Source organism: Streptomyces chrestomyceticus JCM 4735, assembly GCF_003865135.1.
Classification (GTDB): Bacteria; Actinomycetota; Actinomycetes; order Streptomycetales; family Streptomycetaceae; genus Streptomyces; species Streptomyces chrestomyceticus.
This window is the reverse complement of the sequence record NZ_BHZC01000001.1, coordinates 1,496,277-1,552,599: the sequence shown is the minus strand read 5'-3', so window position 1 is coordinate 1,552,599 and position 56,323 is coordinate 1,496,277. Positions and strand designations below refer to the sequence as shown.

Here is a 56,323-nt window from a genome sequence, read left to right as displayed (position 1 = left end):
GGCGCCGCCGACCCTCGCGTGACCCGCGAGGAAGCGGCCGCCTGGAAGGCGCACACCGTCGCCGAGTACCGCGAGGAGACCTTCGACGGCGGCCACTTCTACCTGGCCGACCACCCGGCCGCCGTCTGCCGCGCGGTGGAGTCCTTCGTCTCGGGGGAGTGACACCGGAACCGGGGCTCCCGGCCCGCCTGCGGGCCACGGCGGCCGGCAGGCGGGTCAGGCCGCGAACGTGACCGGCAGGTGCGTCAGACCGCGCATCAGGCGGGTGTGCCGCCAGGAGAGTTCGGCCGGGGGCGTGGCCGGCCGCAGGTCCGGGAAGCGGGTGAGGAGGGCCTGGAAGGCGATCCGGGCCTCCAGACGGGCCAGCGGGGCACCGAGGCAGTGGTGCGGGCCGTGACCGAAGGACAGATGGCCCGCGGCCCGGCCCAGGGTGACGGTGTCGGGGTCGGGGAAGCGGGCGGGGTCGCGGTTGGCGGCGCCCGGTGAGACCAGCACCACGTCGCCCGCCGCGATCTCGGCGCCGCCCAGGGTGAGCGGCTCGGCCGCGTACCGGAACGTGGCCGTGGTGATCGGGGAGTCGTACCGCAGCAGCTCCTCCACGGCGTCCGGGACGAGCGCGGGCTCCTGGCGCAGACGGGTGCGGAGCGCGTCGTCCTGGAGCAGCGCGAGCGCGCCGTTGCCGATCAGGTTGGTGGTCGTCTCGTGACCGGCGACGACCAGGAGGACGGCCAGCGAGACCAGCTCGAACTCGCTGAGCCGCTCGCCCTCGTCGCGCGCGGCGATCAGATCGGTCAGCAGGTCGCGGCCCGGGCCGTCACCGGCTTCCGCCGGCCCGGCGGCCCGTTTCTTTCCGATCAGTTCCGTCATGTAGTCGCTGATCGCGTGCGAGGCGGTGTCGATGGTGTCCGGGGCGCCCGCCGCGAAGAGGTCGTTGGACCAGCCGCGCAGCGCGGCCCGGTCCTCGCGGGGCACCCCGAGCAGGTCGCCGATGACCTCGATGGGCAGCGGTACGGCGAAGTCCTCGATCAGATCGGCCGTACCGCCGCGCGCGGCCATCCGGTCCAGCAGACCGTCCGCGATCTCGGCCACCCGAGGCTCCAGACGGGCCACCGCGGCCGGCGTGAACGCCTTGACGGCCAGCCTGCGCAGCCGGGTGTGGCCCGGCGGGTCGGTGGCCAGCATGGTGGTGCTGACGGCCGGGGCCAGATCGCGCTTGGACGGCTTGTCGGCGAAGTAGCGGGCGGTGTCCTTGGAGAGCCGCGGCTCCGCCATCGCGGTACGGGCCTCGGCCCACCCGGTGACCAGCCAGGTCGCGCCGTGCGGCCCGGACCGTACCCGCTGGACGGGGCCGCGCTCGCGCAACGCGGCGAGCAGCGGGTACGGGTCGCGGAAGAACTCCGGTGATTCCATGGGGTGGCTCACGTGTGACCTCAGATTCCTGCGGCGGGCCGGGACGGTTCGGACGGTGCGGGGCCGGCGCCGGACGCCACGAAGGCGTGCGAGACCCGGCGCAGCCAGCGGGCCTCGTCGAACAGATCGTTCAGTTCGGGGCGGGTCAGGGTGGCGTCCTCGGCGCTGACCGCGTGCGCGGGGGCGCCGCCGTCGCGCCGCGACTCCAGCGCCGCGGCCAGCACCGCCGCCTCGACCCCGGCGTCCAGTTCCCGGGCGTCGGCCCCGCCGGACCGCAGGCGTTCCTCGGCGGCCCGGCGCACCTCGTCGCTGCGGTGCGGGCGCAGCGCCAGCATTCCGTCCCGTATCTCGATCACCCGGCGGTAGAGGCGGAACTCGGGGTCGGGCGCCGCGTACCGGTTCTCGGTGGCGGTGAGCTGGATCTCCGGGACCGCCGCCGTCAGCGCGGCCCACAGCGGGTGCAGCCCGCGGTGGAGCTGCCACAACTGGAGCCGCCGCCAGGGCCGGGCCAGAGCCGGCCCGACGGCGGGCAGCAGTACGCCGATGACCAGGAGCAGGCTGCAGATGGCGGGCAGGCCGACGCTGAAGGTGCAGGTCGCGGGCGTCACCAGGGAGCTGCACAACTGCTCGGGCGGCAGCCACCCGGCGTCGGTCCACAGGCCGACGACATGGACGATCTTGTAGCCGATGTAGACCATGCCGAGCGCGCAACCGGCCGCGATGACGCGCAGCCCGGCGCGGAGGCTGGTGCGCGGCGCGTGCCGGGAGTAGCGCAGCGCCTGGCGCAGCAGGTCGACGATGGCGGCGCCGAGGTGCGCGGTGAACACCAGGACGTAGATGTTGAGCAGCGGCTCGGTGCGCGGCAGTTCGCCGAAGGTGGGGGCGCCGGGGGAGTCGTCCACCGGCGAGGCGAAGAAGAGGGCGGCCATCGCGACCAGGACGACGCCCAGCGAGACCAGCCGGTGGCGCGCCTTGCGGTCGGCGTCCGGCGGCTCCTCGTTGAAGCGCAGCAGCAGGATCGAGATGCAGGTGGCGGCGGCCAGCGTGCTGCAGTTGCCGAGCAGCCGGCCCAGTTTGGGCGTGACGACGCTGAGCGCGTCGCCGACGGCCGGTGTCAGGAACACCAGCGAGGCGCCCAGCCCGGTCAGGAACCCGCACAGGGCACCCAGGCCCCGCGGCCGCGGCCGGCGCAGCAGCGGCCGCGCCTTGTACGCGGCGGCCAGCAGCAGGACGGCGGCTATGGAGAGGAAGAGAACGTTGACCATCTGGGGTGTCTACCGTCGCTTCGGGGAGCCGAAGACGTCGTCCATCCGGCTGAGGACCTCGGCCTGCTGGGACGTCGCCGGGCGGCGGGCGGGGGTACGGTCGGCGCGCCGCAGGATCAGCGAGGCGATCATCTCGGCCTCCTGCTCGTCCTGGTCGCTGTAGTGGCTGCGGCCCAGGACGGATTCCACCGACGCGGGGTCGAGGTCGGGGACGAGGGCGTGCGCGACCTCGCCGGAGAGCAGGTTGGAGTGTCCGCTGAGCATGTGCCCGACCTCGTGCAGCACGATGTGGTCGCGGTGCAGCGCGGTGGTGGCCGCGTCGTAGAAGACATAGTCGGCCCGCCGCGTGGCGATCCACAGACCGCACGGCCCGGCGGGCGGCGTGACCTGCGGCTCCAGGTGGATCGGACGGCCGCGCTGTTCGGCGAGCCGGTCCAGGAAGGCACCCAGCTCGAAGGGGCGGGGGATGTGCAGTCCCCGCAGCCGGTCCGAACAGTCGGCAAGCACACGGTCCGGTCGCCGTGTGAACTTCATGGCGTGCTCTCCTTCGGCCTCAGCCATGAAAGGTACACGTGCCATTCTCATGCAGCGCCGGATGGCCCCTCCCGGGCGGGGTCGTGCACGGGCCCGCGGGCTGCCGCGGTCCCGGCCGTCCGGCCGGGAGAGGGGCGGGGCGATGTCCGGGGACGGCGCGGGGAGTACGTCGGTCAGGGTCATGGATCAGCGGGCGGTACGCCAGGATTCTCCTGAGTTGCCCATCGGATTCGCCGCTCCGTTGTTGCCCGTGGTGCTGCCGACGTCCGGCAGCCCTTCCAGCTTCCGTACGCGGTCGATCATCTCCAGCACGGCCGTACGGGACTCGGCGGACATGTCCATGAAGCGTGCGGCCATCGCGATGACCCCCGCGTCCTGCATGGCCTCCAGCAGCTCCGGGGGCTGGTCGGTCCGGTCGGCCGCCGCGCCGCCGGAGCCCGCGTCCTGCTGGTCGTGGAAGTACGCGGCGGGCACGCCGAAGTACTCCGCCAGCGCCTCGATGTGGCGTTTGGTCGGGTTGTCCCGCTTGCCCTTGCGCAGTTGCCAGATGTAGTTGCCGGAGATCACCTGCTCGCCGGCCCTGATGTTGATATCGGTGGCGACGTCGTTCGCGGACAGCGACTTGCCCCGCTCACGACTTCGTTCCTGGAACAGCCGGTCCAGCTTTTCGGCCAGGCTGACCGGCCCGCGGTCCTCGTCCCCCATCGCGCCGCGCTCCTCTCAAGGCCAAACGTGAGACTTCCACTGTAGTGGTCCGGTCGCCGGGACGGATGGGCGCTCCCTCCCGTGCGGGCTGGCACGCTCCGCCCGGACCCTCTATTCTTCACACCTGAGTCAAAGACTCTGGTGTGACGCGGGGCGGACAGTTCGGACCGGCACGGGGGTGTGGTCCGAACCCGTCCGCAACCGCAGGCGGGGCCCGCCCCGTCTCCGGGGGAGCCCCACACGTACGCTCGCACACTCAGGCGCCGTCGCGCCCCGGCCGTGCCGCGGTCACTTCACCGCGCTGCGCTGCTTCCACTGGTCCCAGCTCTCCTGCCAGACCTCCAGACCGTTGCCGACATCGGTCTTCTTGGTGCTGGAGGTGTTCTTCACCTCGACCGTGGAACCGATCGTCAGGAAGTCGTAGGCGCGCTTGGCGTCCGAGGTGGTCATGCCGAAGCAGCCGTGGCTGTTGTTGACCACGCCGACCGACTTGTTCCAGGGCGCGGAGTGCAGGAAGGTGCCCGACGCGGTGAGATGCGTCACCCACTTCGAGTCCAGCATCCACTCGTTGCCGTGGCCGATGGTGGAGGAGTCCATCGTCTCGGCCGCGTTCTTGCTGCGTACGGTGTGCACGCCGCCGCGCGTCGGGTCCTGCGGCGAGCCCGCGGAGCCGCGGATCGTGTCGACGGCCTTGCCGTTCTCGTACAGGGTCATGCTGTGCGCCGTGACGTCGATGACGGCCTTGTGGTCGGCGCCGATGGTGAACCCGAAGTCGTAGTCGCGCGCGAACCAGCCACCCTTCTGGCCGGAATTGATGCCGCCCAGGCTGCCCTTGACGGACACCTTGGTGCCGGCCGGCCAGTAGGTCTTGGGCCGCCAGTCGACGCGGTCCTTGCCGCTCCAGTCCCTGACCCAGCCCCAGGCGCCCTCCACCTGCGGCTGCGTGGTGACCTTGAGGGCCTTCTGGATCTCGGCGCGCTGGTCCTTGGCGACCGGGTTGTCGAAGAGGATGGATATCGGCATGCCGGTGCCGACGGTCATCCCGTTCGACGGGGTGTTGGTGAGCTTGTTGACCTTCTCGGCCTGCGCGGTGGTGAACGTCGAGTCCGCAGCCGACTCCTTGCCCTCGCCCGACTTCGTCTTGGTGTGCACGGTGTACGTGGTCCCCGGCTTGACCTTGCCGTCGGACGTCCACGACGAGCCGTCCCCGGACAGCTTGCCGCTGACCTTGCCGCCCTTGTCGTCCTTGGCCTCGACGGCGGTGAGGCTGCCGCCGTCCACCTTCACGGATATCGGCGAGCCCAGCGCGGCGGACTTGCTCCCTGCGGCCGGGGTCACGGTCACCTTCGCCGCCGGCTTGTCCGACGTCGTTGAGCCGCCGTCCGCTCCGCACGCGGTCAGCAGCGCGGCTCCCGCCAGGGTGGCGGACAGCAGGACGGTGCGACGGGCTGATCTGACGTGCACGAGCGGTTCCCTCCGAAGCAACACAACAGGCGGTGGCGGGCACCGCCCGGCCTCCGGGGCGGTCACGCCGTCCCCCGGAGCCGGTTGCGGGCAACCGCCGTACATGCAGACGGGTGACACCGCATGATCGGTTGCCTGAAGAAACGGATATTTGTGTCACAGATCGGTACAGGTGTGCGCCGGGGTGCGGGCCCCGGGCGACCGGGTCACCGCCGGACCGGACCGAAGGCACGAAAAGCCCCGCCAGGCGTGGCCTGACGGGGCTTCGACGGCGGAACCGCCGGGGAGGGACTCTCAGCGCTCCGTGAGCTCGGGCCACGCACTGCTGAAGTGCACGACCCGCGTTGCGTCGGACAAGGGGGAGCCGGTGAGTTTCATGACCGCACGGATGCAGTCCATCGGCGAGAACCCCTTGTCCCGGAGCCGGCCCAGTACGGAATCCATGTCCGCGCCACTCGCCAGCGCCTCAGCCGCCTCGGCTTCCGCGGGGGCGCGCTCGGGCTCGCTGATCATGCTGGTTCCTCATTCCTCGGGGATCTTGAACTTCAGGTCGGGCCGGTGGCCGACCGGCCCGGACACCCGGACGCCCGCGATCCGCAATGTGCCCCCACCGTAGCCCTGCTTACGCAGAGACGGCAGAAGGTTCCGGCGGATCTCCTTCAGCATGAGTGCGGTGCCCTCCCTGCCGAGGGAGCCACGGCTCATTTTGCCCTGCCCGTACACGGCGATGTCCGACAGGGTGACCTCCAGGCCGGAAATACTCACCCCCGCCATCATTTCCATCGGGCCCTGCTCGGTTTCGATGACGTGGTAGAGGTAGGCGTCGTTGGCGAAATTGTTGATCCCGCACATTTCCTCGTTGTGCACCAGCACCGGGGCGGTGCCGACGAGGACGTAGTACGTGTGCAGACCGGCGACGGTGAGGTTGTAGGCAGGGGCCAGCCCGGTCCAGTGACGGATACCGGCGATCTGCGCGGTGCCGCCGTCAGGGGTGCGCAGGACATCGGCCGGAGTGAGCTCGGCCGCGTCCTTCCACTTCTTGCCGTTCTCGGTCCAGAAAGGGTGGCTGTCCGTCGTCGTGAGGGAACCGCCGCCGCTGTTCCTGTCGAGAGTGATGTCGGTGAACTCGCGGTCGTCGGGGGTGTAGATCGTGGCGTCGACACGGCGTGCGCCGGTGACCCCGCTCCCGGGGTCGGTGGCCAGGACCGTGTCGCCGGTCCTGATGTCCTCGATCGGCCGGGTGGTCCCGTCGCCCGTCAGGACCCGGGTACCGGCCGGGAAGCTGTGCTTGCCCGGTTTCCTCAGACACGGGGGCACCGCCCGGCCGAACCGTGTTCCCTTGGCGACGTCTTCGACGCCTTCGGCGGCCTTGCCGAGCAGCTTGACCTTGCCCACGGGAATCACGCCCGCGGCAGCCATGGCGCAGCCGCCCCAGCTGGGTTCCTTGATGCACCTCTCGATGTCGGCGGCGCCCGAGACCTCCCAGGCGACCTTGCCGATGAGCTTGACGAGTTCCGGGTCGGGCCGGGAGAAGATGACCTCGTACTTGTCGTGCTGCGTCACGCACGGCGGCACGGTGTCGCGGTTGTACGGGATGATGCAGGGCGTCTTCTTTTTCTTGGCGGCCTCGGCCTGCTCCTTCCGCAGAGCCTCGGCCAGCCGCTTGGCCTCGGCGATCTCTGCCTCACGCTTGCGCTTGACCTCGCTCCAGGCTTGGCTCGCGGCCTTGTCGGCCTCGTCCTTGCTCTTGCCGGCCGCGATCGCGGAGGCGCGGGCCTGTGTGGCGGCGTCGTCGGCCCTCCTGGCGGACTCGCGGGCGTACGTGGCGGAGAACTCGGCCTGCGCGGCGGACGCCTCGGCGTCGTCGGCGTCACGGTCGGCGGCGGTCGCCGCCTTGCGCGCGGTGACCGCGGAATCCTTCGCCCGGCCCGCACTGACGTCGGCCGCGTCGGCGGACCTCTTGGCGTCGGCTGCGTAGCCCTTGGCCGCGGCGGCGGACTTCTTGGCCTCGCCTGCCGCGGCGGCCGCTTCGTCCGACGCCTTACGTGCCACGGCGGCGGCTTCGGCGGCGCGCCAGCGGTTGGCCTGGGCTGTGGCAGCGATGATCTCACCTTCGGCCAGGAGCCGTTCGACCTGGGCGCGGTGGTGGCTGCCGAGGTCGTCCTTGCGGGCGGCCATGTACTGGCCGACCTGGATGAACTCGTGCAGCTCCTGCGGGGTGCCGGCCAGGGCCGTCTTGGCAGCGGCCTTGACTTCGTCGCCGGTGTCGGCGCTGCCGACGAGCTTGGAGGCGAGGACCTCTTCGTCGGAGCGGCGTGCGGAGTACTGGTGCACCTCCAGGAAGGTGGCCAGCGCCTTGCCGGACCCGTCGGCCAGGGCCGCCTTGGACGCCTCCTTGACGCCGGGGCCGCCGAAGTTGTTGACCTTGGAGACAGCGACGGTCAGGTCGGTCTTGCCGACGGCGTACTGACCGGTGGTGTAGAAATCGGCTGCTTGCTCAGGGGTGCCCTTGAGCGCCTCGGCGGCGCCCTGCCGGATCGAGGGGTACGGGCTCACCACGCTGAGCTGCAGAACCTTGTCACGGGCCTCTTCCAGGCTCGCCTTCTTCCAGCCGGTGCGGAGATATTCCAGCACGTCGGCGTCCGTACCTCCGAGCGCGGTGGCAGCGGCCTGCTGCTGCCAGGAACCGCGGAGCTTGAGGGCGTCCAGGGCCAACCTGCGCCCCGCAGCGGCGGTGGCGGCGACGTCCACATCCGGCTCGGCCGCCTTGGCGGCCAGCGCCTCGGCGGTGGTATCGAGGGCGCGCGCGTCCCTGGCCACGGTCGCGGACGCGGAGGTCAGCTGGTTCGCCTGGTCCTTCTCGGCACGGGCACGCTCCAGGTCGGCCGCGCTGCGGGAGGCGAGTTCCTCGGCCTCGACGTCGAGGGCGACCTGGTGGACCTTCTTCGCCGTTTCGACGGCGGTGGTGGCGGTGTCGGCGGCCACCTTGGCGGCATCGGCCCACTTGCGGGCGTCGGCGGCGGCGTCCGCGCTCTGACCGGCGTACTTCGCGGCGAGGTCAGCGGCGGCAGCGGCCTTGTCGGCGTGCGCGGCCGCGGAATTCGCCGCGTCACGGGCCGCGAACGCCTGCTGCGCCGAACGCCGCGCCAGGGCTTCGGCGTTGTCGGCGGCGCGATTCGCGGCGTTGGCATGCCTGCGGGCCTCGGCCGCCGCGTTACGTGCCTCGGCGGAATGGACACCGGCGGCCTCGGCGTGCCGGTTGGCCTCCTCGGCCGAGGAGGCGGCGGCGTTCGCGTTCGCGCCGGCGCTGCGTGAGGCGCTCGCGGCGTTGCCGGCGGCCCGGGACGCCTCACCGGCCCGTCGAGCGGCCTCGGCAGAGGTCCGGGTGAGGGCTGCCGCGTCACGGGCGGTGATCGCCGCCTTCTTGGCGGTGTCCGCCTTGCTCGCGTCCCCTGCTGCGGCGATCGCCGCCTTGTAGGCGTCGTTGGCCGCGTTCGCTGCCGCCGCGGCGGCGTTCGCGGTCTGCGCCGCGGCGAGCGCGGCGGTGCGGGCAGCCCGGTTCGCGGCGTTGGCGGCTCCGATTGCCTGTCGGGCAGCGGCTGCCGCGGCTCGCGCGGAGGCGGCGGCCTGCTGTGCCTTGTAGGCGGCGCGCTGGGAGTCCTTGCGGGCTGCTTCGGTCTCCTGGGCGGCCTTCGCGGCAGCTTCCTTCGCCAGTTCCGAGGCGGCGACCGCGCGCGCGGAGGCTGCCTCGGACTTCTTGGTGGCGGCTTCGGCCTGAAGACCGGCCTGCTTGGCCTGCTCGGTCAGCTGCGCGATTGTGGCGTGCTCTTGATCGCGATTGCGGGCGACGTACTGCCCGACCTCCAGGAACTCGGTGATGTCGTCCGCAGTGCCCTTCAGCGCGACCTTCCCGGCGGCCTTCATGTTCGTGCCGCCGGAGTTGATCAGCTGGGAGACCTCGACCTCGTTGTCGGTCTTCTTCGCTTCGTACTGGCCGGTCTCCAGGAACGCGGCGACGGCATCGGGCCCGGCCTTGAGTGCGGCCTTGCCTGCTTCCTTGACCCCTGGGCCACCGAAATTGATGACGCGGGAGGCTTCGACCTCGCGATCTTGCTCCAGCGGTTTCTGCCAGCCGCCGCGCAGATACTCGCGCAGTTCTCCAGGGGTGCCCCGCAACGCCGTCTTCGTCGCTTCGCGTACGGCCGGGCCACCGGTGTTGAAGATGCGGCTGGCATCGATGTAGTCGTCGTCGTACTGGATCGCGGGTGCTTCGTCGAGGAACTTGCGGATGTCGTCGTCCGTGCCCACGAGCGCCTGCTCGGCCGCCTGGCGGATGCCCGAACCGCCGAGTCTCCAAGCGGATACGGCCAGGGCCCTGTCGGGGGCGAGCGGAAAGTCCTCAGGGTCGTCCTGGGCGGACGCGGGCGCTGCCCCCAGCAGGCCCGCCGCCAGCGCGACGGACAGTACGACGCCGCTGAAGCTTCGTCGCGCCCTTCCCACTGTGCGGACCGGTGCTTCGGAACCAGTGCTTTCGGATAAGAGTCTTCGCCTGTGCATGCGGTGCTTTCTCGCTCGATGAGGCGTACCGCACGCATGAACCTCATGGAAAGTCGCGGCATTCAGTCGCTGCCGCCGTGATGCGATGACGGGCCGGCTTCTTGAGGTGCTCCTTGAGTGCCACGCGGCGGCCGCAGAACGCGGTGAGCTTATCCGCCTCCCGAGTCATGGGCGGGGGAGGGGAAGATCTGCGTGACACTCCGGGAAGTCACCCGTGATCGCTGAACGTCCTGCCGAGCCGTCCGGCAGCGGCACCCCCGTCAGGACGACGACGTGGCGGCCGGGTCCTCGGGGTCGTCCGCTTCGTCGTCCGAGGTGGTCCGGTCCGCCGTGTCCTCCGGAGTCTCGGCGGCGTGGCCGGCCAGGACGCAGGTGCGTTTGCGCTGGACGAACCAGTAGTACGTGAAGCCGCCGGCGGCGACGATGCCGACGAAGAGGATCGCGCCCCAGCGCAGGTACCAGTGCTGCGGGCCGGTCGCGTTGTAGACCTCGGGGCGGGGCCAGGCGAGGTTGGTGGCCATCGCGGTGCCCCACAGTACGGCGAGGATGTTGACGGGCAGGCCGAACTTGCCCAGCGAGAACTTGCCCTCGGCCGGTTGCCACTGGCCGCGCAGCCGTCGGACCAGCAGCGGCACGGTCACCATCAGGTAGGCGACGTAGATCATGATGATCGCGATGCTGGTGATCACCGAGAAGATCTGCGGCTGGTTCACATTGATCAGCAGGATGCAGACCGCGATGCACCCGATGATCACCGCGGGCGCCACCGGCGTCTGGAAGCGCGGGCTGACCCGGGCGAGCAGTGAGGAGGCCGGAAGGTTGGTGTCCCGGGCCATGGCGAACGCCAGCCGGATGCCGGCGGTGTGCACGGCCAGCGCGCACACCGTGATCGCGATGACCACGCACCACAGCATGATCTGGCCCATGGTCGAGCCGAGGGTGCTGAGTACGACGTACTGGAGCCCGTCCACGGACAGCTCCTTGGCGTGCAGGTCCGGGGTGGCCAGCAGGGCGAACAGCAGGATCAGCCCGCCGATGAGGAACGAGGCGAACAGGGCCCGCAGGATCGCGCGCGGCGCGTTGCGGCCGGGGTCCTTGGACTCCTCGCCGAGGGACGACGCCGTGTCGAACCCGTACATGACGTAGGCGGAGGCGAGGCACGCGGTGAGGAACGCGCCGAGGTAGCCCAGCGACTGGCCTTCCCCCAGCCCGTACGTCTCGGTCAGCGCGCTCGGCGGGCGGGTGATGTGCGCGGCCAGCAGCACGATCAGGGCCAGCGCGGCGATCAGCTCGATGGCCACACCGGCGGAGTTGATCTGGGCCATCAGCTTGACGCCGAAGGCGTTGACGAGCGTCGTGAACAGGACGAGGACGGCGCCGAGGAGCACCGCGTTGGCGGCGTGGTCGGTCCGTCCGCTGCCGTCGCCGACGAACTGGAAGAACGAGGAGATCTGCGGCAGCGTGACCTGGTAGGCGAGCGCCACGGCGGCCAGCGACACCATGGTCGCGGTCATCATCATCCAGCCGCCGAGCCAGCCCACGTGCGGCCCGCCCAGTTGCTTGGACCAGTTGTAGACCGAGCCGGCCACCGGGTAGCGGGCGGCCAGCTCGCAGAAGCACAGGGCCACCATGAGCTGGCCGCAGAAGACCATCGGCCAGGACCACCAGTAGGCGGGCCCGCCGTGGCTGACACCGAAGTAGAAGAGCTGGAAGGTGCCGGTGAGGATGGAGATGTAGCTGATGCCGGCGGCGAAGGTGTGGAAGTTGCCGAGGGTGCGTTTCAGTTCGGGCTTGTAGCCGAGTTCCGCGAGCGATTCGTCGTCGTCAGGGGTGTCGGTGGCGGCGTCGGTGTCGTCGGCCTTCGGCTTCTCGTCGGCCGGTTTTCCGGTGTGCGCGGCGCCGCCGTCCGCCGCGGGGCCGCTCACTCGAACCACCGCTGCGGCCGGGGCGCGGTGTTGCGCCAGACGTGCTTGGCCTCCTGGTACTCCCCGAGCCCGGCCGGGCCCAGCTCCCGCCCGACGCCGGACTGCTTCATGCCGCCCCACTCGGCCTGCGGTACGTACGGGTGGAAGTCGTTGATCCACACGGTGCCGGCCCGCAGCCGGGCGGCCACCCGGTGCGACCGCTCCACGCTCTGCGTCCACACGCCCGCGGCCAGCCCGTAGACGGTGTCGTTGGCCAGCGCCACGGCCTCGTCCTCGGTACGGAACCGCTCCACGGTCAGCACCGGGCCGAACGATTCGTCGCGGATCACCGACATGCCGGGGGAGCACTCGTCCAGCACCGTCGGCAGGTAGTAGAAGCCGTCCCGCAGCGCCGCGTCGTCGGGGCGCGCGCCGCCGCAGCGCAGCACCGCCCCCTCGGCCAGGCCCGCCGCCACGTACTTCTCCACCTTGTCGCGGTGCTGCGCGGAGATCAGCGGCCCGCTGCGGGCGTCCTCGTCGAACGGCCCGCCCAGCCGGATCGCGCGGGCCCGGCGCACCAGCTCGTCCACGAAGTCGTCGTGCAGCCCGTCCTCGACCAGCAGCCGCGCGCCGGCCGAGCAGACCTGCCCGGAGTGCAGGAACACCGCCATCAGCGCGTAGTCGACGGCCGTGTCGAAGTCGGTGTCGGCGAAGACGAGGTTGGGGTTCTTGCCGCCCAGCTCCAGCGCGATCTTCTTCACGGTGGGCGCGACGGCGGCCATGATGCTCCGACCGGTCACCAGGCCCCCGGTGAAGGACACCAGGTCCACCCGCTCGTCGGTGGTCAGCGGTGTGCCGACGGCGGCGCCGGCGCCCAGCACCAGGTTGGCCACCCCGTCCGGCAGCCCGGCCTCGGCCAGCGTCCGCATCAGCAGGATCGCGGTGTGCGGGGTCAGCTCACTGGGCTTGAGGACGAAGGTGTCGCCCGCGCCGACGGCCGGGGCCACCTTCCAGGCGGTCTGCAGCAGCGGGTAGTTCCACGGCGTGATCAGGGAGCAGACGCCGACCGGCTCGTACACCACCCGGCTGTCGACCTCCGGCTGCCCGGTGTCCACCACCCGGCCGTCGTTGCCGGAGGCGACCAGGCTGCCGAAGTAGCGGAAGCAGTTCGCGATGTCGTCCATGTCGTACTGGCTCTCCACGAACCGCTTGCCGGTGTCCAGCGACTCGGCACGCGCGTACGTGTCCTTGTCGCGCTCCAGCAGACCGGCCACCCGCAGCAGCAGCGCCCCGCGCTCCGCGGCCGGGGTGTGCGGCCACGGCCCGTCGTCGAACGCCGCGCGGGCCGCGGTGACGGCGGCGGCCGCGTCCGCCGCGCCCGCCTCGTCGACGGTGGCGACCAGCGTGCCGTCCGCCGGGCAGCGGATCTCGCGCACCTTCCCGTCGGCCGCGGCGGTCCACTGACCCCCGATGAACAGCTCCGGCATGGGTGAGCCTCCGTGCCTGTGCTCGCGGTCGGGCGGCCCGGCCGGACAGCCCGTGGTGACGATCTGTGCGATCTGTGTACCGAGCGTAGGCGGGGGGTGGTGCGCCCGCACGGTGCGCTGCTCCGGGTGGCTGCCCGGCGGGGCGCGGCGGACGGCTCCCGGGCGGGTGGCGGAGTCCGTACGCGAAACCGGCCCCCGCCTCCGGAGAGACAGGGGCCGGTCGCGCCGTGCGAGGGTCAGGCGGCCGTCGTGGCCAGCTCGCGCAGCTTCTTCTTGTCGGGCTTCCCGGCGTCGGTCAGCGGCAGGGCGTCGACGAACTCGATCCGGGCCGGCTCGTACATCGCGCCGCGCGCCTCGCGCACCATCGTGCGCAGGCCGTCCTCGTCGACGCTCTCACCGGCGGCGGGCACCACGGCCGCGTACACCTGTTCCATCCGGTCCGCGTCGCGCACGCCGAAGACGGCGCTCTGCGCGACCTGCGGGTGGGTGTTGAGCAGGTCCTCCAGCTCGGTGGTGTACACATGGCCGCCCACCACGACGATCATGTCCTTGATCCGGTCGACGATGGTCAGGTAGTCCTCGTCGTCCAGGAAACCGATGTCACCGGTGTGCAGCCAGCCGTCCCGGAGCACCTCGGCGGTCAGCTCCGGCTGCTTCCAGTAGCCCTGCATGATGCTGGCCGAGCGGATGCATATCTCGCCGTGCTCGCCGCGCGGCAGATCGCGGCCGTTCTCGTCGCGGACCGCCACCTCGACGTTGGGCAGGATGCGGCCGGCCGACCGCAGCCGCTCCAGGTTGTCCGGGTCGTGCTCCTCGGCGGGCAGCACGCTGATCCCGCCGGCCTCGTTCTGGCCGTAGAACTGCACCAGCACCGGGCCGAAGCGCCGGATCGCGTCGGCGATGCGGGCGGGCGAGGACTGGCAGCCGCCGTAGGTCAGGCAGCGCAGGCTGGAGGTGTCGGTGGTGGCCGCGGCCGGGTGGTCGGTGAGCTGGTAGAGCAGCGGCGGCAGCAGGAACAGGTGGGTGATGCGCTCCCGCTCGACGGTGGCGAGCACCTCGCCGGGCTCGAAGTCCTCGTGGAGCACGACCAGGCCGCCCTCGCGCAGGGTGACGTCGGCCATCATGCCGCCCGCGTGCGCCAGGGTGGTGCACACCAGGAGGCGGGCCGCCTCCTCGTCGGAGGGGCGCTCCCAGATCACCTTGGCGTCGCCGGCGTCCTCGTCGTTGTCGGCGACGAAGGAACGGACCTGCCCGTAGGTGGTGCAGATGCCCTTGGGGTGGCCGGTGGTGCCGCCGGTGTGGCGGATGGTGCAGATGTCGTCGGGCTGGGCGAGGCTCGGGAAGGGTTCGTCGCTCTCGGCGGCGGCCAGTTCCAGCAGGTCGGTGCCCAACTTCGCGGGGCCCAGGGTCAGTACGGTCGCCACCGGCGCCAGCGCGGTCAGCTCGGCGGCGCGGTCGTCGAAGCGCGGGTCGACGATCAGGGCGGCGGTCTCCACGTCCTTGACGATGGTGGCCTGCACGTCGGCGGAGAGCTTGTTGTAGAGGTGGTTGACCCGGCAGCCGATGAGGTTGGCGGCGTAGCGGGCGGCGATGGTCTCGGGCAGGTTGCCGCTGAGCAGCGTGACGGTCTGACCGCGGTCGATGCCCTGACCCCGCATCGCGCGGGCCGTGCGGTGGACGAGGGCGCGGAACTCACCCGCGGTGACGCGTCGCCCTTGGTGCACCAGCGCCACGCGCCCGGGGTCGGTCCCCAGGGCGTCGAGGTTCTCCTCCACGTAGGTGCGGAAGTCGTGCGCGGTGTCGGGCATAGGTGATTCCTCCTTGATTCCGGGGCACGACGGATAGTTAGTTGCCCCGGACAACCATTTCCATGCTAACGGTCGCCGATCAAGGGTTCCAAGTTGGCACGAACGCGCGTTGGCGGGCCTTTTACCGAGGCGCGGACATTTGGCCAACCGGCCGCTTCGCGCGGGGGTGGCCGTGGGGGTGGCGCCTCGTTCCCGGTTTCTTTGCGGGAGTATGAAGCGGCAGGTCAGGGCGGTGCCGCGGGGAGTCGGAGGGTGTCATGAGAATGGCCGGTTAACGGGGGGTGCGGCCGCTCGGGCGGTATACGGGCGCGAGCGGCCGTGCGTGCGGAGGCGACGGCCGCTCGGCGAAAAACATAACGTCCGAAATGACGGACTCTGTGCTGGCGGCGAATTGACGGAGTGTTTGCCTTTCTTTTACGGGCGGCACTCCGTGCGATGGGCCTAAAGCGTGGATTTGCCCGGGTCGCCCATCGGGACGGCGTCCAGGACGGCGACGTCCATCGGCGCGGCGAGCAGGCCGCTCACCCCGGCGGCGATCCCGGCGAGCGCGGCACCCCGGGAGTGGGCGTCCAGCGCGGCGCCGTCCGCCCAGTTCTCCACGACCACCACCCGGTCCTCGCCCGCGTGGACCGCGTACAGCAGACAGCCGTCCTCCTCGTGGACGGCGGGCGCGTGCGAGCGGAAGACGTCGAGCGCCGTCTCCAGCTCCCCGGGCTTCGTCCTGACCGTGGCGACAACGACGGGCATACCTGCGACCTCCAGGGCGAACGGAATGTCGAACGAACCTATCCCACCGCGGGGCCGGGGCCGTAACGCCTGGTCAGGAAGTGGAACGTGTCGTGCCCGCCCGGTCCGGCGGGCTCGTCCGCCCGGTCGGCCAGGTCCGCCGGGCCGCAGGCGGTCAGGTGGCGGCGCGCGTGCGGGGGCGCAGCTCGGCCGGCCACTCCCGGCCCGGGTGGACGGCGCCGCAGTGGGGGCAGCGGCGGTCACTTCCGTAGAACCGCTCGAAGACCGGCGGCAGATCGCGGACGACGGACCCCAGTTGGAGTTCGAAGCGGCGGACCAGCCGGTGGCAGACCGTGCAGTACCACTCGAAGCCGTCCAGTTGCCCGGCCGGCCGGGCGTACTCGACGACCATGCCGACACTGCCCGGCTCGGGCCGCTGCGGGGAGTGCCGTACGTGCGGCGGCAGCAGGAAGACGTCCCCCTCGTCGATCCGGACGTCCCGCGGCGGACGGCCCTCCTCCTCCATGATCCGCAGCACCATGCTGCCGCGTATCTGGTGGAAGAACTCCTCGATCGGGTCGTCGTGGAAGTCGGTGCGCTGGTTGGGCCCGCCGACGACGGTGACCATCAGCCCGGACTCCTCCCACAACTGGGCGTTGCCCACCGGCGGTTCCAGCAGGTCACGGTGGTCGTCCAGCCACCGCTGGAAGTTGAAGGGGCGGCCGTACGTCAGTTCCGGCAGCTTCGCCATGATGTTCAGCCTCTTCCTGTCGTCTTTCTGCCGCTTTTCCGTCGTCTTCCTGTCGTCGTCACGGTCCGGCCGGGCGTGCGAACGCCCGTGGATGCCTGGGGCGCCGGACGGATCAGTGTTGAGCATGGCGGCCCGGGACCGCTAGGAAGACCCCATGCGCATACGAGCAGCACTGGTCGAAACGCCCGGCGGTCCCTTCACCCTGCACGAGGCCGAGCTGGAAGAGCCGAGGGCCGACGAGATCCTGGTACGGACGACCGCCGCCGGCATCTGCCACACCGACCTCGCCATGCGGCAGGTCTGGCCTCCCGGGCGGCTGCCCATGGTCTTCGGGCACGAGGGCACCGGGATCGTCGAGGCGGTGGGTGACGCGGTGACCGCCCTCGTCCCCGGAGACACCGTGTGCCTGACGTACCGGAGTTGCCGCGCCTGCGAACAGTGCTCGGCCGGAGAGCCCGCCTACTGCGAGCACTCCGCGCTCCTCAACGCCGCCGGCACCCGCCCGGACGGCAGCACCCCGCTCTCCCGTACGGACGGCACCCCGGTGCACGGCAGCTTCTTCGGCCAGTCCGCCTTCGCCTCCCACTGCCTCACCACGGAGAGCAACACCGTCAAGGTGCCCGAGGACCTTCCCGCGGCCCTCGTCGCTCCGCTGGGATGCAGCGTCCAGACCGGCGTCGGTACGGTCCGCACCGTGCTGCGTCCGGCGGCGGGCACCACCCTGGCCGTCTTCGGCGCCGGCAGCGTCGGCCTGAGCGCGGTCATGGCGGCCGTCGCCGCGGACTGCCCTGTCGTTGCCGTCGAACCCCTCGCCGCGCGCCGCGCGCTGGCCAAGGAACTGGGTGCCACGGCGGTCATCGACCCCGCCGGGGACGAGGTGGTGCCGGCGCTCCGTGACCTGACCGGCGGCGGACCGCACTGCGCCATCGACACGACCGGGCGGCCGGCCGTGGTGTCCCAAGCGGTCCAGGCCCTGCGCCGGCGCGGCACGCTCGCCCTGGTCGGTATCGGCACGGCGGAGTTCGACACTCTGCCGGTACTGACCAAGGGCCTCACGATCCGGGGGGTGACCGAAGGCGACGCGGTACCGGCGGTGGCCGTACCGGAACTGATCGGCCTCTACCGGCAGGGCAGGCTGCCGCTGGAGAAACTCGTCACCGAGTTCCGCTTCGCCGACATCGAGGCCGCCGCCGAGGCCGCGCTGACGGGGCGGGTCGTCAAGCCGGTCCTGACGATGGACTGAGGGCGGTGGGAGGGGGAGGGCTCGCGGGTTCCGGGGGGGCCGCCCCGAGACGGAATTCGGCCAAAACCACCGCCCTCTCATGACGGAGTGCCGCGGCGGCGCGTGATACCGCTGGACGTGCCGATGCGCGAACGGGGGAACGTCATGGACACCGTGATCGTACAGTTGCCCGAACAGGTGGGGGACGGGCCGCACGGGCACCCCGGCAGGCCGCGGCTGCTGCGGCTCGGGCCCGGGGACACCGCGGACTTCGGGCGCGGCGCACCGGGCGCCCCGGTGGCCGTGCCGCTGTCCGACCCCGGTGTCTCGCGGCTGGCCGGGCAGCTCACCGCCGCCGAGGACTACTGGCGGCTGTCCAATTTCAGCCGGGTGGTCACCTACGTCGTCGAGAACCTGGAAGGCGCGGGGGAGCACGTCAAGGTCGCGCCGGGACGGCTCGGCGCGCCGGTGCCGTTCGAGTTCTCCCGGGTGCTGCTGCCGGCCGCCGAGGGCGAGGCGTCCTTCAAGGTGTTCGCGCCCGAACACGCCTACCTGGACGGCGAACCGTACGACGGGGTGGGCGAGCCCACGACGCTCCCCTTCGCGCTCGACCCGACCTCGAAGTACTTCCTGGTGCTGCTGGCCCTGTGCGAGCCGCGCCTGCGCCACGCCTCCAGCGGCGCCGTACCGGGCGTCGGGGACGTGCTGGAGAGACTGCGGCCGCTGGAGACCTGCCGGCGGCTGACCCGCTCCGCCGTCAACTACCACATCGACTACCTGGCCTCGGTGAAGCTGCGCCTGCGGACCGACGGCCCGGCGGACCCGGAGGGCCTGGGCGGCGGCAAGCGCGACGAACTCGTCGCCTTCGCGCTGCGCTTCGACCTGATCCGCGAGGAGCACCTCGCCCTGCTGACCCCACCGGGCGGACGGTGAGCCGGGGCGGACCACGATGGACGGATCGCACACCACCCCGCCGCCCGGCGTCCGGCCCGGCCTTCGGATCGGTGACTGGCGGCTGGCCGGGCCGATCGGGGCGGGCAGTTGGGGCAGCGTGTACGCGGCCGAGCACGTCGGCGACGGCCGCCCGGCCGCCGTCAAGATCCTGCGCACCGACCTGCTGGCACCGGGCCAGCGGGCCTGGATGGACGAACTGGTACGCCGCGAGGTGCGGTTCAGCCTGGAGGCCGACCACCCGCACGTCGTACGGACGCATGCCGCGCTCACCGTCGCCGTCCCGGACCACCCGGAGCTGGACGGGCTCACCACCCTGGTCATGGACCGGGCCGAGCGCAGCCTGCGTGACCTGCTCGCCGACGCCGCCGGCCCGCTGCCGGACGCGCCCCGGCTGCTGCGGGAGACCGCCGACGGACTGGCCCACCTCCACGGGCGCGGCTGGGTGCACGGGGACCTGAAACCGGCCAACGTCCTGCTCGCCCCGGACGGCACGGTCTGGCTCGCCGACTTCGGCCTCACCGCCGAACTGGAGGGCACCCACGCCTACGTACCGCCGCTCGGCTCGCTCGACCACGTACCGCCCGAGTGGTGGTCCCAGCGCACCGGACAGCGCGGCGCGACGGTCCGGCCCACGGCCGACGTCTGGGCGTACGGCGTGCTCGCCCACCAGGTGCTCACGGGCGGCCGGCACCCCTTCCCCGGCCGTACCGCACGGGCCCGCGCGCTGGCCGCCCAGGCGTACGCGCACGGCGGCGCGCCCTTGCGGCTGGACGGCCGCCTGCCGCCGGAGTGGCGGGAGCTGATCGCCGACTGCCTGCTGCCCGACCACGCGTCGCGGGCCCGGCACACCGCCGCCGAGCTGTCCCGGCGGGTACGCCAACTGAGCGACGCGCCCCACGCCGGTCGCCGTGGCGCCGCACGCCGCCCGGTGCTGCTGACGGCCGGGGCCGCGCTGCTCGCCGCGGCAGCGGGCGCCGGTGTGCTGCTCACCTCCGACGACGGGCCGGGAAAGGCCGCCGGGGCGCCGCCGTCCGCCGCGCCGTCGGTCTCCGCCTCCGTAGCCGGGATGCTGCCGGCGGACTCCGACGTGCCGAGGGTGCTGCGGCCGTACATCACGACGGCCGCGCAGCGCTGTACGGAGGAGGAGGTGACGCCCGCCCTGATCGCCGCCATGCTCAAGGCGGAGAGCGGCTTCGATCCGAAGGCGCGCCGCACGGACGAGTTCGGCATCGCGATGTGGACGCCCTCGGTGTTCCGCGCCTGGGCCGTGGACGGCGACCACGACGGCCGCAAGGACTACTGGTCGCCGCCCGACGCCATCGCGTCCATGGGCTCCTACCTGTGCTGGCTCGACCAGCGCTTCAAGGCGAACGGGCTGCGCCGCGACCTGCCGGGGCTGATCGCCGCCGGGTACCGCACCAGCAGCCGGGTCGTCATCGACACCCGGGGCGTGCCCGCCCGTACCCGTGCCTACGTGGACCAGGTGGCCCGCCACCTCGCCCGCTACACCCGCTGACACCGTCCTGACCTGCGGCTTCTGCTGCGGCCCTGACAGATGTCAGGTACCGCGGCGGCCCGTACCGCCGCAGGGTGGAGCACGTAAGGCAGGGAGCTGCACGGCAACGGCAGCGACCACCGCACACACGGGGAAGCAAGAAACGGGAAGGAACAGCACCATGCGCAGCACCGCAGTCACCAGGACGATCACCAAGCTCGCCGTCGCGACCGCCGCCACCGGCGCGCTCGTCGCCACCACCGGCGCCGCCCACGCCACCGCCCGCACACCGGACACCGCCACCGCGTCGCACGCCGCGCGGCAGACCGCCGCCGCGGTGTGCACCGTCAACGACAACGGGGTCAACTTCCGCGGCGGGCCCGGCGAGACCTTCCCGGTCCTGGGGAAGGTCAACGCCGGGCAGAAGCTGAACCTGCGGGGTCAGCAGGGCAACTGGGTGATGGGCGACCTGTGGGGCGGCCGCACCGGCGTCTGGATCCACGTGGCCTACCTGAACTGCTGACCGCACCACTGAGGACCGGCTCTCGGGGGACGCCGTGCCGGGTCCGCGCTGCAACGCGCGGCCCGGCACGGCGGCTGTGTGTGTACGGGGCTGTGTGGACGGGGGCTGTGTGTGTACGGGCACCCGCCGGCCGCGCGCCGGGCGGCTACTGCCCCGTGTCCGGCTCGATGTCGGTGATGCGCAGGGTGTTCAGGTCGGAGGTGACCAGCAGATGCGTATAGCGCGGCTGCTCCGGGCCGCCCCAGGTGAGGCGGACCCGGGTCCAGGCACGGCCCATGGCGCTGTCGTTGTAGGTGACGCGCCAGGCCGTCGGGGTGTCCTGGCCGCGCAGTACGCCGTCCGCGTGCTCGCGCTGCTCCCAGTTCGCCAGCCGGGCCCGCAGCTCGGGGGTGAGGTAGTGGCCGCGCAGCGCCTGGGCCAGCGCGCCGCGCCCGTCGTCGGTCACGGCGTCCAGGTAGCTGCCGTAGAAGTGGGCGACCCGGTCGACGGCCGAGTCGGTGCGGCCGCTGCGGGCGGGTATCTCGGACCGGTCGCCGGCCGGCGCGGGGGCGGGCGCGGCGGTGGCGCTCGATCCGGCGGGCGCGGTGACGGCGAGGGCCGACAGGGCGGCGGCCAGGGCGGCGCGGCGGACGGTCCGGTTTCCGGGCATGGTGACGCTCCTCCTCAGGGGTGTCTCCCCTCCCGCCGGTGCGCCGTGCGGGCGGCGGCGGCCGCTGCCGGGTGCGCTGCGCGGGAGGAGAGGCGGGTACGTCGGAACGGCCGCCTCCGCGCGGTACACGGGTATCCGGCGGGCGGGTCGCCAACCCTCCGACGGCCGGGTGCCGCGGGGAACGGCGCGAACCGTGGCTCCGGCGGCCGGATGTGGCCGGTGGGAGAGCCGGGACGCGCCGGGTACGGGACCCGGCGGGTGACGCGTGGTGCGGCGGGGGCACCATGCAGGGGGAGACCACCATGCGACGAGGAGAGTGCCGTGGCCCAAGACGTCAGGTCGCTGCTGGCCGAGCTCGACTTCGCGAGCGTCACGCCGGAGGAGTTCGCGCGGCTCGTGAAGGGGCTGTCCACCAAGGAGATCACCGCGCTGGCGCGGGGCGAGCTGCGGGACCGGGTGCTCGGCGAGGTCTTCGGCCGGATGGGGCGGCAGTTCCGTCCCGACGCCGCGGCCGGGGTGCGGGCGGTGATCCGCTGGCGGATCACCGGTGAGCGGGAGGCCGTCTGGGAGACCGTGCTCGCGGACGGGGAGTGCACGGTGCGCCGGGGCGCCGGTACGGACGCGCCGCGGCTGACCATGACCATGGGCGACGCGGAGTTCCTGCGGCTGGTGTCGGGGAACGGCAATCCGGTGACGATGGTCCTCACCCGCAAGATCAAGGTCTCCGGAGACCTGGGGCTGGCCGCGAACATGCACCGGTACTTCGACATCCCCAAGGTGTGAGGGACGGCGGGAGCCGGGGTGCGGCGGCATCCGCCGGTGGGGCGTGAGTGACGCCTGGGGCGGCACGAGTTGATGTCCGCCCCCTTGACCGGGGCCTGCCAATCAGTAAAGTCTAGACCAATTGACGGGCGGGAATCCGGCCTTCCCCAGGTAGTCGGCATGTACCCGGGACGGCCGCGGTCCTCGCGCGTCGGCACCACCCCTTCGCGTCACCCCACCCCCACCAGCCGGGGCCCGCACGGACCGGACGCACCGCGCGACAGCGCCGGTACGTGTCCGTCCCGCACCGGGCCCCCACCGTGAAGGAGTCGACATGCACCAGAAGAGGAAGATCGCCACGGCCGTCGGCGCCGCGCTGGCCCCGCTCCTCGTCGTGACCCTGCCCGCGAGTTCGGCGAGCGCCCACGGCTATGTGAACGCCCCGGCCAGCCGGCAGGCGCAGTGCGCGGCGGGCACCGTCGCCTGTGGAGACATCAAGTGGGAGCCGCAGAGTGTCGAGGGCCCCAAGGGCCTGAAGAGCTGCAGCGGCGGCAACGCCCGGTTCCGGGACCTCGACGACGACAGCAAGGGCTGGAAGGCCACCTCGGTGGGCAGCTCCCAGGCGTTCACCTGGCGGCTGACGGCCCAGCACCGCACCAGCACCTGGCAGTACTTCATCGGCAGCCGCAAGATCGCCGAGATCAACGACAACGGCGCCAAGCCGCCGGCCACCGTCACGCACAACGTGAACTTCCAGGGCATCAAGGGCAAGCAGAAGGTCCTCGCCGTCTGGAACGTGGCGGACACCGCCAACGCCTTCTACGCCTGCATCGACGTCAACATACGCTGACGCCAGGCCGGGGCGGCGGGCCCGCGCCCGCCGCCCCGGCCCACGGCCGCCCCCCGCGGCCCTACAGTTCCTTGATCCGGACGTCGCGGTAGGAGATGACGTCGGCCGTCCCGTGCACCTGGAGGCCGAGGTAGCCCGTGGCGTACCGGCGCCCGTCGGTCCCCGGATCGTCCGCCCGTGGCGGGAAGAACCGCTGCCCGCCGCTGTTGTCGAACTCGTTGATCAGCACACCGTTGCGGAAGACCGAGTAGTGCTGGCCCACGACCCGGATCTCGTAGTCGTTCCAGGTGCCCTTCGGCGTGACGCCCGCCCCGCCGAGCCCGACCCGGTCGAACCCGTACACCGAGCCCGTCTTGTACAGGTCACCGTCCGGCCGGTCCAGGATCTGGATCTCGTGCCCGTACTTGATCGCCACCCACTCCGGCCGGGGCTCCTCGGGGTGGTCGTCCACGGACGGGAAGCGGACGAAGACCCCGCCGTTGGCGTTGCCGGTGCCCGGCGCGTCGTCGCGGAACCGCAGCTTCAGCGAGAAGTCGTCGTACGTCCGCCGCGGGAACCACAGCATCCCCATGCCCGGCACCGTGGAACTGCTGGTCATCGCGCCGTCGGCGGTCAGCCCGAAGGCGCCGCCGCCGACCTGCCGCCAGCGGTCGAAGGACGCCTTCGTCCCGTCGAACAGGTCGCGGTAGCCGGTGTGGTGGCCGGGCGTGCCGATCCCGGAGGCGTCGGCGGCCGCGTTGACGGCCCGGCTCTCGCGCTCGTCGAGCACACCGTCCGCGAGCAGCCTGGCGGTGACCGTCCTGACGTGCTTGAGGAACAGGGCGCGGGAGGACCAGTCCTTCTCGTCCTCGATCAGTTCGTTGACGGTGCAGCGGTTGCGGGTGACGCGGTTGGGCACACCGGTGTCGACCGTGCCGACGACGACGGTGCGCCGCTCGTCCCACTCGGGGCAGTTCGGCGCGGGCACCCCGCCGCCCGGCGCGACGGTGAAGGACGCCCGTACCGCCTCGGAGGTGTTGCCCGCCCGGTCGGTGGCGCGGTGCGCGACGGTGTGCCGGCCGGTGCGGTCCACGACGACGGGCGCCGTGTACGCGAGGAACGGTCCGCCGTCGAGCGAGTACTCGACCGTGGCGATGCCGGACCCGTCGTCCGTGGCGGTGACCGTCACCGTGGCCCGTCCGAGGTACTCGCCGTCCGAGTTGCGCTGCCCCTCGGTGGTCGCGGAGGTCCGTGGCGCCACCGTGTCACCGGGTGGTGCCACGACCGTGAACCCCGCCGACTTCTCGGCGGCGGTGTTGCCGGCCTTGTCGGTGGCGCGGTAGCGGACCTGGTACGTGCCGGGCTCGCGGAACAGCACCGGCGCGGTGTACGGCTGGAACGCCCCGCCGCCCACCGCGTACTCGACGGTGGCGACCCCGGACCCGGTGTCCGAGGCGGCGACCGTGACGGTCGCCCCGCCGACGTACGCGCCGGCCTCGTTCCGTACGCCGTCCACCGTCGCCGAGGTCTCCGGCGGCGTGGTGTCCGGGCCGCCGCCGGCCGTGACCACCAGGACGCCCTGCATCTGCTCGTGGCCCGGGATGGTGCAGTGGTAGCGGTAGGTGCCCGGGGTCAGGGTGACCTCGGTGGTGTACTTGCCGCCCTGCGCGTCGCCCGGGTTGGCCATGATGTTGAGCTGCACGTCGTTGTTGTACCGCGGGTCGGAGACGTCGAAGGTCAGGGTGTGCGGCATGCCCATGGTGTTGCCGGTGGCCGTACTGTTCTCGAAGACGATGGTGGTCCGGCCGGCCACGGCGGTGGTCGGGGCGGTGGTGTACTTGGTGATGTCGTCGCCCGCGGTCCAGGTCAGGGTCTGCTGCGCCGCCGGGGGAGCGGGCGCCGTCGGCCGCGCGGGCGGACGGCCGTGTGCCGCTGTGACCGTCAGGCCGACGAGCATCAGCAGCGCGGTCAGCAGCACCGTCCATCTGCGCCGTGGAGTCATCGTCCCGCCTCCCGTCCCGGGCGGGCCAGTTCCGCTGCGCGCGGGGTGGGCTCGCCGCCCGTGTAGGTCACCCGCCACAGCGCGGACTTGGCGTCCGAGGTGAAGAAGCCGCGCCCGTAGTCGAGGACGTACAGCGCGCCGTCGGGCCCGAACGTCCAGCCCATGAGGTTGCGGATGCCGTTCACGCCGACCGGCACGATCTTGTCCAGGCTCTCCGCGTGCGCGGGCAGACCGCCGGAGCCCGCCGTCCGCGGGTCCATCACCAGGGCGTGCCGAGGCTGGTCGCCGTCGTAGAAGTCGCCGACGAACCACTTGCCGTCCCAGTAGGCGGGCCAGGCACCCGGGCCGGTGGCGGCCGCGTCGTGGCGGAAGACCGGGCCGTCCATCGCGGCCTGGCCGCCGCCCTTGAGCCAGGGGAGCAGCAGTTTCTGCTCGGACAGCTTGTAGCTGGGGACGCCCTCAGCGTCGCGCGGGAAGTCGGGGCCGCCGCCCTGCGGCGCGTACCAGACGTTGTTGGGCTCGGCGGGCGGGACGGCGACCAGGCCGTCGTTGTGCGGCGACTCGTTCTTGAGGTGCCGGCAGTCGTACCAGCCCAGCGGCTTCGACGGGTCGGGCAGATTGCGGTCGCGGTACGGCTGGTTGTCGCCCATGCAGTACGGCCAGCCGCGGTTGCCCGCGTGGGTGATCGCGGCGAACGTGTCGTACTTCGCCGGGCCCCAGGTGGTGCTGGGCTCGGTCGCGTCCGGCCCGACCCAGCCCGCGTACAGCGTGTCGGTCTTCTTGTCGACCGAGATGCGCGACGGGTTGCGCACGCCCATCACATAGATCTCGCCGCGCGTCTTGCCGCCGCCCTCGTCCGGCTCCTTGCCGGTGAAGAGGTTGCCTTCCGGCAGGGTGTACGTGCCGTCCGGCTCGGGGTGGATGCGCAGGATCTTGCCGTTGAGGTTGTTGGTGTTGCCCGCGGTGCGCCGCGCGTCGGCGAAGGCGACGCCCTTGTAGGTGGGCTGCGGGTTGTTGCCCGCGTAACCGTCGCTGAACCGCGAGGAGTTGTTGTCGCCTGTGGCGATGTACAGGTTGTTCTTGGAGTCCCAGGCCATGCCGCCGCCCGCGTGGCAGCAACTGTGCACCTGCACCGGCCACTTCAGCAGGACCTTCTCCGAGGCCGGGTCCAGCTTGTTCGTACGGGGGTCCAGCGTGAAGCGGGAGACGCGGCGCTCGGCCATGCGTGTGGACCGGTCGACGCCGGAGTGCGGGGTGTAGTGCAGGTAGACCCAGCCGTTGGTGAGGAAGGCCGGGTCCAGTTCGATGCCCAGCAGCCCTTCCTCGTTCTTGACGAGTTCGTCGCCGCCGCCCTTGTTGCCGAAGACGGACACCGTGCCGACCAGGGTGGCTTTGCCGGTCTTCGGGTCCCAGACGTGGACGGTGCCCTCGCCCTTGCCGACGGCCGGGTCGTTCCAGTCGGTGACGACCGGGGCGCTCGCGTCGCCGCCGCCACGGCCGATGTAGAAGACCCGGCCGTCCTGGGCGGTCACCAGGCCGTGCGGTTCGCCGATCTGGTCCGACTTGCCCGGCTGGTTGGGGGCGGTCAGGCGCTCGGCCTTGTAGTGCGAGGCGATGGTGGCCTGGCAGTCGGCGCGGGCCAGCCGGGTGGTCCACAGCAGCGCACCGCGCAGATGCGTACGGAAGTCGGCCTCACGGAAGCTGTCGGGCGTGCCGCCCATGCCGGTGTAGAACGACCGGCCGCCGTCGTAGTCGTGGCACCAGGAGACGGGGTGGTCCCAGCCGTTGGCGCCGGGTCCCGGCCGGTAGGTGTTCTCCCGTACCCGGGCCACGGTGTGCACCGCACCGCTGGGATTGGTCGCCCAGTTGAGCCACTTGTCCGGGCGCGTCCACTCGACGGGAAGGTCGCGGGTGGCCGGATGGCGGCGGTCGCCGGTCTCCACGACGGCCCGCTGGGCCGTGCTCGGCGCGGTGGCCGCGGGCCGAGCGCCGATCAGGCCGGTGAACCAGTCCGAGTACGGCTCGGTGCGGGCCGCGTCATGGATGCCGACGAACCCGCCCCCGGCCTCCAGATAGCTCTCCAGCCCCGCCTCCTGCTCGGGGTCGAGCAGATCGCCGCCGCCGGTCAGGAAGACGACCGCGTTGTACGTCCCGAGGCGCGGGTCGGTGAAGACCGACGCGTCGTCGGTCGCGTCGACCGCGAAGTGCTCGGCGGGCGGGCCCTGGCGGCCGATCCGCTCGACGGCCTCGATCCCCGCGTCGACGGTGGGCGGCTCCGCGCCCGCCGAGGCGTGGAAGACCAGGACGCGGACGTTCTCACCGCCCGGCGGGGTGGGCAGCCGCAGCCCGGCGCCCGGCCCGGAGGCGTTCGCCGGCGCGCCGCCGAGCAGGGCGGCCGTCACGGCCAGCACCAGCGCGGGGAGTCCGGCGGACCGCCCGGGGCGCGGTCGCTTCTTCGGCGGTCGGTGGCGGCCGGTGCGCGGCAAGGCGCGGAGCGGCCGTGGTAAGTGGTGCCGGAATCGTCGCACGGGTGCACCCGCCCCTCTGTGGCCACGGACAGCAGCAGCCGATGAAGCTAGACCCCTTTCGGTGACTCGCCAAGAGCTATGGCCGCAAGCCGTCCAACTTTGTCCTGAGTGTGGATAAACCGGGCCCGTGCGGCTACCGTCCCTGGCATTCCCTGCGCCCCGCTCCGCCGCCCCGCCCCGACTCCTCCTGCCGTGGGAGCACGATGACCGAGGAACTTGACGTCCCCAGGCGCCGTTTCAACCGCCGTCTCCTCGCCGGGGGCGCCGCCGTCGCCGCACTCGGCACGGCGGCAGCCCCGGTCGTGGCTCCGGCCGCGCCCCCGGCCGCGGCTGCCGGGCGTCCGGCGCGGGCCCGCCGTACCGCGGTCGCCGCGGGCGCGGTCAAGCACCTCAAGCTCTACATCGAGGAACTGCCGGGCGGACAGCTCGGCTACGGCCTGGAGAAGGGGAAGGCGACCATACCGGGCCCGGCGATCGAGCTGGTCGAGGGCGACACGCTGCACATCGAGTGCGAGAACACCCTGAAGACCGCGGCCAGTCTGCACGTGCACGGCCTCGACTACGACGTGGCCGGCGACGGCACCCGGATGAACCGCAGCCACCTGGAACCGGGCGCCACCCGTACGTACACCTGGCGCACCCACGCCCCCGGCCGGCGCGCGGACGGCACCTGGCGGGCGGGCAGCGCGGGCTACTGGCACTACCACGACCATGTCGTGGGCACCGAGCACGGCACCGGTGGCATCCGCCGGGGCCTGTACGGGCCGGTGGTCGTACGGCGGGCCGGTGATCCGCTGCCCGACCGGCAGTTCACCATCGTCTTCAACGACATGACGATCAACAACCTGCCGAAGGGGCCGGACTTCCGGGCCACGGTGGGGGAGCGCGTCGAGATCATCTCGATCACCCACGGCGAGTACTACCACACCTTCCACGTGCACGGTCACCGCTGGGCGGACAACCGCACCGGCATCCTGGAGGGCCCGGACGACCCCAGCCGGGTCATCGACAACAAGATCACCGGCCCGGCCGACTCCTTCGGCTTCCAGTTCCTGGCGGGCGAGGGCGTGGGCGCCGGCGCGTGGATGTACCACTGCCACGTCCAGAGCCACTCCGACATGGGGATGGCCGGACTGCTCCTGATCGCGAAGCCGGACGGGACGATCCCCGGGCACGACGGGCACGATGGCCAGGGCGGACAGCACGGTCAAGCCGGGCACGGAGGCCACGGAGGCCACGGAGAGACGCCGTCGTAACCTCCTGCACAATGATCGACATGACGGAGACGACGGGCACGGGCACGGGTGCGGGTACGGAACGCGGCGCGGCCGGCGGCGGCCTGCTGGACGGCAAGGTCCTGCTGATCACCGGCGCGGGACGCGGCATCGGCGCCGCCGCGGCACGGCTGTTCGCGCGGGAGGGGGCCGCGGTCGTACTGACCGCGCGGACCGGGCCGGAGCTGGCCGCGGTGACCGAGGAGGTACGGGCCGCGGGCGGCACCGCGGACCACGTCGTCGCGGACCTGGCGGACCCGGCCGCCGTACAGCGGGCGGTGGACACGGCGGTGGAGCGCCACGGCCGCCTGGACGGCGCGTTCAACAACGCGGGCATGGGCATCGGGCACGCCCCGCTCGCCGAGATCCCCGTCGAGGAGTTCGACCGGATCACCGCCGTCAACCACCGGGGTGTCTGGCTGGCGATGGCCGCCGAGATACGGGCGATCACCGCCACCGCGGGCAGCGGCGCCATCGTGAACAACAGCAGCGTCGGCAGCCTGAAGCCGTCCGCCGGGATGAGCCTGTACGGCGCCTCCAAGCGGGCCGTGAACAGCCTCACCCAGACCGCCGCCGTCGAGTACGGCCCGCAGGGCATCCGCGTCAACGCCGTCGCCCCCGGCACCACCATGACCGCCATGATCGAGGACTGGGCCGCCCGCGAACCGGACGTGGTCGACCGGCTCACGGCCCGTACCCCGCTGCGCCGCGCGGCCGCCCCCGACGAGGTGGCGCAGGCCGCCGCCTGGCTGCTCAGCGACCGGGCCTCGTACGTGACGGGCGCGATCCTGCCCGTCGACGGCGGCCTGACGATCTGAGCGGGAGACCGGAGTGGACCTGCCGGCCCTGCGGACGTTCCGGGTGGTGGCCCGGCACGAGCACATCAGCCGGGCCGCCGCCGAACTGCAGGTCGCGCAGCCTGCGGTCAGCCGGACGATCGCCCGGCTGGAGGCCGATCTCGGGGTGCTGCTCTTCGACCGGCAGGGACGCTCGATCCGCCTCAACCGGCACGGCGCGGCCTTCCTGCGCCGCGTAGAGCGGGCGCTCGGCGAACTGGACGACGCGCGGCGCGAGGCGGCCGATGCGGTGGGCCTGGACCAGGGGCGGGTCGCGGTCGCCGCCGAGACGCTGCTGACGCTCTCCTCGCTGCTCTCGGCCTTCCGGGCCGCGCACCCCGGTGTCGAGATGCGTCTGCACCAGTCGACGGCCGCCGTGATGCAACGTCAGCTCGCGGCGCGTGAGGTCGACTTCTGTGTCGCCTCGCAGCCGTTGCGCGGGGCCGGGCTGCGTTCGGTGGTGCTGATGGAGGAGGACGTGCTGCTGGCCGTCCCGGTCGGGCATCCGCTGGCCGGGCGGGGGCGGGTCCGGCTGGAGGACGTGATGGACGAGCCGTTCGTCACCACGCGCGCCGGGCACTGGCAACGCGAGCTGCTGGACCGGCTGTTCGCCCAGGCGGGCCGTACCCCCGTCATCACCTGCGAGGGCGACGAGCCGGCCGCGACGCAGTTCCTGATCGGCGCCGGACTGGGCATCGGGCTCATCCCGGCGCTGGCCCGTAACGAGTCACCCGAAGCGCCGGTCCGCTGGCTGCGCCTGGACGTCCCGGACTGCCGCCGCACCCTCAGCCTGGTGCGGCGCGCGGACACCTATGTCTCCACGGCGGAACGGCACTTCGCGGCGGCGGCCGTCGCGCACTTCGCACGGCGGGGCCGGGCGGACCATTGACGGAGTGAGTACTCACTCCGTACGGTGGTCGCCTCGTCGACCCTTGGGGGAGCACCCGTGCCCGTCACGCTCAACCACACCATCGTGCCCGCCGCCGACCACCGCGCGGCGGCCCGGTTCTTCGCCTCGGTCATGGGGCTGGAGGAACTGCCGCCGGCCGGCCGCCACGGGCACTTCGCGCCCGTCCGCGTCAACGACGAGCTGACCCTCGACTTCATGGCCGTGCCGGAACCGGAGGGCCACCACCTCGCGTTCGACGTGGACCCGGGCACCTTCGACGCGATCCTCGCCCGTGTACAGGAAGCCGGAATTCCCTACGGCAGCGAACCCGCCCACCCGGACAACGGCCGCACCGACCACCCGCTGTGCCCGCGCGGCCTGTTCTTCGAGGACGACGCCGGGAACCTGTACGAGGTGATGTCCCCGGCGTGAGCCCAGGGTCCGGACGCTACAGCTCGCCGCCCGGCATCCCGAACGCCTGGAGAATCCGCTCCGCCGCGAGCGTCGCCGTCAGCGTGCCGGACCGTACCTCCCGCTCCACCTCCGGCGCCACGTCCCGGACGCCCGGGTGGTCCCGGAGCCGGTTCAGCAACTGCTCGCGGACCATCGACCAGGTCCAGTCGACCTGCTGGTCACGCCGCTTCTCCGCCAGCGCACCGGTGGACTCCAGCAGCTTGCGGTGCTGTTCGACGCGGTCCCAGACCGTGTCCAGGCCGGTGCCCTCGCGGGCGCTGCACGTGAGGACCGGCGGGGTCCAGGCGGCGTCCGGCGGCTGGAGCAGGCGCAGCGCGCCGGACAGTTCACGGGCGGCCGACTTGGCGTCGCGCTCGTGCGGCCCGTCCGCCTTGTTGACCGACACCAGGTCGGCCAGTTCCAGTACGCCCTTCTTGATGCCCTGGAGCTGGTCGCCGGTCCGGGCGAGGGTGAGCAGCAGGAACGTGTCGACCATGTTGGCGACGGCGGTCTCGGACTGGCCGACGCCCACCGTCTCGACGAGCACCACGTCGTAGCCAGCGGCCTCCATCACGACGATGGACTCCCGCGTCGCCCGGGCCACCCCGCCGAGCGTGCCCGAGGTGGGGGAGGGGCGCACGAACGCCGCCGGGTCGGCGGCCAGCCGCTCCATCCGCGTCTTGTCGCCCAGGATGGAGCCGCCGGTCCGGCTGGACGACGGGTCGACGGCCAGGACGGCGACCCGGTGCCCGGCTCCGGTGAGCTGGGTGCCCAGCGCGTCGATGAACGTCGACTTGCCGACTCCGGGCACCCCGCTGATGCCGACCCGCCGGGCCGTGCCGGAGTGCGGCAGCAGCTCGACCAGCAGGCGCTGTGCCAGCGCGCGGTGATCGGCCCGGGTGGACTCCACCAGCGTGATGGCGCGCGCGATCCAGGCCCGGGAGCCCTCGCGCACGCCCGCCGCGTACTGGTCGATGTCGATCGTCGGTCGCTTGCGGGCCGTGCGGGACCGGGGTGTGTCAGGCGTCAACGTAGCGGCTCACAGGTCGTGGCCGAGGGCCTCGGCGAGGTCCTTGACCAGGTCGTACGCGGCATCCGGGATCACCGTACCGGGCGGGAAGACGGCCGTGGCGCCCGCCTCGTGCAGCGCCGGGATGTCGCCCGGCGGAATCACCCCGCCCACCACGATCATGATGTCCTCCCGGTCCTGCGCCGCCAGCTCCTCGCGCAGCGCGGGCACCAGCGTCAGATGCCCGGCGGCCAGCGAGGAGACGCCCACGACGTGCACGTCGGCCTCCACCGCCTGCCGGGCGACCTCGGCCGGCGTCTGGAACAGCGGGCCGACGTCCACGTCGAAGCCCAGGTCGGCGAAGGCCGTCGCGATCACCTTCTGGCCGCGGTCGTGGCCGTCCTGGCCCATCTTGGCGACCAGGATGCGCGGCCGGCGGCCCTCGGCCTGCTCGAACTCGGCCACCAGGTCCCTGGTCCGGTCCACCCCGGAGGACGGCCCTGCTTCGTCTCGGTACACACCGGAGATCGTACGGATCTGCCCGGAGTGGCGCCCGTAGACCTTCTCCAGTGCGTCGGAGATCTCACCGACCGTCGCCATCGCGCGGGCCGCGTTCACGGCCAGCGCCAGCAGGTTGCCCTCCAGGCCCTGGCCCGGTCCGGCCTCGGCGGCGGCGGTCAGCGCGCGCAGCGCGTCCTGGCAGGCCGCCTCGTCGCGCTCCTCGCGCAGCCGCCGCAGCTTGTCGATCTGCTGCGCGCGTACGGCGGAGTTGTCGACCTTCAGCACGTCGATCTGCTCGTCGGTGTCCACCCGGTACTTGTTGACGCCGATCAGCGCCTGCCGCCCCGAGTCGATCCGCGCCTGCGTACGGGCCGCGGCCTCCTCCACGCGCAGCTTCGGGATGCCCGCGTCGATGGCCTTGGCCATGCCGCCGGCCGCCTCCACTTCCTCGATGTGCTGCCAGGCCCGGCGCGCCAGGTCGTGGGTCAGCTTCTCGACGTACGCGCTGCCGCCCCACGGGTCGATGACCCGGCAGGTGCCCGACTCCTGCTGGAGGAAGAGCTGGGTGTTGCGGGCGATACGGGCGGAGAAGTCGGTGGGCAGGGCCAGCGCCTCGTCCAGCGCGTTGGTGTGCAGCGACTGGGTGTGGCCCTGCGTCGCGGCCATCGCCTCCACACACGTCCGCGTGACGTTGTTGAACACGTCCTGCGCGGTCAGCGACCAGCCGGAGGTCTGCGAATGGGTGCGCAGGGACAGGGACTTGGGGTTCTTGGGGTCGAAGCGCTGGACCAGCTTGGCCCACAGCAGCCGGGCGGCGCGCAGCTTGGCGATCTCCATGAAGAAGTTCATGCCGATCGCCCAGAAGAAGGAGAGCCGCGGCGCGAAGGCGTCCACGTCCATCCCCGCGTCGATGCCCGCCTTCAGGTACTCCACGCCGTCCGCGAGGGTGTACGCCAGCTCCAGGTCGGCCGTCGCGCCCGCTTCCTGGATGTGGTAGCCGGAGATGGAGATGGAGTTGTAGCGCGGCATCTTCTGCGAGGTGTACGCGAAGATGTCGGAGATGATCCGCATCGAGGGGCGCGGCGGATAGATGTAGGTGTTGCGGACCATGAACTCCTTGAGGATGTCGTTCTGGATGGTCCCGGCCAGCTTCTCGGGCGGTACGCCCTGCTCCTCGGCGGCCACGATGTACAGGGCGAGGACGGGCAGCACCGCGCCGTTCATCGTCATCGAGACGGTCATCCTGTCCAGCGGGATGCCGGAGAAGAGCTGCCGCATGTCGTAGATGGAGTCGATGGCCACGCCCGCCATGCCGACGTCGCCGGTCACCCGGGGGTGGTCGCTGTCGTAGCCGCGGTGGGTCGGCAGGTCGAAGGCGACGGACAGGCCCTTCTGACCGGCCGCCAGGTTGCGCCGGTAGAAGGCGTTGGACTCCTCGGCCGTGGAGAAGCCCGCGTACTGGCGGATCGTCCAGGGCTGGTTGACGTACATGGTCGGGTACGGGCCGCGCAGGTACGGCGTGATGCCCGGGTACGTGCGCAGGAAGTCCAGCCCGGCCAGGTCCTCGCCGGTGTACAGCGGCTTGACCTCGATGCCCTCGGGCGTCTCCCACACCAGGTCGTCGACGCCCTTGCCGGTGGCCTCCTGGACGGCCGCCGACCACTGGGCCGCGTCGCCTTCGGGGGACGGCTCGCCCAGTTCGACCGTGCTGAAGTCCGGGATGGCGCCCGCCTGCTCCGTCGCGCGCTCCATCACGCCACCTCCATGACATCCAGGGCCGAGGACAGCACCCCGACCGCGTCGCAGCCCGCGAAGACGAAGGCGTCCACTCCGGCTCGTTCATATGCTTCCCGCCGCTCGCCCGGTTTCCCGGCCAGCAGCACCTGCCGCGCGCCCGCGGCCTTGAGCGCCGCGGCGACCTCGGCGGCCTGCTCGGCGTACAGCGCGTCACTCGAACACAGACAGGCGATACCCGCGCCGCTCGCGGTGAACGCCTCGGCGGCCGACTCCGCGTCCACCGAGACCGGGTCGTGCACCGGCTCGATGCCGCCCGCCTGGAGGAGGTTGGAGGCGAAGGTGGCGCGCGCGGTGTGCACGGCGGCCGGGCCGAGCGCCGCGAGGAACGCCTTCGGGCGGCTGCCGGTGGCCGCCAGGTGCGCGTCCGAGCGGGCGCGCAGCGCCTCGTACGCCTCGTCCCGGCGCACCCGAGGCAGCCCGCCGCCGGCCGGTACGGGCGCGGGCTCGCGCTCGACCGGCGCCTCGGCCAGGAACGGGAACTCGCTGACGCCGGTGACCGGTTCACGGCGGTGCGCCAGGGCCTCGGACCGCTTGCGCCAGGTGGACGCCAGCCGCTCGCCGACCATCCCGGAGCCGAGCGCCGCGGCCTGCCCGCCCACGGTCTCGATCTCCTGGAACCAGCCCCACGCGGCACGGGCCAGCTCGTCGGTCAGCCGCTCCACGTACCAGGAGCCGCCCGCCGGGTCGATCACCTTCGACAGGTGCGACTCCTCCAGCAGGATCGACTGGGTGTTGCGGGCGATCCGGCGGGCGAACGCGTCCGGCAGGCCGAGCGCCGCGTCGAACGGCAGGACGGTGACGGCGTCCGCGCCGCCCACTCCGGCGGAGAGGCCCGCCACGGTGGTGCGCAGCATGTTCACCCACGGGTCCCGACGGGTCGTCATGACCGTCGAGGTCACCGCGTGCTGGCGCTGCGCGCGAGCCGCGGGGGAGGCGCCGCACACCTCGGCGACCCGCGACCACAGCCGCCGGGCGGCCCGCAGCTTGGCGATCGTCAGGAACTGGTCGGCGGTCGCCGCGTACCGGAACTCCAGTTGCGCGCAGGCGGCGTCCACGCCGAGGCCCGCCGCGGTCAGCTCCCGCAGGTAGGCCACGCCGGTGGCCAGCGAGCAGCCCAGCTCCTCGGCGGTCGAGCCGCCCGCCTCGTGGTACGGCAGCGCGTCCACGGCCAGCGCCCGCATCCGGGGCGCCTCGTCGGCGCACCGGCGGGCCAGCCCGGCCGCCGCCTCCAGGTGCCCGGCCAGGCCGTCCGCGCGGCCGGTACGGGCCAGCACGCCCAGTGGGTCGGCGCCCAGGGTGCCCGCGGTCTCGGAAAGAGCCACGCCCTTGTCGTCGCAGAGCCGGAACCACGCGTCGGCCGCCGCGGCGAAGTCCGCGCCCGCGTCCAGGGCGACGGCCGCGAGGTCCAGGTAGACACCGTCCAGCGCGGTGGCCAGCTCCGTCACCGGCACGCCGCCGTCACCGACGGCCAGCCACAGCGACGTGACGCCGTTCTCCAGGTCGGCGAGGGCCGCCTCGTTGGCGCGCCGGGCGTCGGTGTCCGCGTGGCGCTGCCGGACGTCCCAGCCCGCGACGGTGCTGCCGGTGGCGCGGCCGGCCCGTACGAACGGCGGGAATCCGGGGCGGCCGGCGGCGTCGGCGTCGGGCGCGTCCTCGGCGGTGTAGAGCGGGCGGACCCGGATGCCGTCTTCGAGCGCGGTGGTCAGCGCGTCTTCGGCGGCGGCGCCGGTCGCCTCCGCGGCGCCCGACTTGCGCAGCACGCCTTCGACCAGGCGCTGCCACTGCTCACGGTCCGCGTCGGGGAACGCGGCGGCCAGAGGGAGTTCGGGGGACTGGGCGGTCATGGCAGCAGGCTAGGCGAACGGTCGTTAGCCGCAGCAGGGCATCGGGCTGTGACCTTGCCCTCGTTGACCTGGGATTGCTCCATTGGGAAGCTCTACGATCGCCCTTCCGGACAGGTTTGTACTCGCGGGTAGCCACTTTGGGGCGGACGGACCGCCGCATTTTCGGCATGTCGGGGTGTTTCGCGATCGCCGCGCGACCGGTTCTGTACGGTGGACGGCCCGTCGCCGTGACGAGGAGGGACATGCGCGTGCCGGTGAGGCGAGGCGTCGCGGTGGCGGCGGTGCTCGCCCTGATCGCCGGCCTGGCCCTGCTGCTCGCCCGCCCCGGCGCGGAGGGCCCGGCGTGCACCGGACGGACGATCGGCTCCTGGTCCGCCGAGTCCCGCTTCACCGGCGAGTTCACCCGGTACGGCAACGACAACCTCCGTGTGGACGACTGGACCGGCGGCGACGGCACCCACTCCGTGCGGCTGCCCGACGGCCGGACCCTGTGGATCTTCTCCGACACCTTCCTCGACCGGGTGCAGCCCCCGCCGAACCCGTACGGACAGCCGTACCCCTGGCGCTCCTCCGACACCGGCCGTGAGCCCGCCCTGACGCACAACTCCCTCGTCGTCATGGACCGCGCGGGCCGCCTGGAGCGGACCCTGACCGGCAGCACCGGCACCGGCCCGTTCTTCCCCGACACCCCGGACGGCTGGCGCTGGCCGGTGCAGGCGCACGTGGAGCCGCGCACGCCCGGATCACCCGAACAGGTCGTCCGGGTCCTGCTGTGGAACCGCGCGCCGGGCAGCGGCCCCTGGGTCTTCGGCGTGCCCCGCGCGACCGAGATCGCCACCCTCTCCCTGCCGGACCTGCGGCTGGAGGGCATCACCCAGGCCGTCGACCAGACCTCCGTACGGAACCCGGGGGACCGGGTGCTGTACGGCACCGCGTCCGTGCGGGACGGCGCGTGGACGTACGTCTACGGCGGCGACGACGGACCCGACCGGGCCGGCTCGAACGCCTACCTCGCCCGGGTGCCGACCGGGCAGCTCGGCGAGGCCCGGACCTGGCAGTTCTGGGACGGGCAGGGCTGGCAGCCGCGGGCCGACCGGGCGGCCCCGGTGATCCGCGAGGGCCGGGGGCGCGGCGTGGGCAGCGCCTTCACCGTCGTACGGGACGGCGGGACCTGGGTGCTGCTGACCATGGACGACCCCGGGCCGCCGGGTGACGGGCTGTCCGCCGTCACCGCGTACTGGGCGTGCTCGGCCCAAGGCCCGTGGCACGGGCCGGCCGGGCGGATCACCCCGCCCCGCCCGGCCGACCCCACCGGACAGCAGCGCGTCGCCGTCTACAATCCGCAGGCCCATCCCGAGTTCACGGCCGACGGCGCGCTGCTGGTCAGCTACGACGTCAACTGGCTGGGCCCGCCGGGCGCGCCCTCCGTCGCGCAGGTCAACCGCGACATCGAGCTGTACCGGCCGCGCTTCCTGAGGCTGCGCCTGCACCGCGGATGACACCCCGGCGGGGAGGGCGGGCCCGGGCGGTCAGTCGGTTTTCGGCCCCGACTGGAGCGAGCAGCGCAGCGAGAACGGGTGCCCGGCCGGGTCGGAGTAGATCCGCACCTCGCGGGGGCCGGTGTCGTCCTTGGTGTCCAGCGGACGCGCGCCCAGGCCGACCGCCCTGCGCTCGGCCTCGTCCATGTCTTCTTCGTCGACCAGCAGGTCCAGGTGGGCCTGGAGCGAGCTGTCCGGACGCGGCCAGGTCGGCGGCGTCATGTTCAGGTCGCGGCGGAAGGACATCACGGCGCCGTTGGCGGCGACCTCCACCCGGTCCGGCAGATGTTCCCTGCGGACCTCGCCCTCCAGCAGGTCGGCGTAGAAGTCCGCCAGCTTCTCCGGGTCGGCGCAGTCGAGCACGATCACGGCGGCTTTGACCAGTCCCATGGCATCTCCTCGGCCCCGTGGGCCCTCCTCGGCAGGGCACCGTCCGCGGTGCCGGCCGCGCGGCGCGCGGACCGGGACGACGAGTACCGCGGTCAGGCCGGTTCACTCCCGCCGTGCGCGGCCGGCGCGGTCATCAGCGGCAGCACCACGGCGGACGGGCGGCCCGGCTCGTGGAAGACCTCGAACCGGATCGGCCGGCAGGCGACGGCCGACGCGGCCGGTTCACCCGTCCCGTGGTGGCGCGCGAACCGAGGGAACGCACCGCCCGCCACCTGCACCCGCAGACTGTGCCCGCGCAGGAACCGGTAGCCGGTCGGGTGCATCTCCACCCGGGCCGCCACCACCCCGTCGGCGTCCGCCGCCGGTGAGCCCGGGCGCAGCCGCAGGATGCCGTCGGTGACGTTGCGCGAGACGCCCGCCCGGTCCACGTCGCACAGCCGTACGAAGACATCGCCGTGCCCGGAGTCCGTACGGACGTGCACCACCGCCGACACCGGGCCGATCAGATCGAGGTCGCGGGGCAGCGGCGGGCCGGTGAAGACCAGCACGTCGGGCCGCCGTTCGACGGCCGTGTTGTCCTGCTGCCGTATCTCGCCGGGCAGCAGCAGCGGGCCGCCGGTCGACGGGGTCGGGTCGGCGCCGTGGTAGGTGAACCGGTCCGGGGCGCTGCCGGGCGGCTCGGCCCAGTCGAGTCCGCCGGACGGCTGGAGGCGCAGCGGCGTCGGGACGGACTGCGGCGGCGGCCACCGGTCGAAGTCCAGCCAGCGGCCCGCCCGCTGGAGGTAGAGCCGGACCGGTGACTGGTGCAACTGGGTGGTGTCCCCGGCCAGTTGGGCGCTCAGCCACGACACGTGGTCGGTGAGCGTCGCCTTCAGCGCGCCGCGGTCGTGGGCCCACGGTCCGATCGTGATCCGCGAGCGGTGCCCGGCGGCGGTCAGCTCGGTGAAGTCCCGCAACTGGTACGGCAGGAACAGGTCCCACCAGCCGGTCACCATGCTGGTCGGCGTGGTCATCCGCAGCGCCGCGGCACTGTGGTCGATCGGCGCCCAGAAACCGTCCCCCGGCTCCGCGTGCGCACTGACCTCGCGCAGGAAGCGCTCGGGCCGCCCGATGGCCGCGACGTCGGACTCGCCGACGGGCAGCGTCCGCATCGCGCGCTGCACCCTGCGGGTCTGGAGCGGGTTGGGCAGCAGCCCGCCGAGCGGCGCCTCCTCCTGCGTGCCCGTCGCGGAGGACCACACCAGCATGTTGTGCAGCGCCAGCACACCGCCCGGGTAGAAGGCTGCGGGGAAGTCGGACGTGGTGATCCCCAGGCACATCGCCTCCAGCGGCGGATCGAGGTACGGGCCGATCGCCCACTCCGCGTGCCCGAGGTAGCTGGCACCGGCGGTGGCCAGCCGGCCGTCGCACCAGGCCCGCGCGCGCAGCCACGCCGCGGTCGCCAGTCCGTCGTCCTTCTCGTGCACGAAGGCGTGGAACTCGCCGCCCGAGCCGAAGACGCCCCGTACGTTCTGCGCCACCACCTGGAAGCCCCGCCGTACCAGCACGCCCGCGAACAGCTTGATGTCCGGCTTGTGCTTGCCGTACGGCGTACGCAGCAGGACCACCGGCAGCGGCCCGGCGCCGCGCGGCCGGTAGCGGTCGGCGAGCAGCACGGTGCCGTCCCGCATCGGAATGCGCAGGTCCCGTACGCACTCGATGTCGGGTGCGACCGGCTCGGGCATGTCCAGGTACCGGTCGACCAGGCGGCCGAACGCCCGCCCGGTCCGGTCCCGCAGCAGGGATTCCGCCATCGGACCCTCCCATCGTCCGTCCGGGCCGGAGACCCGGGTCAGGCGTGCTACGCAGCGTCCGGGGGCGTCGCTCTCCGTACGCTTCCGGAGGCGGTCCCGGGTGCTCCAGTGTCCGGCTTTCCACCGGATCGCGCATGTACGGGCCCGTCGTCTAGACCATCGGCCGGGCGTCGCGCAGCAGGTCGGCGGCCCGTTCGGCGATCATCACCGTGGGCGCATGGGTGTGGCCCCGGGTGATGGCCGGCATCACCGAGGCGTCCGCGACGCGCAGGCCCGTCACACCGCGCACCCGCAGCCGGGGGTCGGTCACCGTGTCGTCACCGGTGCCCATCCGGCAGGTGCCCACCGGGTGGTAGAGCGTCTCCGCGACGGCGCGCACCGTCTCCGCGGCGGCCTTGTCGTCCTGCTCGCCGGGCCACGGCTCCAGCGGCCCGGTGACGTGCGGGGCCAGCGCCCGCGTCCGGTACAGCCGCTCGGCGAAGCGGATACCGGCCAGCAGCCGCCGCAGATCCGCCTCGGACGACAGATAGCCGGGGTCGATGACCGGCGGCGCGTCCGGATCCGGCCCGCCCAGCGTGATCCGGCCGCGGCTCTCCGGTCGCAGCAGGACGACCCCGATGGTGACGCCGTGCTCGGTCGGCGCCTCCAGACCGTGCCGGACGAACGGGACCGGCGCGAAGATCAGCTCCAGGTCCGGCGGGGCGGGCTCGCCGGCGCTGTGCAGGAACGCGACGGCCTCGCCGATGTTGGAGGTCAACGGGCCGCGCCGGGACAGCAGGTAGCGCGCGATGTTGGCGGGGGTGTCGGCGCCGGTGAGGGTGCGGGGCAGCGCGGTGCGCATCAGGACCGGTACGGACAGGTGGTCCTGGAGGTGGCGGCCCACGGCGGGCAGCTCGGCCACCGGCTCGATCCCGGCGTCCCTCAGCCGGTCGGTGTCGCCGATGCCGGAGCGCAGCAGCAGGTGCGGCGAGCCGATCGCGCCCGCGCACAGGACGACCTCACGGCGGGCCCGCAGCACGCCGCCGGGCAGCTCGACCCCGTACGCCCGGCCGTCCCCGAACAGGACGCGGCGGACCTGCTGTCCCGTGACGACCCGCAGGTTGGCGCGGGGCAGCGCCGGGCGCAGATAACCGTCGGCCGCGCTCCACCGGCGTCCGCGCCGCTGGTTGAGCGGGGTGGGGGCGCAGCCGCTCCGGTCCGGCTCGTCGAGTTCGGCGAGCCGTGGCAGGCCCGCCTCCTCGCAGGCGTCGAGGAAGGCGTCGGTCAGGGGGTGGAAACTGCGGGCCGGGGAGATCCACAACGGGCCCGCGGTGCCGTGCGCCGTCCCGCCGGGCGGCCCGGCCCAGCGCTCGGCGCGCCGGAAGTAGCGGGCCACCTCGGCCCAGGACCACTCCTCACCCGCCGACCCGGCCCAGCCGTCGTAGTCGGCGGGGTGCCCGCGCACCCACATCATCGCGTTGAGCGACGAGGAGCCGCCCAGGGTCCGGCCGCGCGGCCAGTACAGCTCCCGTCCGCGCAGGCCCGTCTGGGGGGCCGTGGTGAAGTTCCAGTCGTACGGGGTGCGGAAGAGCTTGGGGAACGCCGCCGGGACGCGGACCTCCTGTCTGCGGTCCGGCCCGCCGGCCTCCACCAGCGCCACCCGTACCGTCGGGTCCTCGGACAGCCGGGCCGCGAGCACACAGCCCGCCGATCCGGCGCCGACGACGACGTAGTCGTACACCTGGCCGTACCGCACCGCAGTGACCATCCGAGCCGTCCCTCCCGAAGCCCCGACGTCCCGTCCCGTGCCCCTACTTGCCGGTAACGATCGTAGGGCAAGCGGGAACGGGCGTCAGGACGGCCCGGGTGGGCGTCAGTCCGGCAGCGTGCTGGACGGGCTGGGCTGGATGAACGGGAAGGCGTTGGTGCCGCCGCACACCATCGGTCCGACCCGTACATTGCTGCCCACCAGGGTCACCAGGACCTCCGAAGGGCTGCGGGCGCCGGGGACGGAGGCGTTGGCGGCGGTGCACACCAACTGGCTCATGGAGGGGGTGTCGAGCCGCTTGGCGTTCATGGGCACGTGGACGGTGACCTTGCCGTCCTCGGTCTCCGCGGTGACCCGGCCCGGGAGCACGGGCAGCACGTTGGTGAGGCCGCGCTGCCGCTCGGCGTCGTTGGGGCCCTTCAGCAGCAGGTTGATCGCCTCCTCGGGGCCGACCGGCGCGGTCGCCGGACGGCTCGCGGGGCGCAGGCCGGTCGGGCCGAGGAAGTAGAGCTGGACGTCGGGCGCGGGTTTGCCCGGCGCCTTGAGGCCGTGGGCCGGCTCGCCCGCGTCGATCACTCCGGTCGGCGCGATGCCGCAGCCGGTGAGGGCGGTGGCCGACAGGGCACCCAGTACGCCCGCCAGCAGTCCGCCCAGCGTGATCCGCCGGGTCAGCCGGGTCCGCGCGGAGTTCGGCACGCTCACGTCTGGTCCGCCTTCCCGGCCGGTGCGGCCGCCTGGCTCTTCGCCGGGTGGTCACCGCCGCCCGCCGTGTCCTGACCGCCGTCCGTATCGGCGGGGCCGTTCTCGTCCGCAGGTGCCCGGCCGGTTTCCCCGGCCGCCTCCGGGGGGCCGGCGGCGGTGCCCGTCTCCTGCTCGGGCAGCGGCAGTTCCACGGTGAACACCGCGCCGCCGTCGGGACAGTTGGCGGCCCGCATGGTCCCGCCGTGCAGCCGTACGTTCTCCATGGCGATCGCCAGGCCCAGCCCGCTGCCCTCGGAACGGGCGCGCGCCGAGTCCGCCTTGTAGAAGCGGTCGAAGACGTGCGGGAGCACCTCGGGGTCGATGCCGGGGCCGCTGTCCACGATCCGGATCACCAGCCGGCCGTCGCCCGGCTCCGGCGCCCGCAGCAGCACCCGTACCGGCTCCCCGCCGTGGTGCAGCGCGTTGCCGACCAGGTTGGCCACCACGACGTCCAGCCGCCGCGGGTCCAGGCGCGCCCGTACGCCGTCCGGCAGCTCGGTGCACACCCGGCCCTGCCAGGCCCGGGCCTGGAGCGTCTTGCGGATCGTCTCGGCGACGTCCACCTCGTCCAGGTGCAGCGCGGCGGCCCCGGCGTCGAACCGCGAGACCTCCATGAGGTCCTCCACCATCCGGGCCAGCTTGCCGGTCTCCTGGCTGATCAGCCGGACGGCGGAGGCGGTATCGGGGTCGAGGGCGTCGGCGTCCTCGTCCAGCACGTCGGTGACGGCGGTCATCGCGGCGAGCGGCGTGCGCAGCTCGTGCGAGACGTCGGCCGCGAACCGCCGCGCGTTGGCCTCCATCCGGCGCAGGTCGGCGACGCTCTCCTCCAGCTTGGCGGCCATGTCGTTGAACGTACGGGACAGGTCGGCCAGCTCGTCGGCGCCCTTGACCTCCAGCCGGGTCTCCAGCTTGCCCTCGGCGATCCGCCCGGCGGCCTGCCGCAGCCCGCGCACCGGCCGCAGCACCCCGCGCGCCGCGAGCAGCGCCGGGACCACGGCCAGCCCGAGCACCGGCAGGGCGCCCCGCTGCGCGGCGCTCACCAGCGCCTCGACGTTGGCCTCTTCCGCGCGCAGCGGGAGCTGGGCGTAGACGGACAGCGGGGACGCCGTACGGGTCTCGGTCTGCGACTGCATCACCGGCATGCCGATCAGCAGCCAGGGCTCGCCGTCCCGGTCCACCCGCTGGAACGCCGTCACATGCCGGGTCTCGACGGACTCGCGCAGCTCGGCGGGGACGATGACGGGGTTGCGCAACTGGCTCCGGTCGTTCTCCGCGAGGCCCTTGTACTGGACGTAGACGTCCCAGTCCCGGGCCTTGCCGGAGCGGTCGAGCTGCCGGCTGAACTCGTCGACGTCCGCACGGGTCGGCGGTACGGCGAGGTCCGGCGCCAGCGAGTTGACCTGCCCCCGCAGGTCCTTGATCGCGGTGTCCTGCGAGCGCTGGAGGATGGCGTTGCGGGCCTCGCGGTAGGTCAGCGCCGCGGTGGTGAGCGCGCTGACGGCGGCGACCAGCAGGAACGCGACGACGAGCCGGGCCCGCAGGCCGCGCGGCAGGGAGCGGGTCAGCGTGCCGCGCCGCGGGCGGCCGGCGGACCGGGGACGCTTCACAGGGGGCCGAAACGGTAGCCGAAGCCGCGGACGGTCTGGACGTACCGGGGGGAGCGCGGGGTGTCCTCGATCTTCGTACGCAGCCGCATCACGCACGCGTCCACCAGGCGCGCGTCGCCGTGGTAGCTGTGCTCCCAGACGTGCTCCAGCAACTGCTGGCGGCTGAAGACCTGGCCGGGGGTCGCCGACAGGAACAGCAGCAGCTTCATCTCGGACGGGGCCAGCGGGAGGTCGGTGCCGCCCTTGGAGACGACGAGTCCGGCCCGGTCGACAGTCAGTTCGCCGTAGGTCTCCACGGGGGCCGGGCCCGGCTCGGCGGGGCCGGTGTCCCCGTCGGCGGGCAGCGCGGTGCGCCGCAGCACCGCACGGATGCGGGCCTCCAGTACTTCGCCGCGCGCGGGCTTGACGATGTAGTCGTCGGCGCCCGCCTCCAGGCCGAGGACCACGTCGAGGTCGTCGCCGCGGGCGGTGAGCATGATGATCGGAAGCTGGCGGTCGGCGCGGATGCGCCGGCAGACCTCGAAGCCGTCCTTGCCCGGGAGCATCAGGTCCAGCAGCACGATGTCGGGGCGGAAGGCGGGCAGGAGGTCCAGGCCGTCCTCGCCGCTGGCCGCGGCCGCCACCTCGTGGCCGCGCCGGCGGAGCGCGAGGGTGACTCCGTCGCGCACGGCGGCGTCGTCCTCGATCAGAAGTACTCGGGGCATGGCACCAGTATCAATAAGTTTCATGATGGATCGGTAACAGGCGGATCCTGACCGCAATTCTTCGCATCTGTCCTCATGCAAGGCAGTGAACGCGCGAGCACACCGCAGGGGGAAGCGTACGGCGCCCACGGAGGCGTCCGTACCCGGGACCGCGGTGGCCCGCGCACGACGGCAGTGAGGGACGGGATTCGCAATGGCACGGCACGTCAGGCGGAGCGGCATCATCGGGGGAACCGCGGTGGCGGTGGCGTCGCTCGGGGTGGCCGGCTATCTGACCTTCGGGCAGTCCGGCGCCACCTCCGAGGCGCACGCGGGCACCACCGAACAGGCCAAGCCCGCCCCGGTGGACCCGAGCATCGTGCACGCCTCCGACCGGCCCGGCAAGAGCCTCAACATCACCATCGACGACGGCCCGGACCCGGTCTGGACCCCCAAGGTGCTGGCCACGCTCAAGAAGTACGACGTCAAGGCCACCTTCTGCATGATCGGCCCGCAGGCCGCGGCCCACCCGGACCTGGTCAAGCAGGTGGTGGCGGCCGGCCACAGGCTCTGCGACCACACCATCAGCCACAACACCGGCATGGACCACCAGCCCGAGGCGTACCAGTCGAAGCAGATAGCCGACGCCCAGCAGATGATCGAGAAGGCGGCCGGCGGCCCGCGGGTCGACTACTACCGGGCGCCGGGCGGCGCGTTCACCCCGTACAGCAGGAAGCTGGCGGCGGAGCGGGGGATGCGCCCGCTCGGCTGGAACGTGGACAGCAAGGACTTCGAGCGGCCGGGCACCGACGTGATCGTGCGCACGGTGCGCAAGGAGCTGCGCAACGGACCGACCGTCCTCTTCCACGACGGCGGCGGCGACCGAAGCCAGACGGTGGCGGCGATGGACCGGCTGCTGCCGTGGATGAAGCAGCAGGGGTACGGATTCGGGTTCCCGAAGCGCTGACGCGGGGCGGGGAGCGGCGGCGGGGCCCCGGGTGCGGAGCCGGGGTCCGGGCGCCGCTCCTCACACGTCGCCGAGCAGCTCCGCGAGGCCCCGGTCCACGTCGAGGAGTTCCCGGCCCGCGGGCACGGCCTGGTACGTACGGTCCAGGAAGCGGCGCAGGTCGGCGGCGTCGACCTGCACCATCGCGACGCCGTCCTCGACGTGGAACTCCAGCACCGTGCGGCCCCGGCCCACCGGGCGCACCCGTACGTCTCCGGTGCCCGCCGGGGACTCCAGACCGTCGGCGAGGAGTTCACGGGCGAAGGCCCAGTCGACCGCGGCGCCGTCCAGGGAGATCTCCGGCGGGAAGGTGATCCGCACGGCGAGGGGGTCGGCCGGGTGGTAGTGCAGCACCGCGGGCACGGTCCGGGAGCCGGGCGCGGTCGCGATGAGACGTACCTGGACGGCTTGGTCGATGACACTCTGCACCGCGGCTGCTCCCTTGCGGATGTCGGGTCGGGACGTGGCTTACACCGTGTAGGACGGTGTGCCCGCCCGAGCCGTGCACGTGACAGGGGTGTGATTTATGTCATGTCCAGGTCGTCATGGTTGGTGGGCAACGCGTGGGTTGGCAAGGGTTTGTGGTCACCTCCGGCGCCGGTGGGCGCGGGACTTCGCGGGGCCGTACGTCAGGAACTCCTCCAGGATTCCGGGTGCCGCGGCCGCCGCAAGAGCCGGAGCGTCGTCCGCCGGAATGTCGCGTATGTGGTAACCGTCCTCACCCGCGGCGACCGCGGCGGTGAGAGTGACCAGACCGGCCCGGCGGCTGAACGGCGTACTGGAGAACGTCCAGGCCGCGACCGCCTCGCGCTGGAGCGCCACGGTGTCCCGGCTGAACGTGCCGGAACGCGTGACCAGATACCGATCGTCGGTCCCGTGCCCCAGGCTGCGGTACGCGTCCCGGGCCAGCCACAGCACCACCGGCACCGACACCAGCGCGAACAACCAGGCGCAGTGCAGCAGTACGGGAGTCAGGAGAGCGCCCAGGGCCGCGAGAACGAGGGTCCCCGGCAGCGTCACGAGGAGCAGCCCGCGCGTCCGTCGGCGGCGCAGGGCCGCCCGAGGGTGTCCGCGGAGACCGGCGTCGGGGAACCCGTCGCGCAGCGTCCCCGACGCGGTGCGGACGGCCTCGGCACGCGGTGCGGGCGGCAGGATCACACTGCGCTTACGGTTCTCCTCCTTGTTGCCCAGGCCGCCCGCGACCGCGCGGACGGTGGCGCCGCCTCCCGCCCGCAGCAGCAGCGGCTCGCGCAGGATCACGCCACGCAGCCGGGCCCGCTCGATGGTCACCGACCGGGTGGTGAGCAGGCCGCGGTGCACCCGCAGCGTGCGCGCGTCGGTCCATTCGAGACGGAACTTCCACCAGCCCTCGACGTAGAGGGCGAGCGCGCCGACCGTACCGAGGGCGACGACGGCCAGCAGTGCGAGCGGAATCGTCACCCAGAGCGCGCGGGCGCCGAACTCGTCGAACGCGTCGCGCACGACGCCCAGCTTCCACGGCTCGATACCGGCGCCGTCCAGGACGCGGTAGACGCCGCCGGCCGCGGCGAAGACCCCGCCGATCACCCAGAAGGTGAGCGGCGCGTAGCGCAGCCAGCGCCAGTTGATACGGGAGACGACCGGGTCCTCGTCGGTGGCCCGGACGTCGGCGCGGGCGAGCAGTACGGTCCGCAGCCGCTCCGCGTCGGCCGCCGTCAGCGCCTCCAGCGAGAGTTCGCCGCCGCCGTCCGCCGAGCCCGCGGTGCCGGCCCGCAGGACGGTGACGCCGAGCAGCCGGTGCAGCGGTGAGGCCGTCAGATCGACCGTACGGATGCGGTGCAGCGGCACGGACTTCAGCCGCCGGGTCAGCACCCCGCTGCGCACCTCGAAGGAGTCGTGGGTGACCCGGTAGTCCGTACGGGCCCAGCGGACCCACCCGATCACGGTGAGGACCGCGAAGCTGACCGCGACGGACGCCAGGGTGATCCAGGCGCCGGTCCCGATCCGGCCGCCGGTGGCCAGCGCGGTCAGCGCGAACGAGCCGAGCGGGGCGGCCAGCCAGCCGCAGTGCGCCAGGAGGGTGCGCCGGGCCGGCCGGTGCCACCGGGGAGGCGCGCCGGTGACGGGAGGCGTGGCGGTGGTCATGCGGCATCACCCGGCACGGCCTGGGCGGCCTCGCCGATGCGCCGCGCCAGCTCCTCGGCGTCCGCGTCGGACAGCCCGGCTATCTTCACGTCACCCGCGGTGGAGGCGGTGGTGACGGTGACCGTCGCGAGTCCGAACCGCTGCTGCACCGGGCCGCGCACGGTGTCCACGGTCTGCACCCGCGACAGCGGCGCGATCCGCCGCTTCTGCCAGAACCAGCCGCTCGCCGCGTACACCGCGCGGCCGCCCAGCTCCCAGGCGTGCACGGAGTACCGCCACCGCGGCATGACCAGCAGGTAGCCGAGCGCCGGCAGGACCAGTGCGACGAGCAGGAGCGGCGCGAGCCAGGGCAGGGCGCCGGGGAAGAACAGCACCGAGCAGACCGCCAGGGCGAGCGCGGTGAGCAGCGCCGGACCGCTGACCGTCAGCAGCGCCTGGACGGTCCACCAGCGGCGGGCGCGGGGATCGACCCGGTTGCGGGGCGGCCGCAGCAGGGGAGTGGCGGGTGCGGACATGAGGGTTCCCCGTTCTTTGGCAAGTCGATCGTATTGAGTAGCGGTACGTTATAACGGTACGAGCGACTTGTAAAAAGAAGGCGAGGCCACGGTCACGTGCCGAAGAAGGTGGACCACGAAGCGCGGCGCCGGGAGATCTCCCAGGCGCTGTGGCGGATCGCGAGCGCCCGGGGCCTGGAGGGCGCGAGCCTGCGGGACGTCGCCGCCGAGGCGGGCATTTCCCTCGGGCGGCTCCAGCACTACTTCCGCACCAAGGACGAGATGCTCGTCTTCGCGCTCCGGCACATCGAGAGCCTCGCCCAGGAGCGCATCCGCGCCCGCATCGAAGCGCTGGACGGCGAGCCCACCCCGCGCGACATCCTGCGCGCCTGCCTGACGGGGATGCTCCCCCTGGACGAGCAGAGCCGCATCGGCTTCCTCGTGGGCGTGGCCCACTTCCACCGGGCCGTCCACGACCCGTCGCTGCGCACCGACGCCCGCGAAGGCATCCCCCGACTGCGCTCCTTCTTCGCCGACCAGCTTCGGACGGCGACGGAACGCGGCGAGGTACGCCCGGGGCGGGACGCCGACGACGAGGCGATGGTGCTGATCAGCCTGGTCGACGGACTCTCGACGTACATCCTGCTGGACGTCCACACCCCCGAGAAGGCCGTCCAGCTCCTGGACATGCGGCTGGACCAGCTCTTCGACGGGCCGGCGGCGGGCTGACACCGGGGGCGTGGACGCGGGGCGGGGCGACGCCGGGGCGATCTCAGTAGCGGGTGCCCTCGGCCGCCGGCAGGGCGTCCAGCTCCGCCAGGGCGGCGGGCGGCAGGGCGAGGTCCGCCGCGCCGACGTTGTCCACCAGGTACTTCGGGGTCTTGGTGCCGGGGATCGGGACGACGTACCGCCCCTGGGCGAGCACCCACGCGAGGGCGACCTGCGCGGGGGAGGCGCCGTGCTGCCCGGCGATGGCGCGGACCTTGCCCACCAGCTCCAGGTTGGCCTTCAGCGCGTCCTGCTGGAAGCGCGGCAGGCGGCGGCGGAAGTCGTCCTGCGGCAGCTCGTCGAAGGAGGTGATGCCGCCGGTCAGGAAGCCGCGGCCGAGCGGCGAGAACGGCAGGAAGGCGATGCCCTGCGCCTCGCAGTACGGCACGACCTCGTCCAGCGCCTCGCGGGTCCACAGCGACAGTTCGGACTGCACGGAGGCGACCGGGTGCACGGCCTGCGCGCGCCGGATCTCCTCGACGGTCGGCTCCGACAGACCGATGTGCCGGGCCTTGCCCGCCTGGACGGCCTCGGCCAGCGCGCCCCAGCTCTCCTCGACCGGCACCTCCGGGTCCACCCGGTGCAACTGGTAGAGGTCCACGTAGTCGGTGCCGAGGCGGCGCAGGCTCGCGTCGATGGAGCGGCGGATGTGCTCGGGGCGGCCGTTGCGCACCAGCGCGGTGTGATCACCCGGCTTGTCCGGGGACATCTCCAGCCCGACCTTCGTGGCCAGCACCACCCGCTCCCGGTACCCGCCCGCCAGCGCCCGGCCCACCAGCTCCTCGTTGGTGTACGGGCCGTAGACGTCGGCGGTGTCGATGAGCGTCGACCCGAGGTCGACCGCCTGCCGGAGCACGTCGACGGAGGTCGCCTCGTCGCGGCCGGCCGGGTCGTAGGCATGCGTCATGCCCATGCAGCCGAGGCCGATGACGCCGACCTCGGGTCCGGTGCTGCCGAGCGTGGTGGTGCGCATGACGGGGCTCCTCGGGATGAGTGCGGGATCGTTTCGCCGGTCACTCTTCCTGTTGAAGCGCACTCGAAGTCAAGCGGGAGGCGGGACGGCGTACACGTCGGAAATCCGCCGGAAGCGCGTCCCCGCTCCTGTTGGACTGTGGCCCATGGACACCTCGACCGCTTCGCCCGTCCCGGCCCCAACCGCCGCCGTCGCGGACCGGGCACGTGCCTTTCGCGCCCTGCACGACGACGCCCGGCGGCACGGCGCCCCGCTGGTGCTGCCCAACGCCTGGGACCTCGCGAGTGCCCGCCTCGTCGAAGCGGCGGGCGCGCGGGCCGTCGCCACCACCAGCGCGGGCGTCGCCTGGGGACTGGGCGCGCCGGACGGTGACCGGCTCGGCCGCGAACGGGCCCTGGACCTGATCGCACGGATCGTCGCCGCCGTCGCGGTGCCCGTCACCGCGGACATCGAGAGCGGCTACGGGGACCGGCCCGAGGACGTGGCCGAAACGGTGCGCGGAGTCGTCGCGGCAGGCGCGGCGGGCGTCAACATCGAGGACGCCACGCACGGCGGACCCGCCCCGCTGCGGCCCGCGCGGGAGCAGGCGGCCCGGATCGCCGCCGCGCGCCGGGCGGCCGACGGGGCCGGCGTGCCGCTGTTCCTCAACGCCCGGATCGACACGTACCTGTCGGAGGCAGGTGAGAACGAGGAGGCGCGGCTCAAGGAGACGCTGGAGCGGGCAGCCGTCTATGCAGAGGCAGGAGCGGACGGCGTCTTCGTGCCGGGAGTCGTGGACCCCGCGACCGTACGGGAGCTGGCCGCGGGCATCACCCTCCCGTTGAACGTGATGGCGGGCCCCGACGCGCCGACCGTCGCCGAACTCGGCGCGCTGGGCGCCGCCCGGGTCAGTGTCGGCTCGGGCATCGCGCAGGCCGCACATGCGCTGGTGCGCGCCGCGGCCCGCGAACTGCTGACCACCGGCACGTACGGCACGCTGGCGGACGGTCTCGCCTACGGCGAGCTGAACACCCTGCTGGGGCGCGACTGACTGAGCGTTTGGTCCTGTGGTGGGTGTCTGGTTCCGGGGGGTCAGGTTCCGCGCCAGTTGGGGGTGGTTTCGCCGGTGAGGCGGCGGGTCATGAGGTCGATCACCGCGAGCTGGATCAGGGCCTCGGAGCGGTGCGGGTGGGTTTCGTAGTCGCGGGCGAGTCTGCGGTGGTGCATGAGCCAGCCGATGCTGCGCTCGATGGTCCAGCGCTGCGGAATGAGCACGAAGCCGCGGCGGCCCGGCGGGCGGGTGACGGGCTGGACATCGATGCCGAGCCGGGCGCCGTGGTCGATGGCGCGGGTGCGGTAGCCGGCGTCCACCCAGGCCTTGGTCACGCGCGGGTGGGCCGCGGCGATGCGGGTCAGTAGGGTGGTGCCGGCCGCGGTGTCGGACACGCTGGCGGCGGTGACCAGGACGGTCAGCAGCAGGCCCAGGGTGTCGCAGCCGAGGTGGCGCTTGCGGCCGATGATCCGCTTGCCGGCGTCGGCGCCCTGGCCGGCGCGGGGAACGTTGGCGGAGGTCTTGACGGTCTGGGAGTCCAGCACGCACGCGGACGGCTCGGCGCCGCGGCCCTCGGCCTCGCGGACCAGGCGCCGCAGCAGGCCGGTGAGCTGGGTGAAGACGCCGTCCCGTTGCCACTGGGCGAAGTAGCCGTAGACGGTCTGGTTGGGCGGGAAGTCGTGGGGCAGGTAGCGCCAGGGGACGCCGGTGCGGTCGACGTAGAGGATCGCGTCCATGAGGCGGCGCAGGTCGTGCTCGGGCGGGCGGCCGAAGCCCAGGGCGCCTTGGCGGCGCCGGGCCTGCCAGGCGGTGAGCACGGGTTCGATCAGCTCCCAGCGGGCATCGGACAGGTCACTTGGATAGGGGCGACGGCTGGTCATGACCTGGACGTACCGCCGGTCGGGGGCGTGCGCCCAGGCGCATGTCCGGCCGCGTGGAAGCACGGAACAGAAGCGGGCGTCCTGGAATGAGACAGGCGGAAGCAGGCTCTCGCCCCAGACACCACACCGTCCGCCTCGCCGGCCCTGACTTTCACTACAGACTCACCAGAACCAGCTCAGCAGTGGACACAAAACCAGGGATAACACCGCACTACAGAGGAAAACGACTTCTGAGAGGTTGTTTTTTCCTGTTTCATGGCAATAGGAACGTTTTTGTGAACTGCGAGAACGTGGTGCTGATGGGATCTGAGGCGCGGTTGGTTCCTGGGAGCCGGAGGGGGGGACGCCTGGGGGGCGAGGCGGCTTGCGCCTGTCTCATCCCAGGACGCCCGTTCCGCGGCCGCGCTGCCACAGGGGCGGACGCGCGCCTGGGCGCGCGCCCGCACCGGCGGTACGGCCCAGTCATGAGCGCACGACGCCCCTGCCCGAGTGATCTGTCCGATGCCCGCTGGAAGCTGATCGAGCCTGTCCTGGCAGCCTGGCGCTTCGAGCGCCGCGCCCGGGCCCTGGACATCGGGCGACCGCCCGAACACGGCCTGCGCGAGATCATGAACGCGATCCTGTACGTCGACCGCGCCGGCGTGCAGTGGCGCTACCTGCCCCACGACTTCCCACCCTGGGAAACGATCTACGGCTACTTCGCCAAGTGGCAGAAGGACGGCGTCTTCGCCCAGCTCAACGGCCTGCTGCGGGACCTGGTACGCCAGCAGCAGGGCCGGAACGCGGAACCATCGGCCGGCGTGATCGACGCGCAGAGCGTCAAGAGCGCCGCCAGCGTCCCCGCCGGGAGCCAGGGCACGGACGCGGGCAAGAAGATCGTGGGCCGCAAGCGGAGCATCATCACCGACACGCTCGGCCTCCTGTTCGCGGTGCTGGTCACCGCGGCCGGCGTCCAGGACTCCACCGCCGGCACTCAGCTGCTCGACCAGGTCGCCGCCGACCACCCGCGCCTGCGCAAGGTCTGGGTCGACGGCGGCCACCGCAAGTACCTCGTCGAGCACGCCGCCGCCCTCGGCATCGATATGGAAACCGTCGAACGCACCCCCGGGACCAGGGCATTCACCCCGTTCCCGAAGCGGTGGACGGTCGAGCGCACCTACGGCTGGCTGATGCTGCACCGCCGCCTGGTCCGCGACTGCGACACCCTCCCGGCCCGCTCCGAAGCCCTGATCCACCTGGCCATGACCGACCTCATGGCCCGCCGCCTCACCGGCGAGAACACCATCTCCTGGCGCACCCCGACATCACCGGATCAAACACGCATCACGGGATGAAACAACGGGAGAAAACGACCTCTGAGGCAGGACGGCCGCACCCGGCGGCCTACGCCTCGCGCAGCAGGGCCGCGAGGTCGCCCTCGACGTCGAGGTGGCGGGCCTCGGCGCCCATGGGCACCGCGCCGTACGACCGCATCAGGAACCGGCGCAAGTCACGGGCCGGGAACTGCACCATGGCCAGGCCGTCGGCGGTGTGGAACTCCAGCATCGTGTGGTCCGGGCCGCACGGCCAGATGTGCACGTCACCCTGGCCGGACGGCTCCCGCAGGCCGTCCGCCAGCAGGTCGCGCGCGAAGGTCCACCCGACCTCCGCGCCGTCCAGCGACGCCACCGGCGGGAAGACGACGTGCACCGCCAGCGGGTCCTCGCTGTCGTAGCGCAGCCGGGCGGGGACCTTCCGCGACCGGGGCACGGTCGCGATCAGTCGGGCGTGTACGGCTTGGTCGATGGCGTGGGGCATCGCCGGCTCCCTGGGTGCTCGTGCGGACGGGTCTGTGCCTCTACGACCCGTAAGACGCGCCGCGTATTACGCCAGTGCACCGAATCGCCGCGTGAGGTACGTCACGAACTTTGATCGCGGCGATATGTGCTCCTTACGCTTGCGCAATCCAAGCAAGGCCGTCAGAACCGGAATGGGTCTGCCCGCGCACGAGAGCCTGTGACCGGACCGGGGCGCCCGGCCGGAGGCGCGGCGCAGCTCCGGCGCTGGGGGGTGACACGTCAGGGGTTGGCCGTTCATGTCCGAAGCATCCGCAGGGTCCCCGGCGTCGACGGCGGACGACTACACCCGGCTCTACGAGCGCGAGCACCCGCGCCTGGTCGCCTACGCACGGTCGCTGACCACCAGCGCCTGGCTCGCCGAGGACCTCGTCGCCGAGGCGCACTTCCGGGTCTGGCGCCGCATCCGGTCCGGGCACCGCATCGACAACGTCCCGGCCTACCTCCGTACCACGATCCGCCACCTCGCCTCGGCCGTCGGCGCGGCCAACGCCCGGGAGATACCGCAGGACCCCGAGGACGGCCAGGCGTGGCCCGGCACCGGTCCGGCGGCCGAGCACGCCGACCCGGCGCAGCGCGTCGCCTACGTCGATCTGCTCGCCCGCGTCATGGGACGGCTCCCGCAGCGCTGGGTGACGGCGCTGTGGCTGGCGGAGGCCGAGGACCAGCCGCTGGAGGCGGTCGGCAAGGCGATCGGGGCGGGCAAGGGCGCGACGGCCGTGCTGCTGCACCGGGCCCGGGAGGGCATGCGGCAGGCGTTCCTCGGCTCGGTGCCCGGCACCCCGGACGACCCGGCGTGCGAGGTGCACTGGCAGCGGATGCCCGCGTACGTACGGGGCGAGGCCACCGCGAAACAGGCCGACGGGGTCACCGGCCACCTCGCGGACTGCCCCGACTGCCGGGCCCGCATGGCACTGCTCACCCGGGCCAACGACCGGCTGCCCGCGCTCACCGGCCCCGCGCTGCTGGTGTTCCTGGCGGGCGGTTCGGCGAAGTTCCTGCTGCCGCTCGCGGGGGCCGGGGCCGCCGCGGCCGGGGCGCCCACGCGGCCGGGAGCGGTACGGCCGCGTCCGTGCAGAAGGCGCTCACCGCCGTACAGAAATCCGTACGGCATCTGCTACGCGGGCAGATCGGGCAGGCCGGGCCGGTGGCCGCCACCGTCGCGGGTGTCGGCGTCGCGGTGGTCGCCGGGGTGGCGGTCGCCGCGGGCATCGCGCTGACCGGCGGCGAAGCGGCGCCGACGGCCGAGCGGACGGCGGCGGCGCCGGACGGGGCCGGGGGCGGCACGCGACCGGGCGACGGCGCGGGCCGGGCGGTGCCCGAGGCCACCGAGGAGCGGTCGGCGACGTCCGTACCCACCGGCGTTCCGGCCGCACCGTCGGCACCGGCGGCCCGTGGCACGGCGAGTGCGGCGTCGGCGCCCCGTGCGGGCGGACCGGCCGCCTCGCCGTCAAGCTCACCCGCACTCACGCCGTCCCCCACGAGATCGGCGACGAGCCCCGCTCCGGACCCGACGGCGTCCGGACCGACCGCGACCCCCACGCCCGCACCGACCGGCAGTCCCACGGCACGGCCCACGCCCACTCCGACTCCCACCCCCACGCTCACCCCGACTCCGACGGTCTCGCCCACCCCGACGCTCACGCCCACCCCCACCGCCGGCCCCACCCCGCCCGAGCACTGCCACTGGGGCTGGGGCTGGGTGTGGATCTGCCGTATCGGCTGACGCCGCCGCGGCGTCAGTCCGTGACCGTGCTGCGGTTCTCGTAGGCGAGGTCGCCGTACTCGGGGTGCCGCGCCATCCAGCCCGCGACGAACGGGCACACGGCCAGCACCCGCAGCCCGTCCGCCCGTGCCGCGTCCAGCGCGTGCCGGGTCAGCGCCGAACCGACGCCGTTGCCCTCGTACACCGGGTCCACCTCGGTGTGCACGAGCGCGATCAGCCCCTCGGCGCGCAGATAGGCCGCCACGCCCGCCACTTCGCCGCCGATCCTGGCCTCGTAGCGGTTCGCGGCGCGGTCGTCGGTCACCGTCACCGGGGCCGGCGCGTTCATGAGCGGATCTCCTGCCGGTCCATCGCCGTCTCCTCCCGCTTCGCCCCCCGGCCGCTTCCGTACCCCCTGTTCAGCACAGTAGGAGCGGCACCGGGCCGGCGCGAGGCGAGACGCGTACGGAGGCTCGTACGGGAATGTCTGGACGGGGCGTCCCGGCTGGGCTAGCTTCCAGCGTCATGAGGGTCATGGGGAAGCCGGGACAGCAAGGACAGCCGGGACGCCGGAGACGCGGGCGCGGAGTGTGGGCGGTGGCCTGCGCCGCGGTGATCGGCGTCGCGGGCGCGGCTCCCGTGTCGGCACAGCCGTCCGCCGCCGCACGTCCCGCCGCGGGGCCGCTGACGGTGTCCGGGGTGCTGGGCGGCGGCTGGGACGAGAAGGACAGCGACAGCCACGCGCGCTTCCGCGGCCTGGCCGCCGTCAGCCGCAGCACCGCCTGGGTCGCGGGCACCGGCGGGACCGTGCTGCGCACCCGCGACGGCGG

The 56,323-nt window shown here is 72.8% G+C and carries 50 protein-coding genes (2 of these 50 only partly in view); 19 read left to right on the top strand and 31 right to left on the bottom strand.

Annotated features, from left to right (window positions below; genetic code table 11):
• A protein-coding gene (locus tag EJG53_RS06415; RefSeq protein ID WP_125044030.1) for a thioesterase II family protein crosses the window boundary here: on the top strand, nucleotides 1-162 show its 3' portion. 585 nt of this gene lie to the left of the window's left edge; 162 of the gene's 747 nt are visible here — the last part of the coding sequence; its start codon lies off the left edge, out of view; the stop codon is at nucleotides 160-162.
• A gap of 54 nt (nucleotides 163-216) precedes the next feature.
• On the opposite strand, the gene EJG53_RS06410 is transcribed toward EJG53_RS06415, so the two are convergent.
• The 12 genes from EJG53_RS06410 to EJG53_RS06355 form a co-directional block, all read right to left on the bottom strand.
• Nucleotides 217-1,422, bottom strand: a complete 1,206-nt coding sequence (locus tag EJG53_RS06410; RefSeq protein WP_167515067.1) for a cytochrome P450 family protein — start codon at nucleotides 1,420-1,422, stop codon at nucleotides 217-219.
• Nucleotides 1,423-1,430: 8 nt separating this feature from the next.
• Entirely contained in the window at nucleotides 1,431-2,675 is a 1,245-nt protein-coding gene (locus EJG53_RS06405; protein WP_125044029.1) for an MAB_1171c family putative transporter, read from the bottom strand.
• Between the two features lie 9 nt (nucleotides 2,676-2,684).
• A complete protein-coding gene (locus EJG53_RS06400) occupies nucleotides 2,685-3,209 on the bottom strand; it encodes a hypothetical protein (RefSeq protein ID WP_125044028.1) in 525 nt (174 codons plus the stop codon).
• Between the two features lie 186 nt (nucleotides 3,210-3,395).
• Nucleotides 3,396-3,914 (bottom strand): helix-turn-helix domain-containing protein, encoded by a 519-nt coding sequence (locus EJG53_RS06395; protein WP_174856372.1) that lies wholly within the window; start codon nucleotides 3,912-3,914, stop codon nucleotides 3,396-3,398.
• Nucleotides 3,915-4,202: 288 nt separating this feature from the next.
• Nucleotides 4,203-5,378, bottom strand: a complete 1,176-nt coding sequence (locus EJG53_RS06390) for a L,D-transpeptidase family protein (RefSeq protein ID WP_125044027.1) — start codon at nucleotides 5,376-5,378, stop codon at nucleotides 4,203-4,205.
• Between the two features lie 294 nt (nucleotides 5,379-5,672).
• A complete protein-coding gene (locus EJG53_RS06385; RefSeq protein ID WP_031002417.1) occupies nucleotides 5,673-5,891 on the bottom strand; it encodes a hypothetical protein in 219 nt (72 codons plus the stop codon).
• 9 nt (nucleotides 5,892-5,900) lie between these two features.
• Entirely contained in the window at nucleotides 5,901-9,878 is a 3,978-nt protein-coding gene (locus EJG53_RS06380; RefSeq protein ID WP_244955010.1) for a polymorphic toxin-type HINT domain-containing protein, read from the bottom strand.
• 317 nt (nucleotides 9,879-10,195) lie between these two features.
• Nucleotides 10,196-11,860, bottom strand: coding sequence for an APC family permease (locus EJG53_RS06375; RefSeq protein WP_244955009.1), 1,665 nt, complete (start codon nucleotides 11,858-11,860; stop codon nucleotides 10,196-10,198).
• On the bottom strand, nucleotides 11,857-13,326 hold the full coding sequence (locus EJG53_RS06370) for an aldehyde dehydrogenase family protein (RefSeq protein ID WP_125044025.1): 1,470 nt from the start codon (nucleotides 13,324-13,326) through the stop codon (nucleotides 11,857-11,859). Before EJG53_RS06370 ends, EJG53_RS06375 begins: the two co-directional genes overlap by 4 nt.
• Before the next feature lie 236 nt (nucleotides 13,327-13,562).
• Nucleotides 13,563-15,134: an AMP-binding protein gene (locus EJG53_RS06365; RefSeq protein ID WP_125044024.1), complete on the bottom strand. Its 1,572-nt coding sequence runs from the start codon at nucleotides 15,132-15,134 to the stop codon at nucleotides 13,563-13,565.
• A 441-nt stretch (nucleotides 15,135-15,575) separates the two neighbouring features.
• Complete coding sequence (locus EJG53_RS06360) at nucleotides 15,576-15,881, bottom strand: putative quinol monooxygenase (RefSeq protein WP_031002428.1); 306 nt, start codon at nucleotides 15,879-15,881, stop codon at nucleotides 15,576-15,578.
• 154 nt (nucleotides 15,882-16,035) lie between these two features.
• Nucleotides 16,036-16,611, bottom strand: a complete 576-nt coding sequence (locus EJG53_RS06355) for a 3-hydroxyanthranilate 3,4-dioxygenase (RefSeq protein WP_125044023.1) — start codon at nucleotides 16,609-16,611, stop codon at nucleotides 16,036-16,038.
• 154 nt (nucleotides 16,612-16,765) lie between these two features.
• On the opposite strand from EJG53_RS06355, the gene EJG53_RS06350 reads away from it, so the two are divergent.
• From EJG53_RS06350 to EJG53_RS06335, 4 genes are all read left to right on the top strand, one after another.
• A complete protein-coding gene (locus EJG53_RS06350; RefSeq protein WP_125044022.1) occupies nucleotides 16,766-17,854 on the top strand; it encodes an NAD(P)-dependent alcohol dehydrogenase in 1,089 nt (362 codons plus the stop codon).
• A gap of 144 nt (nucleotides 17,855-17,998) precedes the next feature.
• A complete protein-coding gene (locus tag EJG53_RS06345; RefSeq protein WP_125044021.1) occupies nucleotides 17,999-18,766 on the top strand; it encodes a serine/threonine protein kinase in 768 nt (255 codons plus the stop codon).
• Nucleotides 18,767-18,782: 16 nt separating this feature from the next.
• Nucleotides 18,783-20,303: a protein kinase domain-containing protein gene (locus tag EJG53_RS06340; protein ID WP_125044020.1), complete on the top strand. Its 1,521-nt coding sequence runs from the start codon at nucleotides 18,783-18,785 to the stop codon at nucleotides 20,301-20,303.
• Nucleotides 20,304-20,463: 160 nt separating this feature from the next.
• Entirely contained in the window at nucleotides 20,464-20,805 is a 342-nt protein-coding gene (locus EJG53_RS06335) for an SH3 domain-containing protein (protein WP_125044019.1), read from the top strand.
• 145 nt (nucleotides 20,806-20,950) lie between these two features.
• On the opposite strand, the gene EJG53_RS06330 is transcribed toward EJG53_RS06335, so the two are convergent.
• Nucleotides 20,951-21,454 carry a hypothetical protein gene (locus EJG53_RS06330; RefSeq protein ID WP_125044018.1) on the bottom strand — a complete coding sequence of 168 codons (504 nt, stop codon included), beginning with the start codon at nucleotides 21,452-21,454 and terminating at the stop codon, nucleotides 20,951-20,953.
• Between the two features lie 321 nt (nucleotides 21,455-21,775).
• On the opposite strand from EJG53_RS06330, the gene EJG53_RS06325 reads away from it, so the two are divergent.
• Together EJG53_RS06325 and EJG53_RS06320 are read left to right on the top strand one after the other, a co-directional pair.
• The gene (locus tag EJG53_RS06325) at nucleotides 21,776-22,237 is read left to right on the top strand and encodes an SCP2 sterol-binding domain-containing protein (protein WP_244955008.1); all 462 of its coding nucleotides are present in this window, start codon (nucleotides 21,776-21,778) and stop codon (nucleotides 22,235-22,237) included.
• 313 nt (nucleotides 22,238-22,550) lie between these two features.
• The gene (locus tag EJG53_RS06320; protein ID WP_125044016.1) at nucleotides 22,551-23,066 is read left to right on the top strand and encodes a lytic polysaccharide monooxygenase auxiliary activity family 9 protein; all 516 of its coding nucleotides are present in this window, start codon (nucleotides 22,551-22,553) and stop codon (nucleotides 23,064-23,066) included.
• Nucleotides 23,067-23,127: 61 nt separating this feature from the next.
• On the opposite strand, the gene EJG53_RS06315 is transcribed toward EJG53_RS06320, so the two are convergent.
• A complete protein-coding gene (locus EJG53_RS06315; RefSeq protein WP_125044015.1) occupies nucleotides 23,128-25,047 on the bottom strand; it encodes an OmpL47-type beta-barrel domain-containing protein in 1,920 nt (639 codons plus the stop codon).
• Complete coding sequence (locus EJG53_RS06310; protein ID WP_371858789.1) at nucleotides 25,044-27,458, bottom strand: ThuA domain-containing protein; 2,415 nt, start codon at nucleotides 27,456-27,458, stop codon at nucleotides 25,044-25,046. The genes EJG53_RS06315 and EJG53_RS06310 overlap by 4 nt, the downstream gene beginning before the upstream one ends.
• A gap of 320 nt (nucleotides 27,459-27,778) precedes the next feature.
• Between EJG53_RS06310 and EJG53_RS06305 the strand changes: the two genes are divergently transcribed.
• The 4 genes from EJG53_RS06305 to EJG53_RS06290 are packed head-to-tail and all read left to right on the top strand — an operon-like array spanning nucleotide 27,779 to nucleotide 31,006.
• The gene (locus EJG53_RS06305) at nucleotides 27,779-28,831 is read left to right on the top strand and encodes a multicopper oxidase domain-containing protein (protein WP_125044014.1); all 1,053 of its coding nucleotides are present in this window, start codon (nucleotides 27,779-27,781) and stop codon (nucleotides 28,829-28,831) included.
• A 20-nt stretch (nucleotides 28,832-28,851) separates the two neighbouring features.
• Nucleotides 28,852-29,667: an SDR family NAD(P)-dependent oxidoreductase gene (locus tag EJG53_RS06300; RefSeq protein ID WP_125044013.1), complete on the top strand. Its 816-nt coding sequence runs from the start codon at nucleotides 28,852-28,854 to the stop codon at nucleotides 29,665-29,667.
• Between the two features lie 13 nt (nucleotides 29,668-29,680).
• A complete protein-coding gene (locus EJG53_RS06295) occupies nucleotides 29,681-30,574 on the top strand; it encodes a LysR family transcriptional regulator (protein WP_125044012.1) in 894 nt (297 codons plus the stop codon).
• Nucleotides 30,575-30,631: 57 nt separating this feature from the next.
• Nucleotides 30,632-31,006, top strand: a complete 375-nt coding sequence (locus EJG53_RS06290; protein ID WP_125044011.1) for a VOC family protein — start codon at nucleotides 30,632-30,634, stop codon at nucleotides 31,004-31,006.
• 16 nt (nucleotides 31,007-31,022) lie between these two features.
• Here EJG53_RS06290 and meaB read toward each other — a convergent pair whose 3' ends face one another.
• Genes meaB through EJG53_RS06275 form a run of 3 tightly spaced genes read right to left on the bottom strand, consistent with a single transcriptional unit; the run spans nucleotide 31,023 to nucleotide 36,178 of the window.
• Nucleotides 31,023-32,057 carry a methylmalonyl Co-A mutase-associated GTPase MeaB gene (gene meaB, locus EJG53_RS06285; protein WP_244955007.1) on the bottom strand — a complete coding sequence of 345 codons (1,035 nt, stop codon included), beginning with the start codon at nucleotides 32,055-32,057 and terminating at the stop codon, nucleotides 31,023-31,025.
• Nucleotides 32,058-32,066: 9 nt separating this feature from the next.
• On the bottom strand, nucleotides 32,067-34,289 hold the full coding sequence (scpA, locus tag EJG53_RS06280; RefSeq protein ID WP_125044010.1) for a methylmalonyl-CoA mutase: 2,223 nt from the start codon (nucleotides 34,287-34,289) through the stop codon (nucleotides 32,067-32,069).
• Nucleotides 34,289-36,178, bottom strand: a complete 1,890-nt coding sequence (locus tag EJG53_RS06275) for a methylmalonyl-CoA mutase family protein (RefSeq protein WP_125044009.1) — start codon at nucleotides 36,176-36,178, stop codon at nucleotides 34,289-34,291. The genes scpA and EJG53_RS06275 overlap by 1 nt, the downstream gene beginning before the upstream one ends.
• Before the next feature lie 242 nt (nucleotides 36,179-36,420).
• On the opposite strand from EJG53_RS06275, the gene EJG53_RS06270 reads away from it, so the two are divergent.
• Entirely contained in the window at nucleotides 36,421-37,677 is a 1,257-nt protein-coding gene (locus tag EJG53_RS06270; RefSeq protein ID WP_125044008.1) for a DUF4185 domain-containing protein, read from the top strand.
• Nucleotides 37,678-37,707: 30 nt separating this feature from the next.
• On the opposite strand, the gene EJG53_RS06265 is transcribed toward EJG53_RS06270, so the two are convergent.
• The 6 genes from EJG53_RS06265 to EJG53_RS06240 all read right to left on the bottom strand — a co-directional run bounded on the left by EJG53_RS06265 (nucleotide 37,708) and on the right by EJG53_RS06240 (nucleotide 44,698).
• Nucleotides 37,708-38,106, bottom strand: coding sequence for a VOC family protein (locus EJG53_RS06265; protein ID WP_125044007.1), 399 nt, complete (start codon nucleotides 38,104-38,106; stop codon nucleotides 37,708-37,710).
• 92 nt (nucleotides 38,107-38,198) lie between these two features.
• Complete coding sequence (locus tag EJG53_RS06260; RefSeq protein ID WP_125044006.1) at nucleotides 38,199-39,899, bottom strand: CocE/NonD family hydrolase; 1,701 nt, start codon at nucleotides 39,897-39,899, stop codon at nucleotides 38,199-38,201.
• A gap of 151 nt (nucleotides 39,900-40,050) precedes the next feature.
• Complete coding sequence (locus EJG53_RS06255; protein ID WP_125044005.1) at nucleotides 40,051-41,646, bottom strand: GMC family oxidoreductase; 1,596 nt, start codon at nucleotides 41,644-41,646, stop codon at nucleotides 40,051-40,053.
• 105 nt (nucleotides 41,647-41,751) lie between these two features.
• Nucleotides 41,752-42,348 (bottom strand): GerMN domain-containing protein, encoded by a 597-nt coding sequence (locus EJG53_RS06250; RefSeq protein ID WP_125044004.1) that lies wholly within the window; start codon nucleotides 42,346-42,348, stop codon nucleotides 41,752-41,754.
• Nucleotides 42,345-43,994: a sensor histidine kinase gene (locus EJG53_RS06245; protein ID WP_174856370.1), complete on the bottom strand. Its 1,650-nt coding sequence runs from the start codon at nucleotides 43,992-43,994 to the stop codon at nucleotides 42,345-42,347. Before EJG53_RS06245 ends, EJG53_RS06250 begins: the two co-directional genes overlap by 4 nt.
• Nucleotides 43,991-44,698 (bottom strand): response regulator transcription factor, encoded by a 708-nt coding sequence (locus tag EJG53_RS06240; protein ID WP_125044003.1) that lies wholly within the window; start codon nucleotides 44,696-44,698, stop codon nucleotides 43,991-43,993. The genes EJG53_RS06245 and EJG53_RS06240 overlap by 4 nt, the downstream gene beginning before the upstream one ends.
• Before the next feature lie 193 nt (nucleotides 44,699-44,891).
• On the opposite strand from EJG53_RS06240, the gene EJG53_RS06235 reads away from it, so the two are divergent.
• Nucleotides 44,892-45,644, top strand: coding sequence for a polysaccharide deacetylase family protein (locus tag EJG53_RS06235; protein ID WP_125044002.1), 753 nt, complete (start codon nucleotides 44,892-44,894; stop codon nucleotides 45,642-45,644).
• A gap of 60 nt (nucleotides 45,645-45,704) precedes the next feature.
• Here the strand turns inward: EJG53_RS06235 and ssgD (EJG53_RS06230) are convergent, their stop codons facing one another.
• The 3 genes from ssgD (EJG53_RS06230) to EJG53_RS06220 form a co-directional block, all read right to left on the bottom strand.
• Nucleotides 45,705-46,112, bottom strand: a complete 408-nt coding sequence (gene ssgD / locus EJG53_RS06230; protein WP_125044001.1) for a spore wall synthesis regulator SsgD — start codon at nucleotides 46,110-46,112, stop codon at nucleotides 45,705-45,707.
• A 156-nt stretch (nucleotides 46,113-46,268) separates the two neighbouring features.
• Nucleotides 46,269-47,807, bottom strand: a complete 1,539-nt coding sequence (locus tag EJG53_RS06225; protein ID WP_125044000.1) for a PH domain-containing protein — start codon at nucleotides 47,805-47,807, stop codon at nucleotides 46,269-46,271.
• Nucleotides 47,804-48,322, bottom strand: coding sequence for a PH domain-containing protein (locus tag EJG53_RS06220; RefSeq protein ID WP_125043999.1), 519 nt, complete (start codon nucleotides 48,320-48,322; stop codon nucleotides 47,804-47,806). Before EJG53_RS06220 ends, EJG53_RS06225 begins: the two co-directional genes overlap by 4 nt.
• 96 nt (nucleotides 48,323-48,418) lie before the next feature.
• On the opposite strand from EJG53_RS06220, the gene EJG53_RS06215 reads away from it, so the two are divergent.
• Nucleotides 48,419-49,030: a TetR/AcrR family transcriptional regulator gene (locus tag EJG53_RS06215; RefSeq protein WP_125043998.1), complete on the top strand. Its 612-nt coding sequence runs from the start codon at nucleotides 48,419-48,421 to the stop codon at nucleotides 49,028-49,030.
• A 43-nt stretch (nucleotides 49,031-49,073) separates the two neighbouring features.
• Here EJG53_RS06215 and EJG53_RS06210 read toward each other — a convergent pair whose 3' ends face one another.
• A complete protein-coding gene (locus EJG53_RS06210) occupies nucleotides 49,074-50,042 on the bottom strand; it encodes an aldo/keto reductase (protein WP_125043997.1) in 969 nt (322 codons plus the stop codon).
• A 145-nt stretch (nucleotides 50,043-50,187) separates the two neighbouring features.
• On the opposite strand from EJG53_RS06210, the gene EJG53_RS06205 reads away from it, so the two are divergent.
• On the top strand, nucleotides 50,188-51,072 hold the full coding sequence (locus EJG53_RS06205; RefSeq protein ID WP_125043996.1) for an isocitrate lyase/PEP mutase family protein: 885 nt from the start codon (nucleotides 50,188-50,190) through the stop codon (nucleotides 51,070-51,072).
• Between the two features lie 41 nt (nucleotides 51,073-51,113).
• On the opposite strand, the gene EJG53_RS06200 is transcribed toward EJG53_RS06205, so the two are convergent.
• Nucleotides 51,114-51,953, bottom strand: a complete 840-nt coding sequence (locus EJG53_RS06200; RefSeq protein ID WP_125043995.1) for an IS5 family transposase — start codon at nucleotides 51,951-51,953, stop codon at nucleotides 51,114-51,116.
• Nucleotides 51,954-52,417: 464 nt separating this feature from the next.
• On the opposite strand from EJG53_RS06200, the gene EJG53_RS06195 reads away from it, so the two are divergent.
• A complete protein-coding gene (locus EJG53_RS06195) occupies nucleotides 52,418-53,287 on the top strand; it encodes an IS5 family transposase (RefSeq protein ID WP_125043994.1) in 870 nt (289 codons plus the stop codon).
• A gap of 49 nt (nucleotides 53,288-53,336) precedes the next feature.
• Here EJG53_RS06195 and ssgD (EJG53_RS06190) read toward each other — a convergent pair whose 3' ends face one another.
• On the bottom strand, nucleotides 53,337-53,750 hold the full coding sequence (ssgD, locus tag EJG53_RS06190; RefSeq protein ID WP_125043993.1) for a spore wall synthesis regulator SsgD: 414 nt from the start codon (nucleotides 53,748-53,750) through the stop codon (nucleotides 53,337-53,339).
• 277 nt (nucleotides 53,751-54,027) lie between these two features.
• Here ssgD (EJG53_RS06190) and EJG53_RS06185 point away from each other — a divergent pair, with 277 nt between their 5' ends.
• Nucleotides 54,028-55,008: a sigma factor gene (locus EJG53_RS06185; protein WP_244955006.1), complete on the top strand. Its 981-nt coding sequence runs from the start codon at nucleotides 54,028-54,030 to the stop codon at nucleotides 55,006-55,008.
• Nucleotides 54,936-55,514, top strand: a complete 579-nt coding sequence (locus tag EJG53_RS41620) for a hypothetical protein (RefSeq protein ID WP_167515066.1) — start codon at nucleotides 54,936-54,938, stop codon at nucleotides 55,512-55,514. The genes EJG53_RS06185 and EJG53_RS41620 overlap by 73 nt, the downstream gene beginning before the upstream one ends.
• Nucleotides 55,515-55,527: 13 nt before the next feature.
• Here the strand turns inward: EJG53_RS41620 and EJG53_RS06175 are convergent, their stop codons facing one another.
• The gene (locus EJG53_RS06175) at nucleotides 55,528-55,842 is read right to left on the bottom strand and encodes a GNAT family N-acetyltransferase (protein WP_125043992.1); all 315 of its coding nucleotides are present in this window, start codon (nucleotides 55,840-55,842) and stop codon (nucleotides 55,528-55,530) included.
• Nucleotides 55,843-56,027: 185 nt separating this feature from the next.
• On the opposite strand from EJG53_RS06175, the gene EJG53_RS06170 reads away from it, so the two are divergent.
• Nucleotides 56,028-56,323, top strand: the 5' end (the start) of a protein-coding gene (locus tag EJG53_RS06170; RefSeq protein WP_125049192.1) for a WD40/YVTN/BNR-like repeat-containing protein. It continues 847 nt past the right edge of the window; 296 of the gene's 1,143 nt are visible here — the first part of the coding sequence; the start codon lies at nucleotides 56,028-56,030; the stop codon falls past the right edge of the window.

Bases quoted from the DNA above. Each gene is read 5' to 3' on its own strand.
- EJG53_RS06405 (WP_125044029.1), bottom strand. From the start codon at position 2,675: ATGGTCAACGTTCTCTTCCTCTCCATAGCCGCCGTCCTGCTGCTGGCC.
- EJG53_RS06400 (WP_125044028.1), bottom strand. From the start codon at position 3,209: ATGAAGTTCACACGGCGACCGGACCGTGTGCTTGCCGACTGTTCGGAC.
- EJG53_RS06395 (WP_174856372.1), bottom strand. From the start codon at position 3,914: ATGGGGGACGAGGACCGCGGGCCGGTCAGCCTGGCCGAAAAGCTGGAC.
- EJG53_RS06385 (WP_031002417.1), bottom strand. From the start codon at position 5,891: ATGATCAGCGAGCCCGAGCGCGCCCCCGCGGAAGCCGAGGCGGCTGAG.
- EJG53_RS06370 (WP_125044025.1), bottom strand. From the start codon at position 13,326: ATGCCGGAGCTGTTCATCGGGGGTCAGTGGACCGCCGCGGCCGACGGG.
- EJG53_RS06365 (WP_125044024.1), bottom strand. From the start codon at position 15,134: ATGCCCGACACCGCGCACGACTTCCGCACCTACGTGGAGGAGAACCTC.
- EJG53_RS06360 (WP_031002428.1), bottom strand. From the start codon at position 15,881: ATGCCCGTCGTTGTCGCCACGGTCAGGACGAAGCCCGGGGAGCTGGAG.
- EJG53_RS06355 (WP_125044023.1), bottom strand. From the start codon at position 16,611: ATGGCGAAGCTGCCGGAACTGACGTACGGCCGCCCCTTCAACTTCCAG.
- EJG53_RS06350 (WP_125044022.1), top strand. From the start codon at position 16,766: ATGCGCATACGAGCAGCACTGGTCGAAACGCCCGGCGGTCCCTTCACC.
- EJG53_RS06345 (WP_125044021.1), top strand. From the start codon at position 17,999: ATGGACACCGTGATCGTACAGTTGCCCGAACAGGTGGGGGACGGGCCG.
- EJG53_RS06340 (WP_125044020.1), top strand. From the start codon at position 18,783: ATGGACGGATCGCACACCACCCCGCCGCCCGGCGTCCGGCCCGGCCTT.
- EJG53_RS06335 (WP_125044019.1), top strand. From the start codon at position 20,464: ATGCGCAGCACCGCAGTCACCAGGACGATCACCAAGCTCGCCGTCGCG.
- EJG53_RS06330 (WP_125044018.1), bottom strand. From the start codon at position 21,454: ATGCCCGGAAACCGGACCGTCCGCCGCGCCGCCCTGGCCGCCGCCCTG.
- EJG53_RS06320 (WP_125044016.1), top strand. From the start codon at position 22,551: ATGCACCAGAAGAGGAAGATCGCCACGGCCGTCGGCGCCGCGCTGGCC.
- EJG53_RS06315 (WP_125044015.1), bottom strand. From the start codon at position 25,047: ATGACTCCACGGCGCAGATGGACGGTGCTGCTGACCGCGCTGCTGATG.
- EJG53_RS06305 (WP_125044014.1), top strand. From the start codon at position 27,779: ATGACCGAGGAACTTGACGTCCCCAGGCGCCGTTTCAACCGCCGTCTC.
- EJG53_RS06300 (WP_125044013.1), top strand. From the start codon at position 28,852: ATGACGGAGACGACGGGCACGGGCACGGGTGCGGGTACGGAACGCGGC.
- scpA (WP_125044010.1), bottom strand. From the start codon at position 34,289: ATGGAGCGCGCGACGGAGCAGGCGGGCGCCATCCCGGACTTCAGCACG.
- EJG53_RS06275 (WP_125044009.1), bottom strand. From the start codon at position 36,178: ATGACCGCCCAGTCCCCCGAACTCCCTCTGGCCGCCGCGTTCCCCGAC.
- EJG53_RS06270 (WP_125044008.1), top strand. From the start codon at position 36,421: ATGCGCGTGCCGGTGAGGCGAGGCGTCGCGGTGGCGGCGGTGCTCGCC.
- EJG53_RS06265 (WP_125044007.1), bottom strand. From the start codon at position 38,106: ATGGGACTGGTCAAAGCCGCCGTGATCGTGCTCGACTGCGCCGACCCG.
- EJG53_RS06260 (WP_125044006.1), bottom strand. From the start codon at position 39,899: ATGGCGGAATCCCTGCTGCGGGACCGGACCGGGCGGGCGTTCGGCCGC.
- EJG53_RS06255 (WP_125044005.1), bottom strand. From the start codon at position 41,646: ATGGTCACTGCGGTGCGGTACGGCCAGGTGTACGACTACGTCGTCGTC.
- EJG53_RS06240 (WP_125044003.1), bottom strand. From the start codon at position 44,698: ATGCCCCGAGTACTTCTGATCGAGGACGACGCCGCCGTGCGCGACGGA.
- EJG53_RS06235 (WP_125044002.1), top strand. From the start codon at position 44,892: ATGGCACGGCACGTCAGGCGGAGCGGCATCATCGGGGGAACCGCGGTG.
- EJG53_RS06225 (WP_125044000.1), bottom strand. From the start codon at position 47,807: ATGACCACCGCCACGCCTCCCGTCACCGGCGCGCCTCCCCGGTGGCAC.
- EJG53_RS06220 (WP_125043999.1), bottom strand. From the start codon at position 48,322: ATGTCCGCACCCGCCACTCCCCTGCTGCGGCCGCCCCGCAACCGGGTC.
- EJG53_RS06210 (WP_125043997.1), bottom strand. From the start codon at position 50,042: ATGCGCACCACCACGCTCGGCAGCACCGGACCCGAGGTCGGCGTCATC.
- EJG53_RS06205 (WP_125043996.1), top strand. From the start codon at position 50,188: ATGGACACCTCGACCGCTTCGCCCGTCCCGGCCCCAACCGCCGCCGTC.
- EJG53_RS06200 (WP_125043995.1), bottom strand. From the start codon at position 51,953: ATGACCAGCCGTCGCCCCTATCCAAGTGACCTGTCCGATGCCCGCTGG.
- EJG53_RS06195 (WP_125043994.1), top strand. From the start codon at position 52,418: ATGAGCGCACGACGCCCCTGCCCGAGTGATCTGTCCGATGCCCGCTGG.
- ssgD (WP_125043993.1), bottom strand. From the start codon at position 53,750: ATGCCCCACGCCATCGACCAAGCCGTACACGCCCGACTGATCGCGACC.
- EJG53_RS06185 (WP_244955006.1), top strand. From the start codon at position 54,028: ATGTCCGAAGCATCCGCAGGGTCCCCGGCGTCGACGGCGGACGACTAC.
- EJG53_RS06175 (WP_125043992.1), bottom strand. From the start codon at position 55,842: ATGAACGCGCCGGCCCCGGTGACGGTGACCGACGACCGCGCCGCGAAC.